The 56,290-nt window shown below is 72.7% G+C and carries 52 protein-coding genes (2 of these 52 only partly in view); 25 read left to right on the top strand and 27 right to left on the bottom strand.

The features are described 5' to 3' along the window. From IE108_RS07035 to IE108_RS07025, 3 genes are all read right to left on the bottom strand, one after another. Positions 1-3,155, bottom strand: the 5' portion of a protein-coding gene (locus IE108_RS07035; RefSeq protein ID WP_229851694.1) for a hypothetical protein. 1,966 nt of this gene lie to the left of the window's left edge; only the first 3,155 of its 5,121 coding nucleotides appear in the window; its start codon is at positions 3,153-3,155; its stop codon lies off the left edge, out of view. A 5-nt stretch (positions 3,156-3,160) separates the two neighbouring features. Next, entirely contained in the window at positions 3,161-4,015 is an 855-nt protein-coding gene (locus IE108_RS07030) for a DUF4132 domain-containing protein (RefSeq protein WP_064726660.1), read from the bottom strand. A 111-nt stretch (positions 4,016-4,126) separates the two neighbouring features. After that, positions 4,127-5,221: a DNA polymerase III subunit beta family protein gene (locus IE108_RS07025; RefSeq protein ID WP_064726659.1), complete on the bottom strand. Its 1,095-nt coding sequence runs from the start codon at positions 5,219-5,221 to the stop codon at positions 4,127-4,129. Positions 5,222-5,333: 112 nt separating this feature from the next. On the opposite strand from IE108_RS07025, the gene IE108_RS07020 reads away from it, so the two are divergent. Continuing rightward, entirely contained in the window at positions 5,334-6,092 is a 759-nt protein-coding gene (locus IE108_RS07020; protein WP_064731655.1) for a YqjF family protein, read from the top strand. A 34-nt stretch (positions 6,093-6,126) separates the two neighbouring features. Next, positions 6,127-6,519: an SgcJ/EcaC family oxidoreductase gene (locus IE108_RS07015; RefSeq protein ID WP_064726658.1), complete on the top strand. Its 393-nt coding sequence runs from the start codon at positions 6,127-6,129 to the stop codon at positions 6,517-6,519. A gap of 56 nt (positions 6,520-6,575) precedes the next feature. Here IE108_RS07015 and IE108_RS07010 read toward each other — a convergent pair whose 3' ends face one another. From IE108_RS07010 to xylB, 6 genes are all read right to left on the bottom strand, one after another. Continuing rightward, positions 6,576-7,790: a metallophosphoesterase gene (locus IE108_RS07010; RefSeq protein WP_064726657.1), complete on the bottom strand. Its 1,215-nt coding sequence runs from the start codon at positions 7,788-7,790 to the stop codon at positions 6,576-6,578. Between the two features lie 139 nt (positions 7,791-7,929). Continuing rightward, the gene (gene exaC / locus IE108_RS07005) at positions 7,930-9,453 is read right to left on the bottom strand and encodes an acetaldehyde dehydrogenase ExaC (RefSeq protein ID WP_064726656.1); all 1,524 of its coding nucleotides are present in this window, start codon (positions 9,451-9,453) and stop codon (positions 7,930-7,932) included. Positions 9,454-9,585: 132 nt separating this feature from the next. Beyond that, on the bottom strand, positions 9,586-10,845 hold the full coding sequence (locus tag IE108_RS07000; protein WP_064731654.1) for a GAF domain-containing protein: 1,260 nt from the start codon (positions 10,843-10,845) through the stop codon (positions 9,586-9,588). A 109-nt stretch (positions 10,846-10,954) separates the two neighbouring features. After that, entirely contained in the window at positions 10,955-11,560 is a 606-nt protein-coding gene (locus IE108_RS06995) for an N-acetylmuramoyl-L-alanine amidase (protein ID WP_064731653.1), read from the bottom strand. A 286-nt stretch (positions 11,561-11,846) separates the two neighbouring features. Next, positions 11,847-13,055, bottom strand: a complete 1,209-nt coding sequence (locus IE108_RS06990) for an ROK family transcriptional regulator (protein ID WP_064726655.1) — start codon at positions 13,053-13,055, stop codon at positions 11,847-11,849. A 45-nt stretch (positions 13,056-13,100) separates the two neighbouring features. Then, a complete protein-coding gene (gene xylB / locus IE108_RS06985) occupies positions 13,101-14,546 on the bottom strand; it encodes a xylulokinase (protein WP_064726654.1) in 1,446 nt (481 codons plus the stop codon). Positions 14,547-14,686: 140 nt separating this feature from the next. On the opposite strand from xylB, the gene xylA reads away from it, so the two are divergent. Next, the gene (gene xylA, locus IE108_RS06980; protein ID WP_064726653.1) at positions 14,687-15,850 is read left to right on the top strand and encodes a xylose isomerase; all 1,164 of its coding nucleotides are present in this window, start codon (positions 14,687-14,689) and stop codon (positions 15,848-15,850) included. Positions 15,851-15,973: 123 nt separating this feature from the next. Here the strand turns inward: xylA and IE108_RS06975 are convergent, their stop codons facing one another. Then, positions 15,974-17,242 carry an SWIM zinc finger family protein gene (locus tag IE108_RS06975; RefSeq protein ID WP_064726652.1) on the bottom strand — a complete coding sequence of 423 codons (1,269 nt, stop codon included), beginning with the start codon at positions 17,240-17,242 and terminating at the stop codon, positions 15,974-15,976. After that, positions 17,239-20,115: an SCO1167/SCO6262 family helicase gene (locus tag IE108_RS06970; RefSeq protein WP_064726651.1), complete on the bottom strand. Its 2,877-nt coding sequence runs from the start codon at positions 20,113-20,115 to the stop codon at positions 17,239-17,241. Before IE108_RS06970 ends, IE108_RS06975 begins: the two co-directional genes overlap by 4 nt. Positions 20,116-20,422: 307 nt before the next feature. Here IE108_RS06970 and IE108_RS06965 point away from each other — a divergent pair, with 307 nt between their 5' ends. Continuing rightward, positions 20,423-20,605 (top strand): tail-anchor membrane protein, encoded by a 183-nt coding sequence (locus tag IE108_RS06965; protein WP_064726650.1) that lies wholly within the window; start codon positions 20,423-20,425, stop codon positions 20,603-20,605. Between the two features lie 25 nt (positions 20,606-20,630). Here IE108_RS06965 and IE108_RS06960 read toward each other — a convergent pair whose 3' ends face one another. Together IE108_RS06960 and IE108_RS06955 are read right to left on the bottom strand one after the other, a co-directional pair. Next, positions 20,631-22,004 carry a tannase/feruloyl esterase family alpha/beta hydrolase gene (locus tag IE108_RS06960; RefSeq protein ID WP_064726649.1) on the bottom strand — a complete coding sequence of 458 codons (1,374 nt, stop codon included), beginning with the start codon at positions 22,002-22,004 and terminating at the stop codon, positions 20,631-20,633. A 144-nt stretch (positions 22,005-22,148) separates the two neighbouring features. Further along, complete coding sequence (locus IE108_RS06955) at positions 22,149-23,099, bottom strand: hypothetical protein (protein WP_064726648.1); 951 nt, start codon at positions 23,097-23,099, stop codon at positions 22,149-22,151. Positions 23,100-23,544: 445 nt separating this feature from the next. Here IE108_RS06955 and IE108_RS06950 point away from each other — a divergent pair, with 445 nt between their 5' ends. Then, the gene (locus IE108_RS06950; protein WP_064726647.1) at positions 23,545-24,441 is read left to right on the top strand and encodes an oxygenase MpaB family protein; all 897 of its coding nucleotides are present in this window, start codon (positions 23,545-23,547) and stop codon (positions 24,439-24,441) included. 79 nt (positions 24,442-24,520) lie between these two features. Here IE108_RS06950 and IE108_RS06945 read toward each other — a convergent pair whose 3' ends face one another. Next, positions 24,521-25,120 (bottom strand): class I SAM-dependent methyltransferase, encoded by a 600-nt coding sequence (locus IE108_RS06945; protein WP_064731652.1) that lies wholly within the window; start codon positions 25,118-25,120, stop codon positions 24,521-24,523. A gap of 152 nt (positions 25,121-25,272) precedes the next feature. Here IE108_RS06945 and IE108_RS06940 point away from each other — a divergent pair, with 152 nt between their 5' ends. The 5 genes from IE108_RS06940 (at position 25,273) to IE108_RS06920 (ending at position 30,221) form a co-directional block, all read left to right on the top strand. Continuing rightward, positions 25,273-26,046, top strand: a complete 774-nt coding sequence (locus IE108_RS06940; RefSeq protein ID WP_064726646.1) for an MHYT domain-containing protein — start codon at positions 25,273-25,275, stop codon at positions 26,044-26,046. Between the two features lie 63 nt (positions 26,047-26,109). After that, a complete protein-coding gene (locus tag IE108_RS06935; protein WP_064726645.1) occupies positions 26,110-28,677 on the top strand; it encodes a sensor histidine kinase in 2,568 nt (855 codons plus the stop codon). Further along, a complete protein-coding gene (locus tag IE108_RS06930; RefSeq protein WP_064726644.1) occupies positions 28,674-29,111 on the top strand; it encodes a roadblock/LC7 domain-containing protein in 438 nt (145 codons plus the stop codon). Before IE108_RS06935 ends, IE108_RS06930 begins: the two co-directional genes overlap by 4 nt. Positions 29,112-29,129: 18 nt before the next feature. Next, positions 29,130-29,543, top strand: a complete 414-nt coding sequence (locus IE108_RS06925; RefSeq protein WP_064726643.1) for a DUF742 domain-containing protein — start codon at positions 29,130-29,132, stop codon at positions 29,541-29,543. 63 nt (positions 29,544-29,606) lie between these two features. Next, a complete protein-coding gene (locus IE108_RS06920; RefSeq protein ID WP_064726642.1) occupies positions 29,607-30,221 on the top strand; it encodes a GTP-binding protein in 615 nt (204 codons plus the stop codon). A gap of 6 nt (positions 30,222-30,227) precedes the next feature. Here the strand turns inward: IE108_RS06920 and IE108_RS06915 are convergent, their stop codons facing one another. Beyond that, on the bottom strand, positions 30,228-30,656 hold the full coding sequence (locus IE108_RS06915) for a PPOX class F420-dependent oxidoreductase (protein WP_064726641.1): 429 nt from the start codon (positions 30,654-30,656) through the stop codon (positions 30,228-30,230). A 108-nt stretch (positions 30,657-30,764) separates the two neighbouring features. On the opposite strand from IE108_RS06915, the gene IE108_RS06910 reads away from it, so the two are divergent. Together IE108_RS06910 and IE108_RS06905 are read left to right on the top strand one after the other, a co-directional pair. Then, entirely contained in the window at positions 30,765-31,178 is a 414-nt protein-coding gene (locus IE108_RS06910) for a roadblock/LC7 domain-containing protein (RefSeq protein WP_064726640.1), read from the top strand. Positions 31,179-31,316: 138 nt separating this feature from the next. Next, the gene (locus IE108_RS06905) at positions 31,317-32,246 is read left to right on the top strand and encodes a DUF6397 family protein (RefSeq protein ID WP_064726639.1); all 930 of its coding nucleotides are present in this window, start codon (positions 31,317-31,319) and stop codon (positions 32,244-32,246) included. Positions 32,247-32,259: 13 nt separating this feature from the next. Here IE108_RS06905 and IE108_RS06900 read toward each other — a convergent pair whose 3' ends face one another. Then, entirely contained in the window at positions 32,260-33,126 is an 867-nt protein-coding gene (locus IE108_RS06900; RefSeq protein ID WP_064726638.1) for an acyl-CoA thioesterase, read from the bottom strand. Positions 33,127-33,145: 19 nt separating this feature from the next. Beyond that, positions 33,146-35,659, bottom strand: coding sequence for a DEAD/DEAH box helicase (locus IE108_RS06895; protein WP_064726637.1), 2,514 nt, complete (start codon positions 35,657-35,659; stop codon positions 33,146-33,148). Positions 35,660-35,804: 145 nt separating this feature from the next. Between IE108_RS06895 and IE108_RS06890 the strand changes: the two genes are divergently transcribed. Beyond that, a complete protein-coding gene (locus IE108_RS06890; RefSeq protein ID WP_064726636.1) occupies positions 35,805-36,599 on the top strand; it encodes a metal-dependent hydrolase in 795 nt (264 codons plus the stop codon). 47 nt (positions 36,600-36,646) lie between these two features. On the opposite strand, the gene IE108_RS06885 is transcribed toward IE108_RS06890, so the two are convergent. From IE108_RS06885 to IE108_RS06870, 4 genes are all read right to left on the bottom strand, one after another. Beyond that, on the bottom strand, positions 36,647-36,928 hold the full coding sequence (locus IE108_RS06885) for a type B 50S ribosomal protein L31 (RefSeq protein ID WP_064726635.1): 282 nt from the start codon (positions 36,926-36,928) through the stop codon (positions 36,647-36,649). Positions 36,929-36,991: 63 nt separating this feature from the next. Beyond that, positions 36,992-37,462: a DUF5709 domain-containing protein gene (locus IE108_RS06880; RefSeq protein WP_064726634.1), complete on the bottom strand. Its 471-nt coding sequence runs from the start codon at positions 37,460-37,462 to the stop codon at positions 36,992-36,994. A 486-nt stretch (positions 37,463-37,948) separates the two neighbouring features. Continuing rightward, a complete protein-coding gene (locus IE108_RS06875) occupies positions 37,949-39,730 on the bottom strand; it encodes an ABC transporter ATP-binding protein (RefSeq protein ID WP_064726633.1) in 1,782 nt (593 codons plus the stop codon). Next, complete coding sequence (locus IE108_RS06870) at positions 39,727-41,631, bottom strand: ABC transporter ATP-binding protein (protein ID WP_064726632.1); 1,905 nt, start codon at positions 41,629-41,631, stop codon at positions 39,727-39,729. Before IE108_RS06870 ends, IE108_RS06875 begins: the two co-directional genes overlap by 4 nt. A 182-nt stretch (positions 41,632-41,813) precedes the next feature. Between IE108_RS06870 and IE108_RS06865 the strand changes: the two genes are divergently transcribed. Beyond that, positions 41,814-42,563, top strand: a complete 750-nt coding sequence (locus IE108_RS06865; RefSeq protein WP_064726631.1) for a hypothetical protein — start codon at positions 41,814-41,816, stop codon at positions 42,561-42,563. A gap of 17 nt (positions 42,564-42,580) precedes the next feature. Here IE108_RS06865 and IE108_RS06860 read toward each other — a convergent pair whose 3' ends face one another. Next, positions 42,581-43,048: a MarR family winged helix-turn-helix transcriptional regulator gene (locus IE108_RS06860; RefSeq protein ID WP_064726630.1), complete on the bottom strand. Its 468-nt coding sequence runs from the start codon at positions 43,046-43,048 to the stop codon at positions 42,581-42,583. Positions 43,049-43,166: 118 nt separating this feature from the next. Here IE108_RS06860 and IE108_RS06855 point away from each other — a divergent pair, with 118 nt between their 5' ends. Both IE108_RS06855 and mltG read left to right on the top strand, forming a co-directional pair. Then, the gene (locus tag IE108_RS06855) at positions 43,167-44,969 is read left to right on the top strand and encodes an ABC transporter ATP-binding protein (protein WP_064726629.1); all 1,803 of its coding nucleotides are present in this window, start codon (positions 43,167-43,169) and stop codon (positions 44,967-44,969) included. Positions 44,970-45,012: 43 nt separating this feature from the next. Further along, complete coding sequence (gene mltG, locus IE108_RS06850) at positions 45,013-45,915, top strand: endolytic transglycosylase MltG (RefSeq protein WP_305129158.1); 903 nt, start codon at positions 45,013-45,015, stop codon at positions 45,913-45,915. A gap of 12 nt (positions 45,916-45,927) precedes the next feature. Here mltG and IE108_RS06845 read toward each other — a convergent pair whose 3' ends face one another. Beyond that, positions 45,928-47,007: an NAD(P)-binding domain-containing protein gene (locus IE108_RS06845; protein WP_064726626.1), complete on the bottom strand. Its 1,080-nt coding sequence runs from the start codon at positions 47,005-47,007 to the stop codon at positions 45,928-45,930. Between the two features lie 86 nt (positions 47,008-47,093). On the opposite strand from IE108_RS06845, the gene IE108_RS06840 reads away from it, so the two are divergent. Further along, the gene (locus IE108_RS06840) at positions 47,094-47,516 is read left to right on the top strand and encodes a YjbQ family protein (RefSeq protein ID WP_064726625.1); all 423 of its coding nucleotides are present in this window, start codon (positions 47,094-47,096) and stop codon (positions 47,514-47,516) included. Positions 47,517-47,814: 298 nt separating this feature from the next. On the opposite strand, the gene arsM is transcribed toward IE108_RS06840, so the two are convergent. Continuing rightward, complete coding sequence (arsM, locus tag IE108_RS06835; RefSeq protein ID WP_064726624.1) at positions 47,815-48,633, bottom strand: arsenite methyltransferase; 819 nt, start codon at positions 48,631-48,633, stop codon at positions 47,815-47,817. 94 nt (positions 48,634-48,727) lie between these two features. Here arsM and IE108_RS06830 point away from each other — a divergent pair, with 94 nt between their 5' ends. Genes IE108_RS06830 through IE108_RS06820 form a run of 3 tightly spaced genes read left to right on the top strand, consistent with a single transcriptional unit; the run spans position 48,728 to position 50,623 of the window. After that, positions 48,728-49,108 carry an ArsR/SmtB family transcription factor gene (locus tag IE108_RS06830; RefSeq protein WP_064726623.1) on the top strand — a complete coding sequence of 127 codons (381 nt, stop codon included), beginning with the start codon at positions 48,728-48,730 and terminating at the stop codon, positions 49,106-49,108. After that, the gene (gene arsB, locus IE108_RS06825; protein ID WP_064726622.1) at positions 49,105-50,214 is read left to right on the top strand and encodes an ACR3 family arsenite efflux transporter; all 1,110 of its coding nucleotides are present in this window, start codon (positions 49,105-49,107) and stop codon (positions 50,212-50,214) included. Before IE108_RS06830 ends, arsB begins: the two co-directional genes overlap by 4 nt. Continuing rightward, positions 50,207-50,623 carry an arsenate reductase ArsC gene (locus IE108_RS06820; protein WP_064726621.1) on the top strand — a complete coding sequence of 139 codons (417 nt, stop codon included), beginning with the start codon at positions 50,207-50,209 and terminating at the stop codon, positions 50,621-50,623. The genes arsB and IE108_RS06820 overlap by 8 nt, the downstream gene beginning before the upstream one ends. Positions 50,624-50,650: 27 nt before the next feature. On the opposite strand, the gene IE108_RS06815 is transcribed toward IE108_RS06820, so the two are convergent. Then, positions 50,651-51,289, bottom strand: coding sequence for a response regulator (locus IE108_RS06815; RefSeq protein WP_064726620.1), 639 nt, complete (start codon positions 51,287-51,289; stop codon positions 50,651-50,653). Beyond that, on the bottom strand, positions 51,286-52,506 hold the full coding sequence (locus IE108_RS06810; RefSeq protein WP_064726619.1) for a sensor histidine kinase: 1,221 nt from the start codon (positions 52,504-52,506) through the stop codon (positions 51,286-51,288). Before IE108_RS06810 ends, IE108_RS06815 begins: the two co-directional genes overlap by 4 nt. A 173-nt stretch (positions 52,507-52,679) precedes the next feature. Between IE108_RS06810 and IE108_RS06805 the strand changes: the two genes are divergently transcribed. The 5 genes from IE108_RS06805 (at position 52,680) to crcB (ending at position 56,206) form a co-directional block, all read left to right on the top strand. Further along, on the top strand, positions 52,680-53,768 hold the full coding sequence (locus tag IE108_RS06805) for an ABC transporter permease (RefSeq protein ID WP_064726618.1): 1,089 nt from the start codon (positions 52,680-52,682) through the stop codon (positions 53,766-53,768). Then, positions 53,765-54,448, top strand: coding sequence for an ABC transporter ATP-binding protein (locus tag IE108_RS06800; RefSeq protein ID WP_064726617.1), 684 nt, complete (start codon positions 53,765-53,767; stop codon positions 54,446-54,448). The genes IE108_RS06805 and IE108_RS06800 overlap by 4 nt, the downstream gene beginning before the upstream one ends. A 551-nt stretch (positions 54,449-54,999) precedes the next feature. Further along, positions 55,000-55,485, top strand: coding sequence for a fluoride efflux transporter FluC (locus IE108_RS06795; protein ID WP_064731651.1), 486 nt, complete (start codon positions 55,000-55,002; stop codon positions 55,483-55,485). Beyond that, positions 55,482-55,835 (top strand): DUF190 domain-containing protein, encoded by a 354-nt coding sequence (locus tag IE108_RS06790; protein WP_064726616.1) that lies wholly within the window; start codon positions 55,482-55,484, stop codon positions 55,833-55,835. The genes IE108_RS06795 and IE108_RS06790 overlap by 4 nt, the downstream gene beginning before the upstream one ends. After that, complete coding sequence (crcB, locus tag IE108_RS06785; RefSeq protein ID WP_064726615.1) at positions 55,832-56,206, top strand: fluoride efflux transporter CrcB; 375 nt, start codon at positions 55,832-55,834, stop codon at positions 56,204-56,206. Before IE108_RS06790 ends, crcB begins: the two co-directional genes overlap by 4 nt. 48 nt (positions 56,207-56,254) lie before the next feature. On the opposite strand, the gene IE108_RS06780 is transcribed toward crcB, so the two are convergent. Continuing rightward, positions 56,255-56,290 carry the 3' portion of a universal stress protein gene (locus IE108_RS06780; RefSeq protein WP_064726614.1) on the bottom strand. It continues 873 nt past the right edge of the window, so 36 of the gene's 909 nt are visible here — the last part of the coding sequence; the start codon falls outside the window, past its right edge; the stop codon is at positions 56,255-56,257.

The following is a 56,290-nucleotide window of genomic DNA, read 5'->3' as shown; positions in this document are numbered from 1 at the left end:
TCGCCTCCCCAGGCTCCCCACAGATGGGCGAGGCCCCGGGTGGCCGTGCGCAGCGTGAGGTCGTCGCCGTGCTCGGGGCGGTAGTCCGCGAACATGCCCTCGGTGCGCTTGAGTTCCGGCTTCGGCTGCGCGACGGGCGGCGTGACGAACCGCGTCACCGTGTCGCCGAGCTGCAGGGCGGTGCGGACCAGGGCCGCCACGCCGGCCAGGATCCGCTTGTCGGTCAGGCCCGGCAGAGACCGGGAGACGGCCTGCCGCACCACGTCCTCGGCCGACGGCACCCCGGGCTCGGCGGCGCCACCGTCCTCCGTACCGTCCCCGCTCGCGGCCCGCACCAGCGCCTGCCGGTCGGCCAGTGCCCGCGCCGCCTCGTGCAGTACGTGGGCGGCCTGCTCGTCGGTGAACGCGCGCAGCACGGCCGACGCCCGCTCGTCCCGGGGGCGCAGGGCGTGCCAGAAGGCGGCCGGCGGCACCAGCGGGGTACCGGCGGCGAACTCACCGCCCCGTTCGTTCGGTGTCACCCGCCCGAGTTCCCCGGCCCGCGTGCCGTCGTCCTGGGCGAAGAGGGTGATCCGGTTCCGGGACCGGGCCACCACGGGCGCCGCACCGCCCGGCAGTCGCAGCGCACCGAGCGGGACGAGTCGCTCGCCCGGCCCGGAGGAGGTCAGCGTGACGGTGCGGCCGTCGGGCGTTCCCGTGGTCGTACGCACCTCGCCGCCGTCGTCCTCGGCGCGTGTCCAGCGGCCGAGCACGGCACCGTCCGTGCCGAACGGGCTCTGCTCCAGCCCGGGCTGCAGGGGCAGCACTTCGCAGCGGTCCTGGATCAGCGTCGCCCCGTCGCTGATGCCGGAGCGCAGGAAGTCGGGCAGGGAGGCCCGCCCGTGCGTGCCCGTCGCCGGGTCGTACTCCAGCCACACGGCCTGCCGCCCGTGCCTGCCCTGGCGCCAGAGGAGCGTGCCGTCCCCGATCACCGGGCGGCTCGCCGGAAGTACCGTGTCGCCGGCGTGCAGGGTGCGGCCGCCGGTGGCGCGGCCGCCGTCGGGCAGGGGGATGGACGGGGCGGCCGAGTCCTCGTTGCGCCACCAGCGGGCGATCTGCTCGCCGGTGAGCGTGACCACCTCGGACGGCCGGTTGGACCAGTAGCCGCGCTGCTTGCCCTCCTGCCACCAGACCACGAGCAGTTCCCCGTCGCTGAAGCGGAACTGCGGGCGCTGCCAGCGGTCCAGGTCGGCCGGGAGGCGCAGGTCATGCGCGAGGAGGATCTCGTCGGGGCCCACCACGACCGCCTTGTGCCCCCGGCTGAGGATCAGGCAGGGCCACGCCTCGTTCACGATGAGCGCGTTGTCCCGGTCCTGGCTCGGGCGGGTCTCGCCGTCGAGCAGGCGCAGGGCCTCCTCCAGGGCGGGCCAGCCGAGTTCGTCGAGGATGCCGGACCGCAGGGTGCGGGCGAGCAGGGGCGCCGTCTCGTAGTCGGCGGTCCGGGCCACGGCCGCCGGATTGACGCGGGGCGCGACCGGTCGGAACGGGCTCAGCCGGTGCAGCGCCTCGCGGGCGCCGGGCAGGCCGCGCGCGCCGGCCAGCTGCCCGACCGCGCCGTCCAGCCACTCCCGCAGGACGTCGCGGAGCACCGGGTGGTCGGCGAGGTGCTCCAGGACGGAGCCCGACTGCCGGTTCTGGCCGACGGCGCCGACCGCCTTCAGGAGGAGGGGACGCAGCCGCGGGTCCGCCGCGAGCGCGGCGAGGTCGCGGCGGGCGGGACCGGTGTCGCGCACCCAGCGGTCCAGACCCAGATGGACGTCCGTGCCGGGTCCCGGCAGTGTGAGGGGGATGCCCTCGGCCACGCACAGGTCCAGCAGACCGATGTCGGCGCCCGCGTGCCGACGGCCGGCGAAGAGGTCGACGGCCCGCGCGTCGGCACGCAGCCGGGGCGCCATGCGCGCGACGAGGGCGAGGGTGGAGGGAGAACTTCCGCACGTCGTGGAGCCGTGTTTGCGGTGGGCGGCCCAGCGGCCGAGCCAGCCCGCGGCGTCGACACCGCCCGCCCCGCGCTCGGCGCCCCCGGCCTCCCCGTGCCCCGCGCCGTCCGGCTCGTCCTCGCCGGTGAGGAGCCGGTCGGCCCCGCATTCGGTGAGCAGCGCCAGCCAGAACTCGTCACTCTCGATGGTGCGGTCGAGGCCGGCGGGCATGATCTCCAGAAGCCGCTCACGCACGGCGGGCCGCCGTCCGGCCAGGTCGGCGAGGGACGCCCGGTAGGCGGTCCAGAAGGACGCGGGCGCGCGGACGGCGGCGGGCGAGGCGACCAGGTCGGCGGCGAGGTCGCCCTCCGTCTCCACCCGGGGCAGTCCGGCGGCCTTGATGAGCACGCGCGCGTCCTGCGGCAGCGACGCGTACGGCGGCATGCCGGCGGCACAGCGCTCCACCGCGAGCTGCCGGAACTGGGCCCATGCCTCGGAGGCGTCCAGCCGGTCGGCGAGATCCTTCACGTGCTGCTTCAGGGCCTTGACCGTCAGCGCGCCGGCGAACGCGAACTCCAGGAAGACCGCCCGCTGCCGGTCCTCGTCGACGGCGAGCGCGTGCACCCGCTCCGCGTCGCGTGCCTTGCCGAAGAACGCCGCGGCGTAGGTGGTGTTGTCGTACTGGAGGAAGACCCGGGCCGCCTGCTCGTAGAAGGTCGGCAGGAAGTGCGGCACCGCCCGGCCGAGCCGCTCGCCGAGCTGCTCGAAGCCCTCCTTGGCCGTGCCCGGACGGGACTTGGCCTGCCGCGCCAGCCGCTCGACGTCCTTGACCAGCGCGAGCGCGTGGTGCCCGTTGGCCGGGTCGTTGACCAGCGCCCAGGCGGGGAACCCGAGGGTCTCCCGCCTGACCTGCCCGACCTCCGGAGCCTCCGCGTCGCGGACCAGGCCAAGGAAGTCCAGGGCGAGGTCCTCGGCCTCGCCGAGGGTGCCCGGAACGAGCCGCACGACGCTGCGGTCGCCCAGCGCGGCATGCGTGTAGCTGCGCACGGTGAGGGTGTCGGCGTCCTCCCGTGCCGTGCTGCCCGACGGCAGCAGCGCACCGGCCTCCAGCAGGGCGGCGACGGTGGCGTCGTCCTGGGCGGCGCCCTCACGGGCGGGGGTGCGGACGCCGGCCGCGCCGGTGTCGTTCACGGTCTGCACGGTGCTCACGCGGCGCGCTCCTCGTCCTCGATGTCCCGGCCGGCGTACAGCGCGGCGGCCATGCGCATGCCCTCCGACCAGGCCACCGGCCCGATCTGCCCCGCCCTCAACTCCCGTCCCGTAGCGTCGGTCCAGGTCAGGGAGCCGGTCTCGGTCTCCTCGTAGCCGTCGAAGTCGCCGACCCAGACCCGGGCCTCCACGCTCCGGCCGTCCTCCCAGACGGAGCAGACGGCGTACCCGCCGCGCACGCGGTGGCCGAGCTGGGTGACCCGCCCGTGCAGGAAGCGCAGTTCCTTGAACGCGCCGCCCGCGTAGTCCTCGACGGAGGTGGCGTCGGCGTCGAGGGTGGCGGGACGGTGCCACACCTCACGGAAGAGCTGCTGGGCGCGCTGCTCGACGCCGAGCTCGACCGCGAACTCCCGCAGCTCCTCCAGGTCGTCCAGGAGGACCGGGTGCGGCAGGTGGACGAGGGTGGGGGCGATGCGCACCGTGTCCCCGTCGAGGTCGACGAGGCCCAGCCCACGCCCGGGGTCGGCGTCCCGCAGGAAGCCCGCCACCTCGCCGTCCGGTCCGGTGACGACGAGGTCGCGCAGCGCCGACCGCCAGGCGGGGTCGGCCCACACCCGGGTGAGGACGTCCAGGGGGACGGGCAGCGACCGCACCATCCAGCGCTCGACGTCGGTGAGGCACTGGCGTTCATGCCGGTCCAGCCATTCGACGAGCTGCCGCAGCCCGACCACGGCCGGATCGTCCGCGAGCTTCGCCGGGACCGACTTCAGCCGCCGCCCCGCCGCGTTGCGGCAGACCACCTTTCCGTCGTCCAGGGCGACCTCGTAGTCCCCGGCCGTCACCCACCCCATGAGTGCCTCCCCGCACCGCAGTGATCAACTGCCGAAAACTGTAGGCGAGACCACTGACAACGCCCTCGGCGCAGTCGACGGCCAGGGACGGGAGGGGCGCCCCGGCGCCCCTCAGCCGTCCAGCCGGACCGGCATCAGCAGCGAGAAGGTGTCCTCGTCGTCGGTCCGCCGGACCGCGAGCGGCGCCGTGGGCGCGCCGAACTCCAGGAGCAGCCGCTCCCGGCCCGCGGCGGTGAGCGCGTCCAGCAGGAACCCGCGGTTCACCGCGACGACGTCCCTGTCCTCGTCCCCCTCCCCGCACACGGTCACCGTGCCGTCGTCCGCCACGTGGAGCACGCTCAGGTCCTGCGCGTCCCCCGCCTCTTCGCGCGCCTCGCCGGCCCGGACGGGACCGTCCTCCAGCGCCCTGCGGAACGCGGCCACGTCGACCTCGGCCCGCCGTCCCGCCGGCAGCCGCACCAGGCGGCGGTAGTCGGGGAAGTCGTACGCGAGGCGCTCCCCGGCCGCCTGCCGGTCCCCGGCCCACAGCGTCACACGGTCGTCCTCGACACTCAGGTGAACGGTCTCGTCGCCGCTCAACAGGGCGCGCATGGCGTCGACGAGCGGCGCGGGCACCAGGATCCGGGCGGGTGGCCCGCCGTGCCCGGCGGCAGCCGTCCGCGCGACGGCCATCCGGTACCGGTCGGTCGCCACCACGCGCAGCCCTCCGCTCTCGCCGCCCTCCGCGTCGAACAGGACCCCGGCGAGCATCGGCAGCTCGGGGTCGCGGCCCACGGCGAAACGGACCGCGTCGAGCGCCGCGCGCAGTTCGCCCGCGGGCACGGACAGCCGGACGGCGTCGGTACGGGCTGGAACGGTCATGGGACTCTCCCTCTGGTCGAGCATCACTCGGACTGCGGAGAACTCGCCGCGCGCACCGGCCAGATCCCGTTCGAGCCGGCGCAGATGCGCCTGGAGCAGCCCGCGTACGAGATCGGTGTCCGCGCCGGACCAGCCGGCCAGCACCAGCCGGACGTCCGCCAACGGCATCCCGGCCCTCCGCAGCCGCGCCAGCAGGCGGGCCTCCTCGAGCTGCCCGGGCGCGTACCAGCGGTAGCCGCTCACCGGATCCACTCGGGCCGGCACCAGCACACCGGCCCGGTCGTAGAACCGCAGGGCGCTCACGCCCAGCCCGCTGTCGCGGGCCAACTCCCCAATGCTGCGCATCTCGCTCTCCACGTCCGGAACTCTGCGGCCTCGACCAGGTCGAGGGTCAATCCCGGCACAGGTGTACCCGACCCCGCGCGGGGCGCTGCCGCCCGTCTGCCATCCTGGCGCGGTGCACAAGCCCAGTGCGGTCACGCCCGACGCTCCCGCGGCCATAGGGATGCCGCTCCTGACCCAGCAGTGGCTCGACCTCGCCTTCGTCCACTGGGCGGTCGAGCCCGCGGCCGTGGCCGGACTCATGCCGCCCGGCACCGTCCCGGACACGCACGACGGGCTCACGTACGTCGGTCTTGTCGCCTTCCGCATGCACCGGGTCGGCTGGTTCCGGACGCCCGGGATCCCGTACTTCGGCTCGTTCCCGGAGACCAACGTGCGCCTGTACAGCGTGGACGGACACGGCCGCCGCGGAGTCGTCTTCCGGTCGATGGACGCCTCGCGGCTGATCCCGGTGGTGCTGGGCCGCGCCGGCTTCCGCCTGCCCTACCTGTGGTCCCGGATGGCCGTCCGCACCGTGGGAGACACCGTGACCTACACCAGTTCCCGCCGCTGGCCCGGCCCGCGCGGCGCCCACAGCCGCATCACCGTACGGCCCGGTGAACGCATCCACGAACCCACCGCCCTCGAACACTTCCTCACCGCCCGGTGGGGCATGCACAACATGTTCTCCGGCGGCGCCGCGTACCTCCCCAACGACCATCCCCGCTGGCCCCTGCACCGGGCGCGGCTCCTGACCTGCGACGAGAACCTGGTCGCGGCCGCTGGCCTGGAGGCCCCCACCGGCGCCCCGGTCAGCGTCCTGTACTCACCCGGCGTCCCGGTCCGTCTCGGCCGCCCCGCACGCCCGGCCCCCGCCGCGCTCCTCGGTCCTTGACCTCAAGCGCGCTTGAGGGACCACAGTTGCGCGCATGGACACCGACACCTTGGACCTCGAGGCGATCGCGCAGGTCGTCGCCACCGTCGAACGCACCCAGCGCGCGAAGGACGCCGAAGGCTTCCTCGCCCTCTTCCACCCCGACGCCCTGTGGACCACCGCCCACGGCAAGGTCCTCGTGGGCCTCGACGCGATCGCGGAGTTCACCCGCGCCGTGCTGCCCGGCGCCGTCTGGTCCGGCGACGTCACCTACGAGCCGGTCCACATCCGCTTCCTGCGCCCCGACGTGGCGGCCGTCAAGGTCAGACAGGTCTACCACGCGCCGACGGGCGACACGGAGGGCTCACCGCTGTACGTCATGACGAAGACCCCCGACGACCGCTGGCTGCTGCATGTCGGCCAGAACACCGAGGTGCGGGTCGATTAGCGGGCGTCCCCGGCGGGTGGCGCACCCGGGAACCACACGGCTTCCCCTCGTCGCGTCTACGTGACCGCGCCGGGGGAGCGGAGCACGAGCAGGGTGATCTCGCTGGGGGCGAAGACGCGGAACGGCGGTCCCCAGAAGCCGGTGCCGCGGCTCGTGTAGAGGAGTGTGCGGTCCCCGTGCCGGGTGAGGCCGGCGAGGGCGGGCTGGTCGAGCCGGACGAGATGGTGGAAGGGCCAGATCTGGCCGCCGTGCGTGTGGCCGGAGAGCTGCAGGTCGACGCCCGCGGCCGCCGCCCGGTCGACGAACTTGGGCTGGTGGGCCAGGAGCAGCACCGGATGGTCGGGGTCGACGCCGCTCAACGCCCCGTCGAGGTGGGCGCGGTGGCCTTCCAGACCGGAGGACTCGGCGGTGACGTCGTCCACGCCGGCGACCACCAGGGTGTCGCCTCCGCGTTCCAGCAGCAGGTGGCGGTTGCGCAGCGGCTCCCAGCCCAGTTCGTCCATCAGGTCGACCCAGCCCTGGGCCTCGCTGTAGTACTCGTGGTTGCCGGTGACGTACACCCGGGCCCGGGTGGCGCGCACGGTGCCGAGCGGGGCGGCCTGGGCACGGCGGCGTTCCGCCGTGCCGTCGGCGATGTCGCCGGTGTGGCACACCAGGTCGGCCTCCAGGGTGTTCACCGTCTCGCACACCCGAGCCGACCACCGGGCACGGTCCAGCGGGCCGTAGTGGGTGTCGGTGATGAGTGCGACCCGCGTGCCGTCGAGACCGGCACCCAGCCGGGGGAGCCGAACGTCGAGTCGGCGCACGCGCGGTACGCGGCGCGCCTCGACGTACCCCCAGGCCAGCAGCACGGCGCTCACGCCGAGGACGGCCCAGGTGACGATGCGGGCCCGGTCCTGTCCCTCGCCGACGCCGGCCAGCAGCAGGACGAGACGCAGCAGAACGCCCAGGAGAACGGACCACGTGAACAGCACCCAGCCGGTACCGAGCAGGGTGTCACCGACGATGGCCGCCCCGTCCTGCTGACGCCGCCCGTGGCCGCGTGCCATCGCGAGCGGCATGGCGACCAGGCCGAGCGCGAACAGGGCGCTGCCGGCCAGTGTGACGGGCAGCGGCCAGTGCTGCCCCGCGTACAGGAGCACCCAGCAGGGCACGGCCCACAGGAGCACCGGCGCGATCAGAGGGACGTAGCGCATCACACGGTGCAGTGCACTCTGCCCCGGGGACCGCGCCTCGCTGTCGGCGGGTCGGGTGTCGCTGGTGTCGGTCACGCTGCCCCTCTCTCACCAGGCTGCCGTCCCGCGCACTGTATCTCGTCGCCCGTAACGGGTTGCCCGGAGCAGGGACCGCCTTCATCAGCCGGTCGTGCCTGCCCGGTCACCCGCCCGGCAGGCACGCACGCCCGGATCTCTAGAAGAAGCCCAGCTTCTTCGGCGAGTACGAGACCAGGAGGTTCTTCGTCTGCTGGTAGTGCTCCAGCATCATCTTGTGGTTCTCCCGGCCGATGCCCGACTGCTTGTACCCGCCGAAGGCGGCGTGCGCCGGATACGCGTGGTAGCAGTTGGTCCACACCCGTCCCGCCTGGATCGCGCGTCCCGCGCGGTATGCGGTGTTCATGTCGCGGGTCCACACGCCTGCTCCGAGGCCGTACAGCGTGTCGTTGGCCGTCTTGATCGCGTCGTCGAAGTCGTCGAAGGACGTGACCGACACGACCGGGCCGAAGATCTCCTCCTGGAAGATCCGCATCCGGTTGTCTCCCTCGAAGACGGTCGGCTGGACGTAGTACCCGCCCTTCAACTCGCCGTCGTGCTCGACGCGCTCGCCGCCCGTGAGTACCTTGGCGCCCTCCTGCCGGCCGACGTCCAGGTACGAAAGGATCTTCTCCAGCTGGTCGTTGGACGCCTGCGCGCCGATCATCGTGTCGGTGTCGAGGGGGTTGCCCGGCTTGATCGCCTCGGTCCGCGCCACGGCGGCCGCCATGAACTCGGCGTAGTTCCCCCGCTGGACCAGGGCCCGCGAGGGGCAGGTGCAGACCTCCCCCTGGTTGAGCGCGAACATCGTGAAGCCCTCGAGCGCCTTGTCGCGGAAGTCGTCGTCCCGCGCCCAGACGTCGTCGAAGAAGATGTTGGGCGACTTGCCGCCCAGCTCCAGCGTGACCGGCTTGATGTTCTCCGAGGCGTACTGCATGATCAACCGCCCGGTGGTGGTCTCCCCGGTGAACGCCACCTTCGCCACCCGCGGACTGGACGCCAGCGGCTTGCCCGCCTCCACGCCGAAGCCGTTGACGACGTTCAGGACGCCGGGCGGCAGCAGGTCCGCGACCAGGCTCAGCCAGTAGTGGATCGATGCCGGGGTCTGCTCGGCCGGCTTCAGCACCACCGCGTTGCCCGCGGCGAGTGCCGGGGCGAGCTTCCAGGCGGCCATCAGGATCGGGAAGTTCCACGGGATGATCTGGGCGACGACACCCAGCGGCTCGTGGAAGTGGTACGCGACGGTGTCGTCGTCGATCTCGCTGAGCGAGCCCTCCTGGGCGCGGACCGCGCCCGCGAAGTAGCGGAAGTGGTCGATGGCCAGCGGGATGTCGGCGGCCAGGGTCTCGCGGACCGGCTTGCCGTTCTCCCAGCTCTCGGCGACCGCGAGGGACTCCAGGTTCGCCTCCATCCGCTCGGCGATCTTGAGCAGGATGTCGGAACGCTCGGTCACCGAGCTGCGCCCCCAGCCCGGGGCGGCCGCGTGCGCGGCGTCCAGCGCACGCTCCACGTCCTCCGCCGTGCCGCGGGCGATCTCGGTGAACGGCTGCCCGTTCACGGGGGAGGGGTTCTCGAAGTACTGCCCGCGGGCCGGAGGCACGTACTCCCCGCCGATGAAGTGGTCGTAGCGCGACTGGTAGGAGACGATCGCGCCCTCGGTGCCGGGCGCCGTGTAACGGGTCATCCTGAATGCCTCCTCGTCGAGCGCCGCCCGCCGTTGGACGGCTCTGCGCGTGAGGCTAGGCAGCGGGACGTTGCAGGGACGTTGCGCGGGGCCGCCGCGATGACCCCGCGCAATCCGACAAGTGCTGGGGCGTCACCGTGCGTCGGGCCCCGCGAGTTCCGATTCCAGGGCGGCGAGCCGGGAGCGGGTCGTCGCCGTGGGCCGGACCGCCGTGAGCGCGCGCCAGACGTCGAGATCGTCCTCGCCCCAGGGCGCGTGCGCCCAGTCGGCCAGCAGGTCGGGATCGCGGCGGGCGATCAGCGCGGCCCGCAGTCCGTCGGACAGGCGGCGCCGCAGGCGCACCACCGCGGGGGCCTGGGACCCGGGCAGCAGCGGCCCGGCGTACGCCGCCGCCGCGCCCGTGACCGCACCCGCCCGCAGGCGGCGCTCGACGACGGTGGCGTCGGACTCGACGGGCATCGTCAGCCGGTACGGCCGGGACGCCAGCCGGGCGGGGCCCACGATGCCGCGCAGCCGGGCCAGTTCGGCCCGCAGCGTCACCGGCGGCACCGTCTCGTCCTCGTACAGCCCGCACAGCAGCTCGTCGCCGGTCAGCCCCTCCGGGTGCTGGGCCAGCAGCACGACGATCTCGCTGTGCCGCCGGCTCAACCGGACCTTGCGGCCGTCCGCGGTCAGCAGCGCCTCGTCACGGCCCAGCGCGGCCAGCTCCGCCCCCTCGCCCCCGGGTGTCTCCGGAGCCAGAAGCGCCAGTTGCGACTCGGCGGCACGCGCCACCGCCTGGACGAACCCCAGGCTGTGCGGGTGCGCCAGGCCGTCACCGCCGGTGATGTCCACGGCGCCGAGCACCCGTCCCGTGCGGGGGTCGTGCACCGGAGCCGCCGCGCACGTCCACGGCTGCACCCGGCGTATGAAGTGCTCGGCCGTGAAGACCTGGACCGGACGACCGACGGCCATGGCCGTGCCCGGCGCGTTCGTCCCGACCGCGGACTCCGCCCACCGGGCACCCGGCACGAAATTCATGCCGTCGGCGCGGCGCCGGGTGGCCGGGTGCCCTTCCACCCAGAGCAGTCTGCCGTGCGCGTCGCACACCGCCAGCAGATGCTCGCCATCGGCGGCGAAGGCCCCCATCAGCTCCCGGACCAGCGGCATCACGCGTGCCAGCGGATGCTCGGCGCGGTAGGCGCCGAGGTCGCCGTCCATCAGCTCCACGCTCGCCGTGCCGTCCGGTCCGACACCCGCCCGGACCGACCGCCGCCAGGACTCCGCCACCACGTCGCGCACGGGGCGCGAGACCGTGCCCGCCGCGGTGAACGTCTCGTGCGCGCGCCGCAGTGTCCGGGTGCGTTCGGCGGGGTCGGCGCCCGGCTCCAGAGCCAGCCACGAATCAGTCAACTCGGCCTCCCCGGGCAGTGGTGGGATGAGGGACATCGTCACTCCGCGGACGGGCGCGGACAACCTCTTCGACCAGCCGGATCACCGCCGGGCGACGGTCCGTCGGGGCTCAGGCGAGGTTGACCAGTCTGATGTAGCGGGTCCAGTCCCAGTGGGGCCCGGGGTCCGTGTGGTCGCTCCCCGGTACCTCGTGGTGCGCGATGATGTGGCTGCGGTCCATGGGGATGCCGTAGGTGGTGCAGATCGCCGCGGTGAGGCGTGCGGACTCCTCGTACATCGCGTCCGTGAAGTACGCCGGCTGGTCCACCCACCCCTCGTGCTCGATGCCGATGCTGCGGGTGTTGTAGTCCCAGTTGCCCGCGTGCCAGGCGATGTCCGTCTCCCGGACGCACTGCGCCACGTGCCCGTCGGAGGACCGGACGACGTAGTGCGCGGACACCTGCCTCTCGGGGTCCCGGAAGATGGCGAGGGTGTCGGCGTACGTCTCCTGCGTGACGTGGATGACGACGTAGTCGACGGGATAGGCGGCCGGGCGGGTGGATCGGCTGTAGTTGGACGCCGTCGCGGGCTGCCACTCGGCGGTGGGGTAGTCGACGGCCCGCGACCGTGCGGCGGCCGGCCTGCCGGAGAGCAGGGTGAGCGGGACGGCGGCGAGCGCGGCGCCCATCAGAATCCGTCGCCTGGTCGGAACCGGAGCTGTCCTTTCCCTGTCCATGGGACTGCCCTTTCGTCGGTGGGCCGTGCCGGCCCGGTGGGGGGAGTGGGTGCGCAGCTGTTCGGTGCTGCCGGGGAGAAGTCCGGCCTCGCCGGGAAGCACGGGGCCGACGGTCCGTCCACCCGGTGTGCCGGATGCGGCCGCGCAATCACCGTACGAGGAACGGGGATTGCGCAGAAGAACGCCGCGCCGTTCCGTGGACGGCCACGGCCTTGTGGACAACTCCCTCACTCGATCGAGTGAAAACAAGGACAGCTGTTGACCCTTCGCGGGGCACTCGCGGGCCTCAGGCGCGTTCCGCCACCACGGCCGGATCGTCCAGCACCGCCCGCACCACCGAGTGCGCCGCGCCGAGCAACGGACCCTGCGGACCGAGGTCCGACACCGAGACCGGGCGGGCCGGGCCGGCCGTCCGCCGGGCCAGTTCGTCGCGCAGCGACGGCAGCAGCCAGGGCGCGAGTCCGGCCAGCGCCCCGCCCAGCACCACGATCTCGGGATCGAGCAGGTTGACCGCCCCGGTCAGCGCGATGCCGAGCGCCGTACCCGCCTCGCGCAGGGCACGCCGTACGTCCTCGTCGCCCTCGGCCGCGCGGTCGGCGAGCAGCCCGACGCGGTCCTCGCCCGGCTCCACGCCGGCGGCGCGCAGTACCGCCTTCTCGCCCGCGTACTGCTCCAGGCACCCGCGCCCGCCGCAGGGGCACTCCGGTCCGTCCGGACGGACCGGTACGTGACCCAGTTCGCCCGCGAAGCCGCGCGTACCGCGCAGCAGCCGCCCGTCGAAGACCACGCCCGCACCGATGCCGATCTCGGCCGAGACATGCAGGAAGTCGCGGGGCGTGTCCTCACCGAGCCAGAGTTCGGCGAGCGCCCCGAAGTTGGCCTCGTTGTCCACGGTCAGCGGCAGATCGGCGGGCAGCAGCGGGCCGAGGTCGGCGTCCTGCCAGTCCAGGTTGGGGGCGCGCACCACGGTGCGGCCGTCACGCGCCACGAGGCCCGGCACGGCCACCGCGAGCCCGGCCGCCCACAGCCCCTCGGACTCCGCCTCGGCGACCACCTGCCGCACCAGGGCGGTGAGCCGCTCGACCACCGGTTCCGCCGAGCCGTCCCGGTTGCTGCCGTACCGCACGGCGCGGGACCGCACCTCTCCGCGCAGGTCGACGGCGCAGACCGCGAGGTGGTCCACGCCGACCTCCGCGCCGATACCCGCGGGGCCGCGGGCGCTGACCGCGAGCGCCGATCCGGGCCGCCCCACCCGGCCGGGACGCTCGGGCCCCAGTTCCTCCAGCAGCCCCGAGCGGACGAGTTCGTCGACCAGGGTCGAGACCGCCGCACGCGTCAGCCCGATCCGTGAGGCGACCGCGGCCCGGGACAGCGGACCCTCGGCGCTGACGGTGTGCATCACCCGGGCGAGGTTCCGGCGGCGCATCCCCTGCTGGGTGTCCGGAAGCGCGCGTCCGGGCAGGGCCGGTTCGGCTTCGTGCGGCGCTGCGGTCATGCCTCCGTCGTCCCTCGGTCGGTCGTCGCCCGGGTCACCGCGTCCTCAGCGGGGGTCCGTGGTCCGCTCCAGCAGCGGTGCCGCGTCGGAGAGTACCCCGGTGATCCTCGCCAGCGTTTCCTCGTCCCGAGGCACGGCGTCCAGCACCGGCCCGGCCGCCGTGTCCCAGCGCCGGGCGACCGCGGCGGCGTCCTCGCCGGTGAGCAGGCCGGCGGCCTGTGCGGCGGCACCGAGCGCGACCAGCTCCCTGGCCTCGGGAATCTGCACGGCGCGCCCCGACAACCGCCGTACCGTCTCCTGCCAGGCGCCCCCGCGTGCCCCGCCGCCGATCAGCAGCAGCGGAGCGGAAGGGTCGGCGCCGGCGTCGAGTACCAGGTCGAGGGCGTTGAGGAGTGAGTGGACCGCGCCGTCGTACGCGGACTGGAGCAGCTGTCCCGCGGTCGTGTCGTGGCGCAGGCCGTGCAGGAGGCCCGAGGCGTTGGGCAAATTGGGGGTGCGCTCCCCGTCCAGGAAGGGCAGGAGCGTGACCTCGGTGCCGGGTTCCACGGCCTCCCGGTCCAGGCCCAGCAGGGCCGCGACGCGGTCCACGGCGAGCGTGCAGTTCAGGGTGCACGCGAGCGGCAGCCAGTCGCCGCGCGCGTCGGCGAAGCCCGCGACGGTGCCGGTCGGATCGGCAGGCCGCCGCCGCGACACGGCGTAGGCGGTGCCGGACGTGCCGAGGCTCATCACCGGTACGCCGGGACGCAGCCCGAGGCCCAGGGCGGCGGCCGCGTTGTCGCCGGTGCCCGCGGCGACCAGCGTGCCCTTCGTGAACGGCAGGCCGTGGCCGTCGCGCACGGTTCCCGCCACCTCGCCGGGCCGGACCACCCGGGGCAGCAGCGCCGGATCGAGCCCCACGCGCGCGAGGATGTCGTCGTCGTACGCCTCCGTACCGGAAGCCCACCAGCCGGTTCCCGAGACGTCGCCCCGGTCGGTGGTCCCCTCGCCCGTGAGCCGTTCGGTGAGGTAGTCGTGCGGCAGGCGCACGGCCCTCGCGGCGCGGGCGGCGTCCGGTTCGTGTTCGGCCAGCCACGCCCACTTCGTGACGGTGAAGGACGCGCTGGGCACGCTGCCTGTGCGCTCCGCCCAGGACTCGGGCCCGCCCAGCTCCTCGATCAGGCGCCGGGCCTGCGGGGCGGAACGCACGTCGTTCCACAGCATCGCCGGACGCACCGGCTCGCCGTGTGCGTCGAGGGTGACGAGCCCGTGCTGCTGCCCGCCGATCGACACCGCGGCGGCCTCGCGGGCGGCGTCGCCGCACTGGCGCAGCGCTTCGCCCAGCGCCTCCCACCACTGGCGCGGATCGCTCTCACGCCCGGCTCCGGAGGACACGGTGTGCGGGGCCTGGCCGCTCGCGACGACCCGGCCGGTGGCCGCGTCGACGACCAGCGCCTTCGTGGACTGGGTGGATGTGTCCACGCCGACGACGAGCGGACCCTCGGCTGCTGACATCGGTCTACTCCCTCTTCCCTGGCTGCTCTGCTTCGGGCGCACCTTGTCCCTTCCCAGGACCGTGTGTGCATACTAATTTGTAAAGCGCCATGACGAAATAGTCGGCACCGAGTGACCGGCAGCGAGTGAGGAGCCGCGGAATGAACTACCAGCCCACTCCCGAGGACAGGTTCACGTTCGGTTTGTGGACGGTCGGCTGGCAGGGCCGTGACCCGTTCGGCGACGCCACCCGGCAGGCGCTGGACCCGGCGGAGACGGTACGGCGCCTGGCCGAACTGGGCGCGCACGGCGTCACGTTCCACGACGACGACCTGATCCCGTTCGGATCGAGCGACTTGGAGCGCGAGGGCCACATCAAGCGCTTCCGCCAGGCCCTGGACGCGACCGGCATGAAGGTGCCGATGGCGACGACGAACCTCTTCACCCACCCGGTCTTCAAGGACGGCGCCTTCACGGCGAACGACCGGGACGTGCGCCGCTACGCGCTGCGCAAGACGATCCGAAACATCGACCTCGCGGTCGAACTGGGCGCGAGCGTGTACGTCGCCTGGGGCGGCCGCGAGGGCGCGGAGTCGGGCGCCGCCAAGGACGTGCGGGACGCCTTGGACCGGATGAAGGAAGCCTTCGACCTGCTGGGCGAGTACGTCACCGAGCAGGGCTACGACCTGCGGTTCGCCATCGAGCCGAAGCCGAACGAGCCGCGTGGCGACATCCTGCTGCCGACCGTGGGGCACGCGCTGGCGTTCATCGAGCGCCTCGAGCGGCCGGAGCTGTACGGCGTGAACCCGGAGGTCGGACACGAGCAGATGGCTGGCCTGAACTTCCCGCACGGGATCGCGCAGGCCCTCTGGGCGGGCAAGCTGTTCCACATCGACCTCAACGGCCAGTCCGGCATCAAGTACGACCAGGACCTGAGGTTCGGCGCGGGCGACCTGCGCGCGGCGTTCTGGCTCGTCGACTTGCTGGAGCGGGCCGGGTACGCGGGCCCGCGGCACTTCGACTTCAAGCCGCCCCGGACCGAGGACCTCGACGGCGTGTGGGCGTCCGCGGCCGGCTGCATGCGCAACTACCTGATCCTCAAGGACCGTGCGGAGTCCTTCCGTGCCGACCCGCAGGTGCGGGAAGCCCTGGCCGCGGCCCGCCTGGACGAGCTGGCCCGCCCGACCGCGGAGGACGGCCTGGCGGCGCTGCTGGCCGACCCGACCGCTTACGACACGTTCGACGTGGACGCGGCCGCCGCGCGCGGCATGGCCTTCGAGCACCTCGACCAGCTGGCCATGGACCACCTTCTCGGCGCCCGCTGAGCAGCGGCGGCACGCCGGGGAGACCGGTCCTCCCCGGCTCCTTCCGTGCACCGGGAGGAGCCGGGCCACCCGTGCCGTCCGCGTGCCCCGTCGCCGACGCCGTGCCGGCTCCGGGCGCGCACGTCAGAGTGCGTCGACGGCTTCCGTGGCGACCGACGCCAAGGCCGTCGCGGGGTCCTGGGCCGGAGCGCCCGCGGGCACCCAGCGACCGCGTTCCTTGCGGTACGGCCACCAGCGGCCCCGGCGGTCGAGGCGCAGCTGTCGTGGAGCGTCCGCCACGGTCCACCGGTTGGCCCGCGCGTGCAGCGTCGGACAATCCTCGTTCTCCCAGGCCGACTCCAGTGCGGCACGCGCGCGTGCGAGTGCGTCGCCCTGCGGCGACCACTCCTCCTCGAGCACGGACAGGGCGGTCGCGCCGCCGAGCCGCCACGCGCGTGCCGCGACGGCGAGTGCCTCCCGGGTGCGCCCCGATCCCTCGCCCAGGCGGTGCAGCACGTCGGGGTCCGGCTCACCCGCCGCCAGCCGCACCGCGTCCCCCGACGTGGTGGGTTCGCCCGCCACGGGCGACCCCTCGTGCCCCTCGCGCAAGGCTTCGGAGAGGAGGCGGTGAGCCTCCGAGGCCGCGTGGGAGGCCAGGAACGTCAGGGCGGACGGATCGACGCCGGCCGGGGGTGCGGTCTCGGTGTCCAGGGACGGCGGCACGCCGGGTCCGGTCCCGAGTCCGGGCGGTGCGGGCAGCGGAGGCAGGACGTCCCCCGCCGCGTACGCCTCGAGGGCGTCCGTCCCCTCGCGACCTTGAGCGGCCTCCCGCGCGGGTGCGCCGTGCTGTGTCTGGAGTGCTTCGAGCAGGGCGACCTCCGCGCGTCCCCGCATCAACAGCAGGACGAACGGGTCCTGGTCCAGCAGCCTGGCCACCTGGTAGCAGAGTGCGGCCGTGTGTCCGCAGTGGTCCCAGGCGCCGCAGTCGCACTCCGGCTCCAGGTCGCCCATGCCGGGCATCAGCTCGATGCCCGCGGTCGCCGCGTCCTCCACCAGGTGCGGGGGCATGTCGCGGTCCAGCAGTGCCGCGACATGCCCGGACCGTTCGATTGCCATGTCGACAAAGCGATCCCATTGGTCGTCGGTCAGGCGCTCCAGCAGGACGTCCGCCCGATGCGTGGTGCGGTCCCGGTCCTGCACGACGGCCGTGAGCCGCCCCGGCCGCACCGACACCGCGCCGACGGCACCCGCGCGGGCGAGCCGGCGGCCCGTCTTCACCTGGGCCGTGTCGAGTGCCGCGTCCTCCAGCGCCTTCAGCCAGGCCCGGCCCCACCAGGTCTCGGCGAAGCCCCGCCCGTGCGCGGGCGGCAGCGGGGCGAACGTCCGCTCCACGTCCTCCTCGTACCGCGTCATCGCGTACCCCCTCGCAGTTCGACCAGGTCGGCCAGTTGTGCGTCCGTCAGTTCGGTGAACGCCGCCTCGCCCGTGCCCAGTACGGCGTCGGCGAGTTCGCGCTTGCGGTGCAGCAGGGCGGCGATGCGGTCCTCGATCGTTCCCTCGGCGACCAGCCGGTGCACCTGCACGGGGCGGGTCTGGCCGATGCGGTAGGCGCGGTCGGTGGCCTGTGCCTCGACGGCGGGGTTCCACCAGCGGTCGTAGTGCACGACGTGCTCCGCGCGCGTGAGGTTCAACCCGGTCCCCGCCGCCTTGAGCGACAGCAGGAAGACCGGAACCTCGCCCTCCTGGAAGCGGCGGACCAGCGACTCGCGTGCCGAGACGGACGTGCCGCCGTGCAGGAACAGCGAGGCCACGCCCCGGGCGGCCAGATGCCGTTCCAGGAGACGGGCCATCTGCACGTACTGCGTGAAGACCAGCACGCTCGCCTCTGCCGAGAGGATCGTGTCGAGCAGCTCGTCGAGCAGTTCCAGCTTGCCCGAGCGGCCCACGATCCTCGGCCGGTCCTCCTTGAGGAACTGTGCCGGGTGGTTGCAGATCTGCTTCAGACTCGTCAGCAGTTTCACGATCATCCCGCGGCGCGCCATGCTGTCGGCGCCGGCGATCTCCGCGAGCGCCTCGCGTACCACCGCCTCGTACAGGCCCGCCTGTTCCGCCGTCAGCGACACGGGACGGTCGGTCTCGGTCTTCGGCGGCAGCTCCGGAGCGATGCCGGGGTCCGACTTGCGGCGCCGAAGCAGGAAGGGCCGCACGAGCCGGGCCAGCCGCTCCGCCGCAGCCGGGTCCTCGCCGCTCTCGACGGCCCTGGCGTACTGGCGGCGGAAGGTGCCGAGCCTGCCCAGCAGGCCCGGGGTGGCCCAGTCGAGGACGGCCCACAGCTCGGAGAGGTTGTTCTCCACCGGCGTGCCGGTGAGCGCCACGCGTGCGCGTGCGCCGATGGAACGCAGCTGCCGCGCGGTCTCCGAGTACGGGTTCTTCACGTGCTGGGCCTCGTCCGCGACGACCATGCCCCACGGCACGGCCGCCAGCCGCTCGCTGTCCAGGCGCATGGTGCCGTACGTGGTCAGCACGAACTCGCCGTCCGCGACGGCGTTCAGGTCGCGTCGCGCACCGTGGAAGCGGCGCACGGGCGTGCCGGGCGCGAAGCGTTCGATCTCCCGCTGCCAGTTGCCCATGAGGGAGGTCGGGCAGACCACCAGGGTGGGTCCGGCGGTCACCGGATCGGTCTGCCGGTGCAGGTGCAGGGCGATCAGGGTGATGGTCTTGCCGAGGCCCATGTCGTCGGCGAGGCAGCAGCCGAGGCCCAGGGACGACATCTGGACCAGCCAGTTGAGCCCTCGCCGCTGGTAGTCGCGCAGCGTGGCGTCGAGCCCCGCGGGTTGCGGGACGGACTCCTGGGCCTCGGGGTCGGCGAGCCGTTCCCGCAGCCCGGCGAGCCAGCCCGTGGGGCGCACCTCCACGCGGTGTCCTCCCACGTCCGTCGAACCGGTCAGTGCGGCCGCCAGCGCGTCCACCGGCTGCACCTTGCGGTCCTGCCGGGCACGGGCGCGTTGGACATCGCCCGGGTCGACCAGCACCCACCGGTCGCGCAGGCGCACGAGCGGGCGGTCGGCCTCGGCGAGCAGATCCAGTTCGTCCCGCGTGAGGTGCCGGTCGCCCAGGGCGAAGGTCCAGTTGAAGGCGAGCAGCGCGTCGGCGGACAGCAGGGAGGGTCCGCCCTCGGCGGCGGCTCTGAAGGCGGTCCGCTCGTCGTCCGGCGGCCCGACCTCCGCGCGGGTGGTGAGGTCGCAGGCCAGCTCCCTCGGCCAGTGCACGTCGACTCCGGCGGCGGCCAGTGCGCGGGAGCCGGCACCGAGCAGTTCGGTCACGTCCTGGTCGGCGAGTTCGACGGCGTCCGGCACGGTGGCCGACAGCAGCGGGGTGAGTGCCGGCCAGGCCCGGGCCGCGCGGCGCAGGGCGAGCAGGACGTCCACACGCGCGCGTGTGCCGAACGCCTCGCTCCTGGCGCCGGACCACACGTGCGCGGTGTCGGCGACGAGAGCGGGGTCGCCGGCACTGTGTACCTGGAGCACCGCCCGGAACGCCGGGCGGGTCTCCGGGGGGCCGGCGTCCGACAGCCCCGGCACCTCGACGCGCAGGGACAGCCGTACGCCCGCGTCGTGCCCCGCCGCGACATCGGCGGCCCACTCGCGCAGCTCGGGCATGCGGCGCGGTTCCCGCGAGGCGTAGGCGGGCCCGTCCGTCACCAGTACGGCGGCGGGGGAGCGCGGCAGCGCGTCCGCGACGGCGTCCAGGAAGGCGCGCACCAGCCGCTCCGGGTCGGGCAGTCGCAGCGGTGCGGTGTCGTCGACGGGGAGCGCGTGCGCCTCGGGCGGCATGGCGGCGGCGAGGTGCCGGACCCGCTCGGTCTCCTCCGCGCCCAGCGGGCCCACCCGCCAGGCGTCGTGCTCGGACGCGGAGACGCCGGGCAGCAGCAGTCCGCGTGAGACCAGGTGCAGGGCCTCGACGGCGACGGCGCCCCAGAACGCCGAAGACCTGTGGGCGAGGGTGGAGACACGTGCGCGCGTGAGGACGGGCAGGGCCGCCCGCACGGGCAGCACCACCGCGGGTACCCTCACGGCCTCCACCGTTCCGCCGTCGGGCAGAGCGACGGTCAGATCCCGCGTCGCGGGGTTCTCCCCGTCGCCCGCCGGGTTGGCCGCGGGCGCGGCGCCGTCGGGACGCCAGAAGGCGACGAGACCGGTGCGGCCGGGGTCACCGGGCAGGAAGACAGCACAGCAGCCGACGAGAGCGGAGATCTCGGAAGGGGGTTCCGGGAGAACGGTCTGCACGGTGATGATGAATTCCTCAAATTTGACTAGCCGGGATGCGGCGGCTGACTGTACATCACTCCCAAGGTCGTGGGGTGTGGATGTGCTGTGGCATGCGTCACCATTCAAGGGGAGAGGCGCTCTCTCCGCAGGGACGGATGGACGTGTCGACGAGCGGCGGATGCGTCGACGGGCCCCGGGGCGCCGGGTTCTCAGGGTTGTCGGGGTGCGGACTCAGGGACGTCTCAGGGTCGCGGTGCGGAACCGCCGGGAGCGCGGGCCCGTTTTCAGGACAGAGAGCGGCAGTGGCCGCGAAGGAGGCGACACCATGTCGAAGAACGCCAAGGTCGCAGCAGGCGGTGTGGCGGTCGGGCTCATCCTGCTGATCTGGCTGCCCTGGTGGGCCGCCCTGCTCATAGTGCTGGGAGTCCCGGCTGCCGCCTACCTCGCCCTGGACCCCTCCCAGCGGCGCAGGCTGCGGCGGACGAGGCGCCGGGAGATCGGGCGCTGACCCGTCCGCACCGCGTCGCGGCCGGCTAGCGCAATGGGCAGGAGTCGACCACGTCACCGTCCGCGGGCTTGCCGACCGTGTGGTCCGCGGGCGGGGGCGTGCCCCGCTCCACCCACGCGGTCAGGGTGTCGAAGGCCGACCGGTAGCAGGGCAGGATCGGACGCAGCCGGTCGGGATGGGTGTCGTAGAGCCCGTCCACATGGGTTCCGCCCGCGATGGTGTAGTAGCGGTGCAGTGCCCCCCGTCCGCGTTCGTCGATCATGCGCGCGTAGACGTCGGAGTCGGCGGCCTTGGGCAGCAGCGCGTCCAGATCGCCGTGCAGCGTGATCAGCGGCTTCCCGATGCGTCCCGTCAGGGCCACCCGGGCCACCGCGCGACGGACGGAGGCAGGACGCGCCGCGTAGTCGTAGGCCGCGTCCGAGGCGCACGGCGCCAGGATCTCCTCCGGGGAGGAGCCCGCCGTGGGCCCCGGGCAGCGCGGGTCGTACCCCGGATCGAACTCGGCCCGGTAGATCTTCTGCGTCACGCCCCAGTAGGCCTTCTCGTGGTAGGGCCACAAGAACTCGGACCCACGGGCGAACCCGGCCGCGTAGAGGTCCTCGTCCCCGGCCGCGCCCAGCGACCGGGCGACGGTGGCCGGCAGCGAGGTCAGCAGGTTGGGTCCGTCCGCCGTCCACAGGGCTCCCTCCCAGTCCACGCCGCCGTCGTAGAGCTCCGGATGGTTCTCCAGCTGCCAGCGGGTGAGGTAGCCGCCGTTGGAGATGCCGGTGACGTACGTGCGTCGCGGAGCGTGGCCGTAGCGCTGGGCGGCCACCCGCCGAACCGCCCGCGTCAGCTGGGTGGTGCGCGCGTTCCACTCGGCGACGGCGTCGCCGGGACGGACGCCGTCCCGGTAGAAGTCGGTGCCGCTGTTGCCCTTGTCGGTGGCGGCGTACGCGTACCCCTGCGCCAGGACCCGGTCGGAGATCGCCTTGTCCGTGGCGTACTGCTTGCGGTTCCCGGGCGCCCCCGTCACGACGAGGCCGCCGTTCCAGCGGTCCGGCAGCCGGATCACGAACTGCGCGTCGTGCCGCCAGCCGTGCGTCGTGTTGAAGCCGGAGGAGTCCGGGAAGTACCCGTCGATCTGGATGCCGGGCACGCCGGACGGTGTCCTGGTGCCGGCGGCCGTCAGTCCGGCCTGGTCGGCCGGGTCGGTGTAGTCGGTGCCCGCCAGTCCGGTGGTGGTCAGGTCGTCCAGGCAGGCCTCGCGCTGCAGCGCCGCACCGGGCACCCGCACCCGCTCCAGCCGGGCGCAGTGCCCTCCCGACTCCGCCACCGCCGTGGCGGAAGGGGCGGTTCCGGTGAGTGTGACGGCCGTCAGGGCGGCGGCGAGGAACGGGACACCAAGGGGCTGACGCATCGGGGCCTCCAGGCACGGCGGGGGGAGTGAAGCCGAGGGCTGCCCCATCGTGCGGGCCCGGCACGACCCCCTCCATGGGCTGGAGCCACATGGAAAGGAGGCCGATCGTGGAGGTTGAAGACAGTCGGGACGGAGTGACCCTGGTCAGCTCGGGCGTACGGCCATCTTGTCCAGTGCCTCCAGGAGACCGGGCAGGGCCGGCCCCCGGCCCACCGGCAGAACCTCGCCGGGTTCCTCGTCCAGCAGGATGAAGGCGATGTCGTCGGTTCTGGCGACCAGCGACCAGCCGGGACCGTCCGCGCGCAGCGTCCGCGCGTCGCCGGGCGCGAAGGACGACCGGACCCGGCCGAGCGGCGGCGGTGTGTCGACGTAGGAGCGGGCCTCCGCCAGCACCCTCCGGACACCGCCGTGCCCCGAGACCGGCGCGTCGTCCGCACGGGCCGGGGCGCCCGCGTCGCCCGCCCCCTCGGCGGCGCTCGCGCCGGCGTCCGGACTGGTGGAGGCGGTGCCGGCACCGCCCTGGGAGAGGCCGCCGGGCGGCATGTCGCCGTCCGCTCCCTCACCGCCGTCCGGGCCGCCACTCGCGGCCGGGAACTCCGCGTCGTCGATCTGCTCCCGCCACTGCGCCCACTGCATGGCGATCTCGTCGGCCCCCAGACGCCGTTGGGCGGGCCCCCACACGGTGGTGTCCGGCGGGCACAGCGCGGGCTGGTCGGCGGACTCGGGTCCCGGGTCGTGCGGTGCCGGCACGCCCGGAGCCGCGACGGCGACCGCCAGAGGCCACCCCGGCAGCGCCGCGACGACCGTCCGCTCGTCCGGCGACAGGTCGTACTCCATGCCGCAGTCCCACGACGCCACGGCCACGGCGACCAGCGACACGTCGTCGACGACGACGGTCCACCGGGCGCCGTCACCGTCCTGGCCGAGGACCAGTCCGTAGCCGTCGGCCAGTGGCGGGAGACCGAGCGCGGCGCACGCCTCCGGGTAGTCGTCGCCCAGCACACTCGGAAACTTCGCCGGCGTCAGCAGCACCGCCGTGAGCACATAGAGCGCGTCGTCCGCGGCGGCGACGGCGTCCTCATCCGTCCCGGCCATCCCAGCCTCCCCATCCGTTCGTCCAATGGCGCGCACCCTAGTGCGCCCGGGAAGGCCTTGTCACGACTGCCCGACGCATCCGAGCTGCAGTTTTCCGGCTGGACGGGGGCGAATCGACCACGCGCCACCGTGCTCGGAGGTCAGGCCGAGGGCAGCCCCAGAAGCGCCCGGGCGACCTCCCGCGGCGACTGGCCGCGCACTCCGGTCCCGGTCGTCGTCGGCGCGCGCCGAGCCGTACGCGGCGGCGGCCTCGCAGAGACGGTGCGACCGCCGTTCTCCGCCCGCTCCGCCCTCCGTCCGCCGGACGGCGCGTGATCTGCCCGGGGCCTCGCGGATCCTGCTGAGCAAGCGGACCACCCTTCCCGGCCCGTCATCGTGACGGAACGTTCATCTCCCGCTGCTCAGCGTAGAGTTGGAGCGTCGACGGCAGAAGGGGACGGCCACCGTGAAACGCTTCCAGCGACTGGCGGAGATCCGGCGCATGGACCCGTACGAGGACGCGTCCGAGATCTATCGCCTGTCCTCGGCCTACGAGTTCCCCTGGGACTTCAGCCGCGCGCTGGAGCTGGCCCTCTACCGCACCTACGCCGTGCCGAGCATCGGACGACTGCTGGCCGAGACCTCGGAGTTCACCGGCCGGCCGCAGAAGCGCTACGACGACACGGCACTGCTCCTGGACGCGATCGTCGAGCACGGTTTCGGGAGCGCGCAGGGCCGCACGGCCATCCGGACCATCAACCGGATGCACCGCGCCTACGACATCGGCGACGACGACATGCGCTACGTGCTGTGCACGTTCGTCGTGACTCCCAAGCGCTGGATCGACGCCTACGCGTGGCGCCGGATGTCACGGCACGAGATCGTCGCCTCCGCCGTCCATTACCGCACACTGGGGCGGCACATGGGCATCCCGGACATCCCCGGTTCCTACGAGGAGTTCGAGGAGTACCTGGACACCTACGAGGCGGCCCACTTCGCGTGGGACGAGGGCGCCCGCCGGGTCTCCGACGCCACCCTCGACCTGATGGCGTCCTGGTATCCGCGCCCCCTCGCCCCCTTCCTGCGCGCCGCGACGCTCACCCTGCTCGACGAGCCCCTGCTGCGCGCCTTCCGCTACACCCCGCCGGCCCCCGGCACGCGCGCGATCGTGCGCCGCGCGGTGCGGCTGCGCGGGCGCGCCGTCCGGCTGATGCCGCCGAGGCGCGTGCCGCACCACGCCCGGCAGAACCGGGAGATCAAGGGCTATCCGAACGGTTACCGGCTGACCGACCTGGGCACACACCCGGTCCCCGGTGTGCGGGGCTGCCCGGTCCGCCACATCGACACGTCAACCGCCGACTGAGCCGATCCCCCTCCCGGCGCGCCGGACCGGGTCCGGCCAGGGGAGGCCGCCCGCCTCGGCCCGGTCCAGCCGGCGGCCGTCAGCTCGCGCGAACGGCCAGGGCCAGGAAGCGGTCGTCCTCGTCGGCGTACGACGTCATCCGCCACCCCGAACCGGCCAGCAGCGGCCGCAGATTGTCCCGCGCACGCAGGTCGTCGGGTGTGAGCCGGCGCCCCTGCCGGGCCGCCAGAGCGGCCCGGCCGATCGGATGGAACAGCGCCAGCACGCCCTCGGGGCGCACCACGCGCGCCAGTTCCCGCAGATCGCCGGCGGGATCGGGGAGGTGAGCGATCAGGCCCGCCGCGAACACGGCGTCCAGCGATCGCGGCCGCAACGGCAGCGCGGCGACATCGGTCAGCACCAGCCGACCGTCACGATCCCTTCCGGCCCGCACGGCGGCCTCGAGCATCGCCGGAGTCAGATCGGCCCCGAGGACCAGCCCCGACGGCCCCACGGCCTCCCGCAGCGGCGGCAGGGCGCGCCCGGTGCCGCAGCCCGCGTCGAGCACCCGGTCTCCCTCCCGCAGTCCCATCTCGGCGACCGCCGCCGCATACGCGGGACCGTCGTCGGGGAAGCGGCTGTCCCAGCCGGCCGCGCGTGCGCCGAAGAACTCCTGGACGTGCGTGTGGTCGTCGCTCATGGTCCGCATGATCCCCCACCCGCGCGGTGGACGGCGCGGTGCACACGTTCGAGCATGGCGCGATCGTTCCCTCGCCGGTCTGCGTCAGATAACAACACCTTTCGAAACGCGCCCCCGTTGTGCTCCCTTCCCGGTACTAGCGTCCCGGGGTCATGGGACACCTGGACCACGCCGCCCTCGGCTGGCTGACCCCGGTGCTGTCGTACGCGATGGCCTGCACCGGAGCGGCCCTCGGACTGCGCTGCACCGTACGCGCCTTGGCCGCCACGGGGCGCTCTCGCCGCAACTGGCTGCTGACGGCGGCCTCGGCCATCGGCACCGGCATCTGGACGATGCACTTCGTCGCCATGCTCGGCTTCCGGGTCGGCGGCACCGACATCCGCTACGACGTTCCACTCACCCTCGCCAGCCTCCTCGTCGCCATGGTCGTCGTCTGCGCCGGCGTCTTCGCCGTCGGCTACGGTCGCGGCCGCGCACGCGCGCTGCTGCTCGGCGGGCTCACCACGGGGATCGGCGTCGCGAGCATGCACTACCTGGGCATGGCGGCGGTGCGTCTGCACGGGGACGTGAGCTACGACCCGCCGCGCGTGGGACTCTCGGTCCTCATCGCCGTCGCCGCGGCCACCGCCGCCCTGTGGGCCGCCCTCAACACCAGGTCACCGCTCGCGGTCACCCTCGCCTCGCTGATCATGGGGGCGGCGGTGAGCAGCATGCACTACACCGGCATGTTCGCGGTGAGCGTGCGCGTCACCCCCTCGGCCGACGCGCTGCCCGGGGCCACCGCGATGCAGTTCATCTTCCCCCTCGCCGTCGGTCTCGGGTCCTACCTCTTCCTGACCTCGGCCTTCGTCGCGCTGTCACCGACCGCGGGGGAGCGCGACGCGTCGGCCGCCGCCCGCCGGCCCCTCGGCGGCACCGCAGGGTGACCGCCGCCCGGCACCCACCCGCCCGGCGATCACGCCCCGACCCCCGACCCGAGCGAGGAGGCCATGCGTACATCCCGTACGTCCCCCGGAACCGGCGCCGACACGCCGGCCCGGCGACCCGCGCGCGGACGTCGCGCGCACGCCGGACCACCCGCCGACGAGAGCCCCGTACGACCCGGGGGCGAGTCGTCCGGAACGGCGCCCACGCGTGCGTGGCGCGGCCGCCTCCAGCCCCGCACCGTGCGCGCCAAGATCGTCTGCCTGCTGATGGTGCCGGTCGTCTCCCTGCTCGCCCTGTGGGCGTACGCCACCGTCACCACCGCCCAGGACATCTCCCGGCTGCGGCAGGTGCAGCGCGTGGACGCGATGGTCCGGGCCCCCGTCGGCGACGCCGTCGCGGCCCTCCAGGCAGAGCGGCTCGCGGCCGTGCGCCGGGCCACCGACCCGTCCGCGGTGACCGACGCGGAGTACCGCGACCTCATCGAGCGGTCCGACCGCGCGGTGCGGAAGCTGCGGCTCGGCGACCGCCACACCGTGGCCGACGGCGAGCCACTGCCCGCCGGAGTGGCCCGCCGCCTCGACGCGTTCGTGACCGGCGCCGAACAGCTGAAACGGTTGCGCTCCGCCGTCATCGACGACCGCGGCGACTGGCAGGAGACCCACCGCCGGTACACGACGGCGATCTCGGCCGCCTTCCGGGTGGGCGGCGCGCTGAGCGGGATCCAGGACGCGGATCTGGGCTCCGACGCGCGCGTATTGGTCGAGTTCGCCCGCGCGGGCGAGGCACTCGCCCAGGAGCACGCCCTGCTCGCCGGTGCCCGCCTGGCCGGCGGCCTCGACGGCGAACGGTTGCGGCTGTTCACCGGCGCGGTCGACACCCGGCGGAACCTCACCGAGTCCGCCGTCACCGACCTGAGCGGCTCCGAACGCGAGGCCTGGCAGGACTTGGCACGCGACACCGCCTACACGACGCTGCGGGGCAACGAGGACAGCCTGCTCGCCCCCGCCGCGCAGGATCGCCCGGTCGAGGCGCTGGCGCCCCGCGCCGTTTGGGACGGGGCCCACGCACGCGTGCGGGACGGCATGCGGACGATCGAGTCGGACGCCGCACGTCAAGTGGCAGACCGGGCCGATCCGTTCACCCGCGGCGCGCTCACCGCGGCCGGGGCCGCGGTCCTCTTCGGTCTGCTCGCCGTCGCCGCGTCGCTCTTCATCTCCGTCCGCATCGGCCGTGGCCTGGTCGTCGAACTGGTGAGCCTGCGCAACGGCGCCCTGGAGATCGCCCGCCACAAGCTCCCGGAAGCCATGCGCAGACTGCGCGCCGGGGAGGAGATCGACATCCGGTCCGAGGCGCCACCGCGACCGTCCGCCGAGGACGAGGCGGGCCAAGTCGCCGAAGCCCTGGGCACCGTGCACCGGGCCGCGCTGCGGGCCGCCGTGGAACGCGCCGAACTCGCCAGCGGCATCTCCGGCGTCTTCGTGAACCTCGCCCGCCGCAGCCAGGTACTCGTCCACCGCCAGCTGAGCCTCCTGGACAGCATGGAACGCCGCTCCGACGACCCGAACGAACTGAGCGACCTGTTCCGGCTCGACCACCTCACCACCCGCATGCGGCGACACGCCGAGAGCCTGATCATCCTCTCCGGCGCGGCGCCCGGACGGGCCTGGCGCATGCCCGTGTCCCTCACCGACGTGGTCCGTGCGGCCGTCTCCGAAGTGGAGGACTACGCGCGCGTGGAGGTACGGCAGCTTCCCGACGCGTCCGTCGTCGGCGCGGCCGTCGCCGACCTCACGCACCTCCTGGCCGAGATCATCGAGAACGCCGCACAGTTCTCCCCGCCCCACACGCGCGTGCGCGTCACCGGAGAACCCGTGGGCAACGGATACGCCGTCGAGATCGAGGACCGCGGCCTCGGCATGGGCAAGGACGCCCTCGCGGAGGCCAACCACCGGATCATCCGCTCCGAGGCGCTCGACCTGTTCGACAGCGACCGGCTCGGCCTGTTCGTCGTCAGCCGGCTCGCCGCCCGGCAGGACATCAAGGTCCACCTCAAGACCTCGCCCTACGGCGGCACCACGGCCGTCGTCCTCGTGCCCACCGCCCTCCTCCACAGCGGAACGGCCGAACGTACCGCACAGGCGTCACACGAGACGGGCCCGCCCGGGGAACGCCGCCACGCACGCGTGCACGACGCCGCCGCACCCCGGGAGACGGTGTCCGCGCCGTCCGGCCGCCCCGTGCTGACGTCCGCCGTGCCGGCCTCGGCGGAGACGGCGCCCGACCGCCCTCCGGGAGCCCCCGCCTTGCGACTGCACCTGTCCCCCGACGTTCCCGACGACCCCGCCAGGGGCGACGGCACCGGCACCACCCGGGACAGCGTCGAGAACGCCGACGACCTGCCCCGGCGCATACGGCAGGCGAGCCTAGCCCCTCAACTCCGGGACGGACGGCCCGCACAGCCCGCCCGGCCGCCCCGGCCGCGCGCCGACGGCGAGCGTACGCCCGAAGTCGTGCGGGACCGCATGACCGCCTACCGCGACGGCTGGGCGCGCGGGGGCGGACGTCGGCCCGGCCGTCCGGAACGGCCCGACCCGCCGGCCGGCGACAGCAGCGAAGGAGACCTCGGATGATCCACGACCCCGGCACGGGAACCGCCCGGCGGACCCGCGAACTCGACTGGCTGCTCGACGACCTCGTCGGCCGCGTGCACGAGGTCAGGCACGCCGTAGTGCTGTCCAACGACGGGCTCGCCGTGGGCGCGTCGGCCGGCCTCGGACGCGAGGACGCCGAACACCTGGCCGCGGTCGCCTCCGGCTTCCACAGCCTCGCCAAGGGCGCGGGCCGGCATTTCGGCGCCGGCGGCGTGCGCCAGACGATGGTCGAGATGGACGAGGGCTTCCTGTTCGTGGCCGCCGCGGGAGACGGCTCCTGCCTGGCCGTCCTGACCGCCGTCACCGCCGACATCGGCCTGGTCGCCTACGAGATGGCACGACTGGTCAGACGCGTCGGCGAGCACCTGCACACCGCGCCGCGCGCCGCCGCACGGCCGCCCTTCGGCGGATGACCCGGAGGGCCGGCGAGGATGACCGAGGAGAGCACGGCCGACGGCCGGGAACGGCCGGGCAGCGAGTGGTACGACAACGAGGCGGGACCCCTGGTCCGGCCCTACGCGATGACCGGCGGCCGCACCCGGCCCGCACCCGCCGGCGTGCCGTTCGACCTCATCGCCCTCGTCACGCGCGTCCCGGGCGCACCGGGAGCCGACACCACCGTGCTCGGTCCGGAACACCGGACCCTGATCGAACTGTGCCGCACGGAGACCCAGTCGGTCGCCGAACTGGCGGCGGACGCCGACCTCCCCGTGGGCGTCGTCAGAGTGCTCCTGGGCGACCTGGTGGAACTCGGCCGCGTGTCCGTCAGCCGCCCCGTGCCGCCCGCCCAGTTGCCCGACGAACGGATCCTGCGCGAAGTGATCGACGGACTGCGCGCCCTGTAGAGAACGCCGAGGACCATGACCGCCACGCACGCGTACGACCACCCGCACGGAGAGAAGTGATCGATGGTCTCCCAACACGCCGGACAAGCCGAAACCACGGACGCCGACTCGAGTGCGCTGGCGCTGAAGATCCTCGTCGCCGGAGGATTCGGAGTGGGCAAGACCACCCTGGTGGGCGCGGTCAGCGAGATCAGGCCGCTGCGCACCGAGGAACTGCTCAGCGAGGCGGGCCTGCTGGTGGACGACACCGGGGGCGTCGACCGCAAGGTCACCACGACCGTCGCCATGGACTTCGGACGCATCACCATCCGGTCCGGCCTCTCCCTCTACCTGTTCGGTACGCCGGGGCAGGACCGCTTCTGGTTCCTCTGGGACGAGTTGTCGCAGGGCGCGCTCGGGGCCGTCGTCCTCGCGGACACCCGCAGGCTCGCGGACTGCTTTCCGGCGGTCGACTACTTCGAGCACCGGCACATCCCGTTCGTGGTCGCCGTCAACTGCTTCACGGGAGCACGCCGGCACGAGGAGCGCGAAGTGCTGCGCGCCCTCGACCTCGACGCCGGAACGCCCGTGGTGCTCTGCGACGCGCGGGACCGCGCCTCCGGCAAAGAGGTACTGATCCGGCTCGTGGAGTACGCCGGGCGGATGCACACCGCCCGGCTCCTCGACTCCGTGCGCTGACGTACCTCAGTCCGCGACGGACTTCTGGGCCAGCACCTTGTCCACGGCGACACGGACGAGGAGTTCGCCCGGGACGCCGTTGCGCGCCCCGAACTCCTCGGCGCGCTCCTCACCCATGTACCGCGCCCCGATGAGGCCGGCCCAGTGCCGGAGTTCGTCGAGATCCTCCGAGATCCGGGCGCGTCCCTGGAGCACGACGAAGTGGAACGGAGGCCGGTCGTCGTCCACGCACAGGGCGACCCGGCCGTCACGGGCCAGGTTGCGCCCCTTCACGGTCTCCTTGCCGGTGTTGAAGACCAGGTCGTCGCCGTCCAGCAGGAACCAGATCGGCGCCACGTGCGGACTGCCGTCCGCCCGGACGGTCGCGAGCTTTCCGGTGCGGGTGCCGTCGGAGACGAACGCCCGCCATTCCTCATCGGTCATCTTCTGTGCCATGCGCTCCATCCTCCTTGCCCGGAGCACGGGCGTGGGGAAGGCTGGCGGACAGATCCCCCGGCCAGGGGGAGGCAACGCATACGGGGACGACACGGGGAGTTCGGATCAATGGTGCAGAACCAGGGACTCGGCTGGCTGCTGGACGACCTGACCGCGCGCGTCGAACACGTCCGGCACGCGCTGGTCCTGTCCAACGACGGGCTGGTGACCGGAGCCAGTACGGGCCTGCGACGCGAGGACGCCGAGCATCTCGCGGCCGTCTCGTCCGGGCTGCACAGCCTGGCCAAGGGCTCGGGCCGGCACTTCGGCGCCGGTCAGGTACGGCAGACGATGGTCGAGTTCGACGACGCCGTTCTGTTCGTGACCGCGGCGGGCTCGGGCAGCTGCCTGTGCGTGCTGAGCGGCGCCGAGGTCGACATCGGCCAGATCGCGTACGAGATGACGCTGCTCGTGAACCGGGTCGGCGAGCACCTCGACGTCGACGCACGACAGCCGGGACGAATATCGCCCACAGACTTCTGACCTGCACGTTCCACACCCTCGGAGAGGGCCGGCGGAGTTATCCACAGGCCTGACGCGGATGCCGTCGCGGCGGCTACGGTCTTTTGTGTCAGGCGGGCACGCACGGTGCCGGCCGCACACTCCACGGGGGAGACGACCATGTCCGGCAACACCGCCACGCGTGAATTCCCGGTAGCCACCGAGCACATCCGCACGACCCGCGACGCCCTGCTGGCACCGGGGCGAGCCGCCCGGGTACTGGGCCTCAAACGAAGCGAGTTCGACCTCGCCGTCCACCTCGGTCGCATCCGGACCGCGCCCGACGACGGAGGGGGCGGAGGCCGAGTCACCCGCGACGAGATCGAGCGGATCCGGTCGGCGGACGGCTTTCCCGAGACGCTGAGGGCCGGCATCCGGACGGTGGGGACCACGGAGGGTGCTGCCCTCATCGAGGTGACGAGGGCCCGATTCACCCGTCTCGCACGGCTGGGCCTGCTGGTGCCCGTGAAGTTCTACCTCAACCGCTATCGAGCCGTCGTCTGGCTGTATCTCGCCGACGAGGTGGAGCAGTTCGCCCGCGACGAGCGCAACGTCCCCTTGCTCAAGGGCCGCACACCCGAAGGCCTGCGGGACCAGCTGGCGGAGGGGCTGGATCTGCGCCCCCGCAACTGGCGAGGGCGGTACCTGGGGTTCCTGCTGCGCCAGGCCCACGACCCGTGGGCCAGGGCGGCCGCCGTGGCGTCCCTGCTCGACGGCGTCGAGGTCGCCGAGGTCGTGAGTGACCCCTACGAGCGCTCGCACCTGCACAGGTTCCGGCCGGTGCGCCCGTCACCCGGCTCATCCGGGTCCTCCGGAGCGCAGCTCGCCGAGGAGATCATGACGGCGGCGGACCCGGACGAGATCGAGTGGTTGCGCGCGGACCTGGCGGACGCGGTGGCGGCCGCCCGCGAGCAGCGTCCGGCACCCCGCCCGGATCCTCGCACCATGCCCGCCCCGGCCCGGCCCCAGCCCGCGCCGAGCGAGACCGAGGAGTCCGGCCGGTTCCGTGGTCTGCTCGGCAGGCTCTGGCGCAGAGACCCGGCCGCCTGACCGGCCCGTCGGCCTACAGGGCGCGGAACAGCCCTTCCTGCACGACGGACACGAGCATGCGCCCCTCGGTGTCGTAGATCCGCCCGCGGGCCAGGCCCCGCCCGCCGGTCGCGATCGGCGACTCCTGGTCGTAGAGGAACCACTCGTCGGCGCGGAACGGCCGGTGGAACCACATGGCGTGATCCAGCGACGCCATGTCGAAGCCCCGCGGCCCCCACAGCGGCTCCACCGGGATCCGCACCGCGTCCAGCAGGGTCATGTCGCTGGCGTAGGTCAGCGCGCAGGTGTGCACGAGCGGGTCGTCGCCGAGCGGTCCGACCGCACGCATCCACACCGCGCTGCGCGGCTCGGCGTCCCGGACCTCCTCGGTGCTCCAGCGCAGCCGGTCCACGTAGCGGATGTCGAAGGGCTGACGGCGGGCCATCCGCTCCAGCTGCTCCGGCAGCTCGCCCAGGTGCTCCCGCACCTCCTCGGCCACCGTCGGCAGCGACTCCGGGTCCGGGACCTTGCGGGCCGGCGGCAGCTGGTGCTCGAAACTCCCCTGTTCAGGCTTGTGAAAGGAGGCGGTGAGCGTGAAGATCGTGCGGCCCTGCTGCACGGCGGTGACTCGGCGGGTCGTGAACGACCGCCCGTCCCGGTCCCGTTCGACCTGGTACACGATGGGCACGCCGGGGCGCCCGGGGCGCAGGAAGTACGCGTGCAGCGAGTGCACCGGACGGTCGCCGTCCGTGGTGCGGCCGGCGGCGACCAGCGCCTGGCCTGCCACCTGGCCGCCGAAGACCCGCTGCAGCGACTCCTCGGGGCTGCGGCCGCGGAAGATGTTGACCTCGATCTGCTCCAGGTCGAGCAGGGCTACGAGGCTCTCGGCCGGATTCGTCATCGGTGGTGTTCTCCTGTGCTCACAGCTGGCCGACATCGGTGACGCGGACGACCGCCCGGCCCTCCGCGTCGGAGGCCGTGAGGTCGACCTGAGCGCTGATGCCCCAGTCGTGGTCGTCGTTAGGGTCGTCGAAGATCTGCCGCACCCGCCACAGACCGTTCTGCGGCTCCTCCTCGATCACCAGCAGCTTCGGGCCGCGGGCGTCGGGACCGGTGCCGAGGTCGTCGTATTCGTCCCAGTACTTGTCCATGGCCTCGCCCCAGGCGTCGGCGTCCCAACCGGCCTCGGCGTCCATCTCGCCCAGCTCGTCGACATGGTCGAGGGCGGCGAGTTCGACCCGGCGGAACATGGCGTTGCGCACCAGGACCCGGAAGGCGCGCGCGTTGGCGGTGACGGGCCGCACCTGGTCGGCCTTCTCCTGCGCCTCCTCGGCGGTCATCTCCTCCGGATTGGCGAGCTGTTCCCACTCGTCCAGCAGGCTGGAGTCGACCTGGCGCACCATCTCGCCGAGCCACTCGATCAGATCCTGGAGGTCCTCGGACTTCAGATCGTCCGGGACGGTGTGGTCGAGGGCCTTGTAGGCGCTGGCCAGGTAGCGCAGCACGATGCCCTCGGTGCGGGCCAGTTCGTAGTGGGAGACCAGCTCCGTGAAGGTCAGCGCCCGCTCGTACATGTCGCGGATGACCGACTTGGGCGACAGCGGATGGTCACCGACCCAGGGGTGGCTCCTGCGGTACGTGTCGTAGGCGTGGAAGAGCAGCTCCTCCAGCGGCTTCGGGTAGGTGACGTCCTGGAGACGCTCCATGCGCTCCTCGTACTCCACACCGTCGGCCTTCATCGCCGCGACGGCCTCACCGCGCGCCTTGTTCTGCTGGGCGGCGAGGATCTGCCGCGGGTCGTCCAGCGTGGACTCCACGACGGACACCATGTCCAGCGCGTACGACGGGGATTCCGGGTCCAGCAGCTCGAAGGCGGCCAGGGCGAAAGTGGACAACGGCTGGTTGAGCGCGAAGTCCTGCTGGAGGTCCACGGTCAGCCGCACGCTGCGTCCCTCGGCGTCCGGCCGGTCCAGCTTCTCGACGATGCCGCCGTCGAGCAGCGACCGGTAGATGGCGATGGCCCGCCGGATGTGCCTGAGCTGCTGCTTGCGCGGCTCGTGGTTGTCCTCCAGCAGATGCCGCATCGCAGTGAAGGCGTCGCCGGGGCGGGCGATCACCGACAGCAGCATGGTGTGCGTGACCCGGAACCGGGACGTCAGCGGCTCCGGCTCGGAGGCGATGAGCTTGTCGAACGTGCTCTCCGACCAGGCCACGAAACCCTCGGGAGCCTTCTTCCGGACGACCTTGCGCCGCTTCTTGGGGTCCTCACCCGCCTTGGCGAGGGCCTTCTCGTTCTCGACGACGTGCTCGGGAGCCTGGGCGACGACGAAGCCCTCCGTGTCGAACCCGGCGCGACCCGCCCGTCCCGCGATCTGGTGGAACTCCCGGGCCCGCAGCGTGCGCACCCGGGTGCCGTCGTACTTGGTCAGCGCCGTGAACAGCACCGTCCGGATCGGGACGTTGACCCCCACGCCCAGGGTGTCCGTCCCGCAGATCACCTTCAGCAGGCCGGCCTGCGCCAGCTTCTCCACCAGGCGGCGGTACTTGGGCAGCATGCCGGCGTGGTGGACGCCGATGCCGTGCCGGACGTAGCGGGAGAGGTTGCGGCCGAACTTCGTGGTGAAGCGGAAGTTGCCGATCAGGTCGGCGATCCGTTCCTTCTCCTCACGGGTGCACATGTTGATGCTCATCAGGGCCTGCGCCCGTTCCACGGCCTGCGCCTGCGTGAAGTGCACGATGTAGACGGGCGCCTGCCGGGCCGCGAGCAGGTCGGTGAGCGTCTCGGTGAGCGGCGTGTAGCGGAACTCGTACGAGAGCGGCACCGGCCGGGTGGCCGAGCGGACCACCGAGGTGGGGCGGTCGGTGCGGCGGGCGAGGTCCTTCTCGAAGAAGGAGACGTCGCCGAGGGTCGCCGACATCAGGACGAACTGTGCCTGGGGAAGTTCCAGCAGCGGAATCTGCCAGGCCCAGCCGCGGTCCGGTTCCGCGTAGAAGTGGAACTCGTCCATGACGACCTGGCCGATGTCCGCGTGCTTGCCGTCGCGCAGCGCGATCGACGCCAGGACCTCGGCGGTGCAGCAGATGACGGGCGCGTCCGCGTTCACGGAGGCGTCGCCGGTCAGCATCCCGACGTTCTCGGTACCGAAGATCTTGCACAGCTCGAAGAACTTCTCCGACACCAGCGCCTTGATCGGAGCCGTGTAGAAGGTGACCTCGTCCCGGGCGAGCGCCGCGAAGTGGGCGCCCGCCGCGATCATGCTCTTGCCGGAGCCGGTGGGCGTCGAGACGATCACGTTCGCCCCGGAGACCACCTCGATCAGCGCCTCCTCCTGGTGGGGGTAGAGCGTGAGACCGCGCTCCTGGGCCCAGGCCTCGAAGGCTTCGTACAGGGCATCGGGGTCGGCGGTCCGCGGCAGCTGATCGATGAGGGTCACGCCACCATCTTGCCTGCCTCGCGTCGTGATGGGGGAATCGGCTGTCCGTGTGAAGATCACGAACGCTACGCTGGGTCGCCGACGGGGCATCGGCGGACCACGACAACTGCACAGCGGCACAAGAGGAATGGGGCGGGCAAGGGCGATGATGGGACCAGCGCACTCACTGTCGGGCGCCGCGGCGTGGCTCGGCGTAGGGGCGGCCACCACCGCCGCGGGACACCCGATGCCCTGGCCGGTGCTGCTCGCGGGGGCCCTGATCTGCTCCGGCGCGGCGCTCGCCCCCGACCTCGACCACAAGGCCGCCACCATCTCCCGGGCCTTCGGGCCGCTGTCCCGGGGAGTGTGCGAGATCGTGGACAAGCTGTCGTACGCCGTCTACAAGGCCACCAAGAAGCCGGCCGACCCTCGCCGCTCGGGCGGGCACCGCACCCTGACGCACACCTGGCTGTGGGCCGTCCTGATCGGCGCGGGCTGCTCGGTGCTGGCCATCACGGGTGGCCGCTGGGCGGTCCTGGCGATCCTCTTCGTGCACATGGTGCTGGCCATCGAGGGCCTGCTGTGGCGTGCCACCCGGGGCTCCAGCAGCGACGTGCTGGTCTGGCTGCTGGCCGGCACCAGCTCGTGGATCATCGGCGGGATACTCGACAGGACGCAGGGCGGTGCCGACTGGCTGTTCACCGCGCCTGGCCAGGAGTATCTGTGGCTGGGGCTGCCGATCGTCCTCGGCGCGCTGGTGCACGACATCGGGGACGCGCTGACCGTCTCGGGGTGCCCCATACTCTGGCCGATACCGGTGGGCCGGAAGCGCTGGTACCCCCTCGGGCCGCCGAAGCCGATGCGCTTCCGGGCCGGCAGCTGGGTGGAGCTGAAGGTGCTCATGCCGGCGTTCATGCTGCTCGGGGGGATGGGCGGCGCGGCGGCACTCAACTTCATCTGAGGCGGGCGCGACGGCCGGCCGAGGCCGAGGCGGTCCGCCCCGTCGGCTCAGCCGGAGGCGCCGACGCCTTGCCCCTCGTCGCCGCCCTCGCCGCCGTAGCGCCGCTCGAAGCGGGCCACGCGTCCCTCCGAGTCCACCGTTCGCGCCTTGCCCGTGTAGAAGGGGTGGCTCTCCGAGGAGATCTCCACCTCCACCACCGGGTAGGTCTCCCCGTCGTCCCAGACGATGGTCCGGTCGCTGGTCGCGGTGGACCGGGTGAGAAAGGCGTATCCGGCACTGCGGTCGCGGAAGACGACGGGCCGGTATTCGGGGTGCTTGTCCTGCTGCATGGCTGCTCCTCGTACCGCGCGGATCATGGAGTGGGCGACGCGGACCCGCCGCGCCGAGTGGTGTCAGCCGGGCAGCGTGTCCTCGTCGACGACGTGCATCGCGGCCTCCTCGGCCGAGGCGGCCGCGCCGTCGATGCCGACGTCCAGGGCCACCAGGGCCGGCTCCTCGTCCTCGTGCGCGCCCTCGTCGGGTGCCACGAGCCGTCCGGAACGGCCGGCTCCGACCTCGTCGTCCAGCAGTTCCCCGTCCGTGCCGTCGGCGTCGCCCAGGCCGTCGCCGTCGGGCGCGAGGACATCGGGCCGCTCCTCGGCGAGGCGCTGGTCGAGGGTCTCGCCCTCGTGGCGCTCGGCCGCGGTCACTCCGGTGTGCTCTACCGCCCAGGGGCGTTCCGGAGGGGACCAGCCGCGATCGAGGGGATCGTCCACGCCGTCGTCTTCGAGCGTGTCCTCGCCGTCGAGCAGGCCGGTGTCCTCGCGCTGCTCGGATCCGTCCGGCTGGTAGACGTCGTCTCCCCATCCGTCGGCGCTGTTCACGACTACCTCCAGGGGGTGGGGACCGGCCCCTCGGGGCTCACCTCGAGCCGGTGCCTACTCCCAGCCTTCCACTCCCGTTCGGGACCCCGCAACGGCACGGCCCCCGCCCGGGTGCCCGCCACCCCCGTCCGCCTGGCCCTTCGGCGGACGCCGGTCCTCCTCGCCGGCACTCGTACTCCGGCCCGCCGCACGGCCGCATCCCACACACCTACGGCAGCACCCCGGCCCCGACCCGGCCCGCACCGGCAGCAGGGAGGAGGGCATCGTCCCCGGCAGGGCGAGCGGCGATCCCGTGCCCCGGAGGCCCTGCCCCGCACCTGCGAGGAACGCTTGCCTGCCCGCGTCGGCCCGCTCCGCACCGGCGAGCCTCGTCCCCGCCCCGCCGCCCACCGCTCCACTGCCGTCGGTGACCGGCCGGGCCGGGACGACACCCCCGCCCGGCCGTCCCTGAACCCGCCCGCACCTCCTTCGGAGGGCACCGCGGGTTCACCCGTGCCAGGACCGCCACAGTGCCGCGTAGGCGCCGTCCGCCGAGACCAGCGCGTCGTGGCTGCCCAGCTCGCTGATCCTGCCGTTCTCCACCACGGCGATGACGTCCGCGTCGTGGGCCGTGTGCAGACGGTGGGCGATCGCGATCACCGTGCGGCCGTCCAGGACGCGGGCGAGGGACCGCTCGAGATGACGCGCGGCCCGCGGGTCGAGGAGCGACGTCGCCTCGTCCAGCACCAGCGTGTGCGGGTCGGCCAGCACGAGCCGGGCCAGGGCGATCTGCTGGGCCTGCGCGGGGGTGAGGGCGAAGCCGCCGGAACCGACCTCGGTGTCCAGGCCGTCGTCGAGGGCCCGGGACCAGTCGTCCGCGTCGACCGCGCCCAGCGCCGCCCACAGCTCGGCGTCGGTGGCACCGGTCCTGGCGAGCCGGAGGTTGTCCCGCAGGGAACCCACGAAGACGTGGTGCTCCTGGTTGACGAGGGCGACGTGCGAGCGGACCCGCTCCGCGGACATCCGGGACAGCTCGGCGCCGCCCAGGGTGACGCGGCCGTCCCGCGGACCGTAGATGCCGGCCAGCAGCCGGCCCAGTGTGGACTTTCCCGCACCCGACGGCCCGACCAGGGCGAGCCTCGTGCCCGGGGCGACCTCCAGCGACACCTTGCGCAGGACGTCCACGCCCTCGACGTACCCGAAGTGCACGCGGTCGGCGTGGACGTGCCGTCCCTCGGCCGCCGGCGCGTCCTCCCCGGCGTCCGGCTCGATGTCCCGCACTCCTACCAGCCGGGCCAGCGAGACCTGGGCCACCTGGAGCTCGTCGTACCAGCGCAGGATCAGGCCGACCGGGTCGACCAGCATCTGCGCGATCAGGGCGGCCGTGGTCATCTGGCCGACCCCGATCCAGCCCTGGAGGACGAACACACCACCGATCAGCAGGACGGAGGCGAGCACGGTCACATGGGTCACGTTGATGACCGGGAAGAGCACCGACCGCAGCCAGAGCGTGTAGCGCTCCCAGGCCGTCCACTCCTTGATCCGCTGCTCCGACAGCTCGATGCGGCGGCTGTCGAGGCGGTGGGCCTCGACGGTGCGCCCGGCGTCCACCGTCTCGGCGAGCGCGGCGGCCACCGCGGCGTACCCGGCCGCCTCGGAACGGTAGGCGGACGGCGCCCGCCGGAAGTACCAGCGGCAACCGATCACCAGGAGCGGCACCGCGATGAGCACCACCGGCGCCAGCGGCGGAGCGGTGGCGACCAGTCCGCCGAGCAGCAGCACCACCCACACGGCACCGATCGCCAGCTGGGGCACGGCCTCGCGCATGGCGTTGCCGAGCCGGTCGATGTCGGTGGTGATCCGGGAGAGCAGATCGCCGGTGCCGGCCCGCTCCAGCACGCCGGGGGGCAGTCCGACCGAGCGCACGAGGAAGTCCTCGCGCAGGTCGGCCAGCATCCGCTCGCCGAGCACCGCCCCGCGCAGCCGCACCTCGCGCACGAACGCGGCCTGCACGAGGAGCGCGAGCACGAAGAAGGCGGCGGTGAGACCCAGATGCAGTTCGCGGGCGCCGTCCGACACCCGTTCCACGAGCCCGCCCAGCAGATAGGGGCCGGCCATAGAGGCGATCACGGCGACGGTGTTGACGGTGACCAGGAGGACGAAGGCCCGGCGGTGCCGGCGCAGCAGTTCGCCCGTGTAGGCGCGGACGGTCGCGGGGGCACCGACGGGGAGGGTGTTCGCCGTCGTGGGGGCCGCCGGGTCGTACGCGGGTGGTGCGACGCCGATCATGCCGTCTCCTCGATCTCTTCCAGTCGGTGCAGTACGTCCTCGTCCCGGCGCGGGACGCCGTCGCCCAGGGCGGTGGCGCCCTCGGCGCCGTCACCCCGGACGCCGTTGCGCGGGGTCCCCGTCGGCGGTCGGTCGGCCGGTGCCGCGTCCTCGCGGGCCGTGGTCTCCGCCCCCGTCTCGCGGGTCACGACCGCCCGGTACCGCGGCTCGGTGCGCAGCAGTTCCCGGTGGACACCGACCGCGGCGACCTCGCCCTCGTGCAGGAAAACGGTCCGGTCCGCGCGGTCCAGCAGCAGCGGCGACGAGGTGAACACCACCGTGGTGCGCCCCGCGCGCAGCGCCCGTACGCCCTCCGCGATCCGTGCCTCGGTGTGCGAGTCCACGGCGGAGGTCGGTTCGTCGAGGACGAGGGCCTCCGGGTCGGTGATCAAGGACCGGGCCAGCGCGAGCCGCTGGCGCTGGCCGCCCGAGAGGGAGCGGCCCCGCTCGGTGATGCGGGCGTCCATGGGGTCGTCCTCGGCACCGAGCGAGCCCTGCGCGAGCGCGGCCAGGACGTCGTCGCACTGGGCGGCGGCCAGCGCGTCCCCGGCGCTCACCGCACCCGAGGCGGGGACGTCGAGCAGTTCGCGCAGTGTGCCGGAGAGCAGCACCGGGTCCTTGTCCTGGACCAGGACGGCCGTGCGCGCGGAGCCGAGCGGCAGTTCGTCGAGCGGCACCCCGCCCAGCAGGGCCGACGTGCCCTCCCGCGACGGGTGTCCACCGAGGCGTTCCGCCAGGCGCCCGGCCGTGTCGGGGTCACCGCAGACCACCGCGGTGAAGCGGCCCGACGGGGCGAGGAGACCGGTGGCCGGGTCGTACAGGTCGCCGGCCGGGGTCTCGGCGGCACGCGAGCCGGCGGTGTCGGTGGCCCTTTCCAGGGCCAGTACCCGCGCGGCCCGCTTGGCCGAGGGCCGGGAGAAGGAGTACGCCATGGCGATCTCCTCGAAGTGCCGCAGCGGGTAGGTGAGGATCATGACGGAGCTGTAGACGGTGACCAGTTCGCCGACGCCGATGGTGCCCTCGCGGGCCAGGTGGACGCCGTGCCAGACCACCGCGATGAGCAGCAGGCCCGGCAGCAGGACCTGGATGGCGGAGATCAGGGACCACATGCGTGCGCTGCGCACGGCCGCGTGGCGCACCTCCTGGGAGGCGTCGCGGTACCGGTCGAGGAAGAGCGCCTCGCCGCCGATGCCGCGCAGCACGCGCAGCCCGGCGACGGTGTCGGAGGCGAGTTCGGTGGCCCGGCCGGCCTTCTCGCGCTGGACGTCGGCCCGCCGGGTGGCGCGGGGGAGGAGGGGCAGTACGGCGAGGGCGAGCACCGGCAGGCCGAGGATCACGACGAGGCCGAGGGCCGGCTCGTAGACGACCAGGGCGACGCAGACCAGCACGATGGTCAGGGCCGCCGCGGTGAAGCGGGAGACGGCCTCCACGAACCAGCCGATCTTCTCGACGTCACCGGTGGACACGGCCACCACCTCGCCGGCCGCGACGCGCCGGGTCAGCGCCGAGCCGAGCAACGCGGCCTTGCGGGCGAGCAGTTGCTGGACGCGGGCCGCGGCGGTGATCCAGTTGGTGACGGCGGCGCGGTGCAGGAAGGTGTCGCCGAGGGCGTTGCCGGCGCAGCACAGCGCCATGAGCCCGCCCGCGAGGGCGAGGCGGCCGCCGGACCGGTCGACGACGGCCTGGATGGCGAGACCCACGCAGAAGGGCAGGGCGGAGACGGAGGCGAAGTGCAGCATGCCCCAGGCCAGGGCCTTGAGCTGGCCACCCAGCTGGTTGCGGAACAGCCACCACAGGAAGCGGGAGCCCGAGCGCGCGTCCGGCACGCCCGGGTCGGGATACGGAAGGTCTTGGATCTGCATGACGTCCCAGTGGCTCGTGTCAGGGGATGCCGTTGCCGCACGGCATCGAGAGGCTGCAAACCGTGAAAGGTTCGCGTCGTGGCAGGCCCAAAATCAAGCGGTTTTCCGCGCCGGGGTGCGAATCGCGCTGCCTCCACGGCATGCGCGCCGGGCGTTCGGTGAGCGAGTGCGACCATGGACCGATGGGAAGTGGTGGGGCAAGGCGTACGGCGGTCGCGATGGCGGCCCTTGGATCCCTGACGGCGGCGGCGCTGGCCGGCTGCGGCAGCTCCGCGGGAGACGGAGCGGACGCCCGCGGGAGTGGGCCGGGCGACACAGCCGGGCAGGCGAGTGCCACGGCGGACCCGACGAGGATCCCCGACGTCGGCGACCGCTACCAGCGGCTGGTGCCGAAGGATTCCCGGCAGGTCGTGGCGGTGTACGGCGACGGTCCGGACTCGGCCGACGCCACCGTGGTGCTCTACACGAAGCAGGGCTCCGCCTGGCACCGCGACCGCAGTTGGGCCGCGCACAACGGCACGAAGGGCTGGACGGCCGATCACCGCGAGAACGACAAGCGCAGCCCCGTGGGTGTGTTCACCCTGACCGACGCCGGCGGAGTGCTTCCGGACCCGGACACCGGGAAGGGACTGCCGTACACCCGCTCCGCGTCGTTCGCGGCGCCGCGGTGGTGGGAGAAGTCGTACTGGCACGACTTCGACTACGTCATCGCCATCGACTACAACCGCGTCAAGGGCACCCCGCCCAACGATCCGACCCGCCCCCGCGGCGCGTCCAAGGGGGGCGGGATCTGGCTGCACATGGACCACGGCAGCGGCACGTCGGCCTGTGTCAGCCTGCCCAAGCCGGGGATGGAGTACCTGCTGCGCACGCTGGATCCGGACGCGCACCCCGTCGTGGTGATGGGGGACAAGGCGCGGCTGAAGGCCTGACCTTCCCTCGCGGCGCCTCAGCTCCGCGCCGCGTCCTGTTCCGCTCCGGGCAAGGGGCCGTCGACCAGCGTGTCCAGCAGGCCCCCGAGCGCCGCGCGCTGCCGCTCCGTGAGCGGCGCCAGGATCTCCTCTGCGGCGCAGCGGCGGGCGGCGCGCAGCTCGCCGAGGGCGGTGCGGCCGTCGGCGGTGAGTTCGATCCGGACGACCCGGCGGTTGTCAGGGTCCGGGGCGCGGCGCACCTTACCCGCCGCCTCCAGGCCGTCGACCAGTGTCGTCACCGCCCGGGGCACCACCTCCAGGCGTTCGGCGAGGTCGGCCATGCGCGGCGGCGAGCCGTAATGCGCCAGGGTGCGCAGCAGCCGGGACTGGGCCGGCGTGATGCCGAGGGCGCGGTGCTCCAGATGGCGCTTCTGGATGCGGTGCACCCGGCGGGTGAGCCGCAGCAACTGCTCGGCGAGCGCGCCGTCGGGATCGGGGGCGGTCATGCGGGAACAATATCAGGACTATATTCATTGTGAGTATAGGTAACAATGACCTATGGTCCGTAAGGCCGGCGATCCGCGGGATCCGCCGGCCCGCCGTCGCCCACCCCCGTAGGAGCCCATGCAACCCGAACGCGCCCCCGCCTGGACCGCACCCGCCGACGTCGAAGGACAGCCCCGGCAGGTGCGGCGCATCCTGAAGCTGTTCCGCCCCTACCGGGGCCGCCTCGCGGTCGTCGGACTGCTGGTCGGCGCCGCCTCGCTCGTCTCGGTCGCCACGCCCTTCCTCCTGAGGGAGATCCTCGACGTCGCCATCCCCGAGGGGCGCACCGGCCTGCTGAGCCTGCTCGCCCTCGGCATGATCGTCGGTGCCGTGCTCACCAGTGTCTTCGGTGTCCTGCAGACGCTGATCTCCACGACCGTCGGCCAGCGCGTCATGCACGACCTGCGCACCGCCGTCTACGGCCGGCTCCAGCAGATGTCCCTCGCCTTCTTCACCCGCACCCGAACCGGCGAGGTCCAGTCCCGCATCGCCAACGACATCGGCGGCATGCAGGCGACCGTCACCTCCACGGCGACCTCCCTGGTCTCCAACCTGACCAGCGTGGTCGCCACCGTCGCCGCCATGGTCGTCCTCGACTGGCGCCTCACCGTCGTCTCACTGCTCCTGCTGCCGGTGTTCGTGTGGATCAGCAGACGGGTCGGCAGGGAGCGGCGGAAGATCACCACCCGGCGGCAGAAGCAGATGGCCGCGATGGCCGCCACCGTCACCGAGTCGCTCTCCGTCAGCGGCATCCTGCTGGGTCGCACCATGGGCCGCTCGGACTCGCTCACCCGCGCCTTCGCGGACGAGTCCGAAGGGCTGGTCGACCTGGAGGTGCGGTCGAACATGGCGGGCCGCTGGCGGATGGCCGTCATCACGATCGTCATGGCCGCCATGCCGGCCGTCATCTACTGGACCGCCGGCATCGCCCTGCAGCTCGGCGGTCCCGGTGTCTCCCTCGGCACGATCGTCGCCTTCGTCTCCCTGCAGCAGGGACTGTTCCGCCCGACCGTGAGCCTCCTGTCGACGGGTGTCCAGATCCAGGCCTCACTCGCGCTCTTCCAGCGCATCTTCGAGTACCTCGACCTCCCGGTCGACATCACCGAGCGCGACGAGCCGGTCCATCTCGACCACGTCAAGGGCGAGGTCCGCTTCGAGGGCGTCGGATTCCGCTACGACGGCAAGGGCTCGCCGGTCCTCGACGGCATCGACATCACCGTCCCGGCCGGCAGCAGCCTCGCCGTCGTGGGCCCGACCGGCGCCGGCAAGTCCACCCTCGGACACCTGGTGCCGCGGCTCTACGACGTGACGGACGGCCGGGTGACCCTCGACGGGGTCGACGTGCGCGACCTGGACTTCGACACCCTCGCCCGGGGCATCGGAGTCGTCTCGCAGGAGACGTACCTCTTCCACGCCTCGGTCGCCGAGAACCTGCGCTTCGCCAAGCCGGACGCCACCGACGCCGAGTTGGAGGCCGCCGCGCGGGCCGCCCAGATCCACGACCACATCGCCGCCCTGCCGGACGGCTACGACACCGTGGTCGGTGAGCGCGGCCACCGCTTCTCCGGCGGGGAGAAGCAGCGCCTGGCCATCGCCCGCACCATCCTGCGCGATCCCCCCGTCCTGGTCCTCGACGAGGCGACCAGCGCGCTGGACACCCGCACCGAGGCCGCCGTGCAGGAGGCCATCGACGCGCTGTCCGCCAACCGCACCACGGTCACCATCGCCCACCGCCTGTCCACCGTCCGGGACGCGGACCGCATCGTCGTCCTCGACGCCGGGCGCCTGGCCGAACAGGGCACGCACGAGGAGCTGCTGGAGCTGGACGGACGCTACGCGGCCCTGGTCCGCCGGGACGCCCGACTGGAGCCGACAAGATGACGATATGCCGGATTTATATGGAAATCGGGGTTACCGTGCCCGCATGCAGACGAACATTCCGCGACGAAGCGCGAGGCGCGCGAGGAGCGCCAGGAGCGACAGGAGCCCGAAGAGCCCGAGGAGGACGATCCGGCTGACACGCCGGGGCCGCATCGCCCTGATCGCGGCCGGCGCCGTCGTGGCCGGTACCGCCGTGGCGGTGCCGCTGCTGACGACGGACGACGAGGGCGAGTCCCGGCCCACCTCCCTCGTGATCCCGGAGGGATGGCGGGCGACGCAGGTCTACGACGCCGTCGACAAGACGCTCGCCCTGCCCGCCGGCACCACCAAGAAATCCCTCGCCAAGGCGGACCTCAAGCTCCCGAACGACGCCGAGGGCAACCCCGAGGGCTATCTCTTCCCCGCGACCTACCCGCTGGGCGAGTCCCCGACGCCGGAGAAGCTGCTGGCGGCCATGGTCGGCACGGCGAACAAGAGGTTCACCGGAGCCCCGGTCGCCGCGGGCGCCCAGCGCAACGCGCTCAACGTCTACCAGGCGGTCACCATCGCCAGCATCGTGCAGGCGGAGGCCGCCGCCAAGGAGGACATGGGCAAGGTCGCCCGGGTGGTCTTCAACCGGCTGGAGCGCGGGATGCCGCTCCAGATGGACTCCACCATCAACTACGCCCTGGGCCGTTCCACCCTGGACACCACCACCAAGGACACCCGGATCGACAGCCCCTACAACTCGTACCAGCGGATGGGGCTGCCGCCCACTCCCATCGACAACCCGGGCGACGTCGCGATGACCGCCGCGATCAATCCGACGCCGGGTGACTGGCTGTACTTCGTCACGGTCAAGCCCGGCGACACGCGCTTCACCGCCGACTACGCCGAACACCAGCGCAACGTCGCCGAGTTCAACCGCGGCCGGCAGAGCGCCTCGAAGGCGGCCGGGGCCGCGTGAGCGGGCGGGGCGTCACGCGGCCACCGGCGCCGGTCCGGCCAGCAGCCGCCTGATGTCCCGCACGGCGGAGCGCCCCGCCCGGTTGGCGCCGATAGTGCTGGCCGACGGGCCGTAGCCGACGAGATGGACCCGCGGGTCGGCGACCGCGCGCGTCCCGTCGATCCGGATGCCGCCGCCCGCCTCGCGCAGCCGCAGCGGTCGCAGATGGTCGATGGCGGCCCGGAAGCCGGTCGCCCACAGGATGACGTCTGCGGCCACCCGCCGCCCGCCGTCCCACTCGACCCCGTCGGGCGTGATCCGGTCGAACATGGGCTGCCGGTCCAGCACGCCCGACTCCAGCCCCGCCCGGATCGCGTCGTTGAGCGGCAGACCCGTCACCGACACCACGCTCCTCGGCGCCAGCCCCTGCCGCACCCGCTCCTCCACGAGCGCGACCGCCGCCCGGCCCGCGTCCTCGTCGAAGGGACCCTCGCGGAAGACCGGCGGCCGCCTGGTCACCCAGGTGGTGGACGCGGCGTACGGTGCGATCTCCAGCAGATGCTGCGTCCCCGACGCGCCACCGCCCACGACGACGACGCGCTGCCCGGCGAACTCCTCGGGGCCCGCGTACCGAGCCGTGTGCAGCTGCCGCCCCCGGAAGGTCTCCTGCCCCGGGTAGCGCGGCCAGAAGGGCCGGTCCCAGGTGCCGGTCGCGTTGATCAGCGCCCGCGTGGACCAGGTCCCGGCCGAGGTCTCCACGAGCAGCCGCCCGCCCTCTCCCTCGCGCACCGCGCGCACGTCCACGGGGCGGCGTACACGCAGGTCGAAGGTCCGCTCGTAGTCGGCGAAGTACGCGCTCACCACCTCGGCGGACGGCCGTGCCGGGTCCGCGCCGGTCAGCTCCATGCCCGGCAGCGAGTGCATCCCGTGCACCTTGCCGTACGTCAGCGACGGCCACCGGAACTGCCAGGCGCCCCCGGGGCCGGGCGCGTGGTCCAGCACCACGAAGTCGCGTTCCGGCTCGAAGCCGGTGCGCCGCAGATGATGGGCGGCGGCGAGTCCCGCCTGACCGGCCCCGATGACGACGACCTCGACCTCGCGCGTGTAGTTCACGTTTCTACCAACGGCGACGGGAGTCCGGATCTTCCCCGCCGGTGCCGAAGGCCGCCCCGCTCCGCCACCGGTGACAGGATGGTGGCATGCCAGATGCCTTCACCACCCGGGTCCTGAACCTCGCCACCGGCTCGGCGGAGCGGGTCGCCGACATCACCGGTGACTGCGAGTCCTTCCTGCGCGAGGCCGCGGCCGGCCGCGACGGGCTCCTCAACGTCTTCGTACCGCACGCCACCGCCGGCATCGCCATCATCGAGACCGGCGCCGGCAGCGACGACGACCTGCTGGCCGCGCTGCACAGCCTGCTCCCCGCCGACGACCGCTGGCAGCACCGCCACGGCAGTCCGGGCCACGGACGCGACCACGTGCTGCCCGCCTTCGTGCCGCCGCACGCGACCCTGCCGGTCGTCGGCGGGCGCCTCCAGCTGGGGACCTGGCAGTCGGTGTGCCTGGTGGACACCAACCGGGACAACCCCGACCGCCAGGTCCGGCTGAGCTTCTTGGGCTGAGCAAGATCGTCCTGGGTTTGGCCGACTCTCCGTACCTTGCGTGCTCGGAACGGAGAAGTCTTGCGCGGTACGGACCTGAACATGATCGAACGCACCTACCGATGGTCCGGCCGAGACCCTACCTTCGCGATGGGAGGGGCCCGTACGACGGGTTGGTGGCTGCGGCCGTTGGTTGCCATCGGTTCAGCAAGGACCACCGGGCCCGCATGACAGGCATCGCCCGACCGGCGGGCCGTGAAGCCCCGAGCTCGGCACCGCGCGTGCCGTGACCGGATGCTCCGCACCGGATGACCTGGGTTCATCTGCAGCAGCCGGAGTTGTCGTGTGCCAGCGGCAGTGCCGCACCGGATCCGACGCCGGTGGGCGCGGTAGTGGGCTTGACCGCTCGGACGATGGCGGAGTGCATGCCGTCGGCGACCGTGTGGGTCGGGCTGAGTTCGATGTCCGTGAACCCGGCGGCCACGAGGCCCTGACGGTATTCGGCGAAGGACAGCGCGCCGGCGATGCAGCCGACGTAGTCGCCGCGTTCGGCGCGCTGTTCAGGAGTGAGGGTGTCGTCGGCGACGACGTCCGAGATGCCGACCCGGCCGCCCGGCGCCAGGACGCGGAACATCTCGGCGAAAACCGCAGGCTTGTCGGTGGACAGGTTGATGACACAGTTGGAGATCACGACGTCGATCGTGTTCGCCGGGAGCGGGATCGCTTCGATGGTGCCCTTGAGGAACTCGACGTTGGTGGCGCCGGCCTTCCTCTGGTTGGCCAGCGCGAGGGCGAGCATCTCCTCGGTCATGTCCAGGCCGTACGCCTTGCCGCTCACGCCGACCCGGCGGGCGGAGAGCAGGACGTCGATGCCGCCGCCGGAGCCGAGGTCGAGGACGCGCTCGCCTTCGCGGAGGTCGGCCACGGCGGTGGGGTTGCCGCAGCCGAGGGAGGCGGCGATGGCCTCCGCGGGCAGGGACTCGCGCTCGTCGGCCGCGTACAGGGTGGAGCCGAAGTTGTCGTCGACCTCGATGGCCTGCGGGCCGCAATACGCGTTTCCGCCCTCGGTGGCCTGGACGGCTGCGGCGGCGTAGCGCTCACGAACGGTTTCGCGCAGGTCAGTGGACTGGTCGTTCATGGCGTACCTCCTGGGTGGGCGGCTCTAAGCTTTTTGATTCGATGCTTTTCGATGCAAGCTTGCATCCTGCTTCGAAGTTCGTCAACATAGAGGCATGTCGAAACAAGAACTGGTGGTGCTCGGCCAGGATGGTGCCGACGGGTGCTGCCCCGGCCTGTTGACCACGCCGTTGGGCGAGGAACGTGCGGTCGAGCTGGCCAAGGTGTTCAAGGCGCTCGGTGACCCCGTTCGCCTGCGGCTGCTGTCGATGATCGCTTCGCGCGAGGGCGGGGAGGTCTGCGTCTGCGACCTCACCCCGGCGTTCGACCTGTCCCAGCCGACGATCTCCCACCACCTGAAGCTGCTGCGGCAGGCCGGCCTGATCGACTGCGAGCGGCGGGGGACCTGGGTCTACTACTGGCTGCTGCCGGAGACGACCGACAAACTCGCCGGCCTGCTGACCCGCCCCGGACAGCCCGCGGAGGCGTCCTCGTGAGCGACCCCACCACCGCGCCGGTCGCGGGGCGGCTGTCCTTCGTGGACCGCTACCTGGCCGTCTGGATCCTCGTCGCGATGGCCGCTGGGCTCGGCCTGGGCCGTCTCGTGCCCGGCCTCGGCGACGCACTGGCGAAGGTCACCGTCACCGGCGTCTCGCTGCCGATCGCGCTCGGCCTTCTCGTGATGATGTACCCGGTGCTGGCCAAGGTGCGCTTCGACCGGCTCGAGACGGTCACCGGTGACCGCCGCCTGCTGCTGCTGTCGCTGCTGCTGAACTGGGTGCTCGGGCCGGCGCTGATGTTCGCGCTCGCCTGGATCTTCCTTCCGGACCTACCCGAGTACCGCACGGGGCTGATCATCGTCGGGCTGGCCCGCTGCATCGCCATGGTCATCATCTGGAACGACCTGGCCTGCGGCGACCGCGAAGCCGCCGCCGTCCTCGTGGCGCTCAACTCCGTCTTCCAGGTCCTGGCGTTCAGCCTGCTCGGATGGTTCTACCTCTCCGTCCTGCCCGGCTGGCTCGGCCTGGAGCAGACCGCGCTGAACGTATCCGTGTGGGAGATCGCCCGCAGCGTCCTGATCTTCCTCGGCATCCCGCTGGCCGCCGGATTCCTGACCCGCCGCCTCGGAGAGAAGGCCAAGGGCCGCACCTGGTACGAGACCAAGCTGATCCCGCGCATCGGACCGTTCGCCCTGTACGGACTGCTGTTCACCATCGTCGTGCTCTTCGCGCTCCAGGGCGACGCCATCACCTCTCAGCCCTTCGACGTCGCCCGTATCGCGCTGCCGCTGCTGGTCTACTTCGCGCTCATGTGGGCCGGAGCCATGGCCCTGGGCAAGGTCGTCGGTCTCGGCTACCCGAAGGCGACAACGCTCGCCTTCACCGCGGCGGGCAACAACTTCGAGCTGGCCATCGCGGTCGCCATCGCCACCTTCGGTGCCACCAGCGGCCAGGCCCTCGCCGGAGTTGTGGGCCCGCTCATAGAGGTCCCCGTCCTGATCGGGCTCGTGTATGTCGCGCTCGCCGCCCGCCGCTACTTCCCCCACCCCATCGCTCCCGCAGCCGTACCGGCCGCCGAACCGGAAGACTCCGCCCGTGTCTGACGCCGCCAAGCCCTCGGTCCTGTTCGTCTGCGTCCACAACGCCGGACGCTCCCAAATGGCCGCCGCCTTCCTCACCCACCTCGCCGGTGACCGCGTCGAGGTCCGTTCCGCGGGCTCCCTGCCGGCCCACCAGGTCAACCCGGCCGCCGTCGAGGTCATGGCCGAAGTGGGCATCGACATCACCACCGCCACACCCAAGGTGCTGACCACCGAAGCCGTTCAGGCATCGGACTACGTCATCACCATGGGCTGCGGCGACGCCTGCCCGATCTTCCCCGGCAAGACCTACCTCGACTGGCGACTCGACGACCCCGCGGGCCAGGGCATCGAAGCCGTACGCCCGATTCGCGACGAGATCCGGCAACGCGTGCGGACACTGATCGACGAAATCCGCGCCCCGCGCACCTGAATAGCGTCCCGCAGCACCACGGACCGTTCAGCGGCGGATGAGCCCGAGGTCGGTGGCCGTGGCTACGGCGGCGGTGCGCGAGTCGGTTCCGAGCTTGGTGTAGATGCGGGCCAGGTGAGATTTGACGGTGCCTTCGGTCAGGTGGAGGCGTGCGCCGATGCCTTGGTTGGACAGTCCGTCGGCGACCAGTGAGAGGACTTGGGTTTCCCGGCGGGTCAGGTTGGTGGCGGGAGCGCGGAGCCGGTTCATCAGCCGGTCGGCGACGGTGGGGGCGAGTGTGGTGCGGCCGGCGGCCGCGGTGCGCACGGCTGCGGCCAGGTCTTCGGGAGGGGCGTCCTTGAGGAGGTAGCCGGTGGCGCCGGCTTCGATGGCGGGCAGGGTGTCGGCGTCGGAGTCGTAGGTGGTGACGATCAGCACGCGGGGGGCGCCGGGGCGGGCGGTGATCTGGGCGGTGGCCTCGGCGCCGCCCATGCCTTTGCCGAACTGCAGGTCCATCAGGACGACGTCGATGTCGCCTTCGGCGGCGCGGATGACGGCGTCCTCGGCGGTGGCGGCTTCGGCCATGACGAGGAGGCCGGGTTCGGTTTCCAGTACGGCGCGCAGTCCGGCCCGCACGACGGGGTGGTCGTCGGCCAGGAGCAGCCGGATGGGGGTGTCTTCGGTCACGGACAGGCCTCGGGCTTGGTGTCGGCGGGCGGGGTGAGGGGAAGCTGGGCGGCCAGAGTGGTGCCGTGGCCGGGGGCGGTTTCGATGGTGAAGGTGCCGCCGAGGTCCTGGGCGCGGGCGTGCATGGCGGCCAGCCCGAAGCCGCCGGTCTCGGGGTCGGGGGCGGGCCGGTGGGCGGGGTCGAAGCCGCAACCGTCGTCGACGATGTCGATGGCGACGTGATCATCGAGGTAGCTGAGGGTGACTTTGGCGGCCGTGGCTTCGGCGTGCTGGACGGTGTTGGCGAGGGCGGACTGGGCGATGCGCAGCAGGGCGACCTCGTGTGCGGTGGTGAGCGGGGTGGGGGTGCCGGTGAGGTGGAAGCGTGCGGTGATCCGGTGCCGGGCGGACGTGGTTTTGCACATGCGGTCCAGGGCGCCGGCCAGTGTGCTGCCTTCCAGGGTGGGAGAGGTGAGGGCGGCGACGAAGCGGCGGGCTTCGGCGAGGTTGTCGGCGGCGGCCTGACGTGCCTGGTCGACGTAGCGGGCCGCGTTCTGCGGTGCCTGGGGAAGGACTCGTTCGGCGGCGCGCAGCAGCAGCTGGATGCTGGACAGGCCCTGGGCGAGGGTGTCGTGAATCTCCCGGGCCAGGCGGTCGCGTTCGGCGAGCACGCCGGCGGTGTGCTGGGCGGCGGCCAGGTCGGCACGGGTGGCGGTGAGTTCCTCGATCAGCCGGCGGCGGTGCTCGCTCTCCCGGTACAGGGCCTGGTATCCCCACACCACGGCGGCGGCGACGGCGGCGCCGAGTGCGGGGCCGATGGCCATGGCGGGGGCGAAGGAGTGCTGATGGGCGGCGAAGCCCGCGATGGCCGCGGCGGCGGTGGCGACCACGGCCGCCGGCCCGGCGCGGCGGGACAGCAGGTGCAGCTGGAGGAAGTAGAGCGGGAAGGCCACCCACACGGCGTCGGAAGACAGGGTGAGCAGCGCCAGCCAGCAGGCGCCCACGACGGCCAGCCACAGTGCGGCGGCCCACCGCGAGCGGCGTACGCACGGCAGCGTGGGCCCGACCGCGTAGACCAGACTGCACGCCGCCGAGACGGCGATGATCCATCCGGTGTCGGGCCCACCGTCTGTCACTGCCCGGCCGGCGGCCAGGGCGAGCAGGCCGATGACCAGCAGGTGCAGGCACCAGGCCAAGGACCGGGTGGTCGGGGTCAGGGCAGGGGCGGCAGAGTTCACAGTGCGTCCCAGACTACGAAACCCGACGCCGGAGGGGCCTCTGTCGAAAGATGGAACCCGGGTGCCGTCTTTCGGCCTGTCAAATGCTCTCCTGCGTCAGATGCGCGCACGGGGGGCCGGCGGCGACGGTGGGGCAGTACCGCTTCCACCGCCGGAAAGGACAGGCCAAGGTCGTGTTCGTCGCCTGGAGAGACCTGCAGTTCGCCAAGGGGCGCTTCGCCCTGATGGGGGCCGTCATCGTGCTGATCACCCTGCTGGTCGGGTTGTTGTCCGGGTTGACGGCCGGACTGGGCCAGCGGAACATCTCCGCGATCACGTCCCTGCCCGCGGACAAGATCGCCTTCCAGGCTCCCAGCGGCGGACAGGACCTGTCGTACTCCGACTCCACCGTCACCGAACAGCAGTGGAAGATGTGGTCAAAGGCGCCGGGTGTCGAAAGCGCCGAGCCGCTGGGGATCACTACGACCAAGGCCACAGCAGGAGACAAGAGCACCGGTGTCTCGGTCTTCGGTGTCAAGCCCAACTCCCGCCTCGCCCCGCAAGGTGGCAAGATCACCGGCAGTGCGGTGGTGATGTCCACCGCGGCCGCCGCCGACCTCGGCGTGCAGGCCGGCGACTCCCTGACCCTGGCTGGCCGCCAGCTGAAGGTGACTGCCGTCGCAGACAATGCTCACTTCAGTCACACCCCGGTGATCTGGACCAGTCTGGACCTCTGGCAGAAGACCACGCCGCCCACCAGCACCGACCACGGCCCGACTGCGACCGTCATCGCCCTGAGCACCACCTCCGAGGCCGATACGGCGGCCACCGACCATCAGGCCGGCACCAGGACGGTCTCCACCGAGGACTCGCTGTCCGCGATCGGCTCCTACACCTCCGAGAACGGCTCCCTGCAGCTGATGCGCGGCTTCCTGTTCGCGATCTCCGCCCTCGTCATCGGCGCCTTCTTCACCGTCTGGACCATCCAACGCAGCGGCGACGTCGCCGTCCTCAAGGCGCTCGGCGCCTCCACTGCCAATCTGCTCAAGGACGCCCTCGGCCAGGCGGTCGTCCTGCTCGTCGGCGGCACCCTGATCGGCACCGGCATCGCCGCCGCCCTGGGCGCACTCGTGGCCGGCTCCGCCGTGCCGTTCCTCCTCACCCCCGCCACCGTCCTGTCCCCAGCCGTCGTGATCATCATCCTCGGCGCGCTCGGCGCCGCCCTGTCCATCCGCCGCATCACCTCCGTCGACCCCCTGACCGCCCTGGGGAGTGCCCGATGAGCCTGGCCCTGTCCGACATCACCCTCACCTACCCAGACGGGGACACCCGCCTGACCGCCCTCGACCAGGTAAGCCTGGATGTCCCCCAGGGCAGCCTGGCCGCCGTGGTGGGTCCCTCCGGCTCCGGCAAGTCCAGCCTCCTCGCGGTCGCCGCCACCCTGATCACCCCCGACGCCGGTACCGTCACCATCGACGGTCAGAACACCGCCGGCCTCACCCGCGGCGAACTCACCGGACTACGCCGCCACAAGATCGGCATCGTCTTCCAGCAGCCCAACCTGCTGCCCTCCCTCACCGCCGCTGAACAACTCCAGGTCATGACCCAGATCGACGGCCGCGATCCCCGCACCGCACGCGACCGAGCGATGGAACTCCTCCACGCCGTCGGCCTCGCGGACCAGGCCGGCCGCCGCCCCCACCAGCTCTCCGGCGGCCAGCGCCAGCGCGTCAACATCGCCCGCGCCCTGATGAACGACCCCACTGTCCTTCTGGTCGACGAACCCACCAGCGCCCTCGACCACGAACGCGGCGGTGCCGTCCTCGACCTCATCACCCGCCTCACCCACCAACAGGCCACCGCAACGATCGTGGTTACCCACGACCGCACTCACCTCACCGCCGTCGACCAGATCGCCGAGGTCCACGACGGACGCGTGCACCTTACGGCCACGAACCGGTGAGTCGATCGACCCGCCACGCGCCCCAGGGCCAAGAGATCCGCGTACGACGACCATTCCGCAGGTTCTGATAGCAGGGCTTGCCAACAACGGCCATGGGGAGCCTCCTTGAGGAGTTGGATCAGCTGTTGCGGGAGTACGCGATGCGGGGGCCAATCGGCCGGACAGCCGCTGTGGTGACTTCGGAGGCGGGGACCATCGCCCTGCCCGGTATACCGGGCCGGGCCGGGCCGGCGGCGAGCGCGGCGGCGGTCAACGGAGACGCGCGAGCCGGACCATGGCCCCGCTCCCGCACTGCGGTCGGCGTCGCAGCAGGGCGGGGCCGGGCCGTCACCTCTTGAGCGAGGCGGGGCTGCACTGAGGCGGCGGCTCCGGCCACGGAAGTGGTGAACGTCGACAGTACGTATGCTGGGTTGTGGTGGCGCCCGTGCGGCTGCCGCGCGGCGGTGGGGCCCGCCGTACCCGAACCGCGGCGCAGGCCGCCAACGGTCCCTACTTGCGATCACGAGGCGCCCGGAGCCAGGGGCGCCCTGCGAGTAGGAGTGGTGTACCCGATGAAGCCCTCGCATTCCCCGGCCGTGAGCGAGCCGACCGATCCGGACGTCGATCGCGGCATCCCCGCTCGGCGGCCCGGCGCGTGGCGCCATCAGGCGCCGGTCGTGGGAGTGGTGGCGCTGGGTGGTGCGGTAGGCGCTGCTGCCCGCTACGGCGCAGTCCTGTGGTGGCCGACCGCGGTCGGTGGCTTCCCGTGGACCACGCTGGTAGTGAACGCGGCCGGCTGCGCCGTGATCGGTGTGTTCATGGTCGTCATCAGCGACGTTTGGGCCGCCCACCGTCTGGTGCGGCCCTTCTTCGGTACCGGGGTGCTGGGCGGGTTCACGACGTTCTCGACGTATACGGTCGACACTCGGCAGCTCCTCGATGCCGGCCGCGCCCGTACGGGGCTGGCCTATCTGGGGCTGACGCCTCTCGTGGCGTTGACAGCGGTGTGGAGCGCGGCGTGGATGACGCGCCGCATCGTGACGTGGAGGCAGACATGACGAAAACGACCGGACGCGCACTGCGCGCGACGATCTTCGTCGGAGAGAGCGACGTCTGGCATCACAAGTCGCTCTACACCGAGATCGTGCACCGCGCCCACCAGGCCGGGCTCGCGGGCGCCTCGGTGTTCCGGGGGATCGAGGGCTTCGGCGCCTCCTCACTGATCCACACCACCCGGCTGCTCTCGCTGAGCGACGACCTGCCCGTCGCCATCGTGATCGTCGATGACGAAGCGCCCCTGCGCGCGTTCCTGCCACAGCTCGACGAACTGGTCACCGAAGGACTCGTGATCCTCGACGACTGCGAGATCATCCGGTACACCGGCCACGGCAAGGAGCCGAAGAAGTGAACTGGGCACTGGTCATCACCGGCGCCGCCCTCGGCGCGCCCATGCGGTATCTGACCGACCTGTCGGTGCAGAAGCGGCACGACACCGTCTTTCCCTGGGGCACCTTCGCCGTGAACGTGGCGGGCTGCCTGATCCTGGGCCTGCTCACCGGCGCGGTCACCTACGGCGCGGCGGCAGACTCGACCCAGCTCCTGGTGGGCACCGGGTTCTGCGGGGCGCTGACCACCTACTCCACGTTCTCCTACGAGACGATGCGGCTGGCGGAGTCAGGCGCGAAGTTCTTCGCGGCCGCCAACGTCGTGTCCAGCATCGTGGCAGGTCTCGGGGCGGCCTTCATCGGTGTCACCGTGGCCCAGGCGATCTGGGCCTGACGGGGATTGGGCTGCTGTCGAACAGCGCCAGGACTGCCGGTTGACCGCTCACCCCGGGCTCCGTAGCTGGTCCCCTTCCTCACG

The organism is Streptomyces parvulus (assembly GCF_014648855.1).
Taxonomy (GTDB): domain Bacteria; phylum Actinomycetota; class Actinomycetes; order Streptomycetales; family Streptomycetaceae; genus Streptomyces; species Streptomyces parvulus.
This window is presented reverse-complemented; position numbering and strand designations above follow the sequence as displayed.

What these genes read in the sequence shown, in the direction of transcription:
- IE108_RS07030 (WP_064726660.1), bottom strand. Translation starts at nt 4,015, where the DNA reads ATGGGGTGGGTGACGGCCGGGGACTACGAGGTCGCCCTGGACGACGGA.
- IE108_RS07025 (WP_064726659.1), bottom strand. Translation starts at nt 5,221, where the DNA reads ATGCGCAGCATTGGGGAGTTGGCCCGCGACAGCGGGCTGGGCGTGAGC.
- IE108_RS07015 (WP_064726658.1), top strand. Translation starts at nt 6,127, where the DNA reads ATGGACACCGACACCTTGGACCTCGAGGCGATCGCGCAGGTCGTCGCC.
- exaC (WP_064726656.1), bottom strand. Translation starts at nt 9,453, where the DNA reads ATGACCCGTTACACGGCGCCCGGCACCGAGGGCGCGATCGTCTCCTAC.
- IE108_RS06995 (WP_064731653.1), bottom strand. Translation starts at nt 11,560, where the DNA reads ATGGACAGGGAAAGGACAGCTCCGGTTCCGACCAGGCGACGGATTCTG.
- IE108_RS06990 (WP_064726655.1), bottom strand. Translation starts at nt 13,055, where the DNA reads ATGACCGCAGCGCCGCACGAAGCCGAACCGGCCCTGCCCGGACGCGCG.
- xylB (WP_064726654.1), bottom strand. Translation starts at nt 14,546, where the DNA reads ATGTCAGCAGCCGAGGGTCCGCTCGTCGTCGGCGTGGACACATCCACC.
- xylA (WP_064726653.1), top strand. Translation starts at nt 14,687, where the DNA reads ATGAACTACCAGCCCACTCCCGAGGACAGGTTCACGTTCGGTTTGTGG.
- IE108_RS06975 (WP_064726652.1), bottom strand. Translation starts at nt 17,242, where the DNA reads ATGACGCGGTACGAGGAGGACGTGGAGCGGACGTTCGCCCCGCTGCCG.
- IE108_RS06965 (WP_064726650.1), top strand. Translation starts at nt 20,423, where the DNA reads ATGTCGAAGAACGCCAAGGTCGCAGCAGGCGGTGTGGCGGTCGGGCTC.
- IE108_RS06960 (WP_064726649.1), bottom strand. Translation starts at nt 22,004, where the DNA reads ATGCGTCAGCCCCTTGGTGTCCCGTTCCTCGCCGCCGCCCTGACGGCC.
- IE108_RS06955 (WP_064726648.1), bottom strand. Translation starts at nt 23,099, where the DNA reads ATGGCCGGGACGGATGAGGACGCCGTCGCCGCCGCGGACGACGCGCTC.
- IE108_RS06945 (WP_064731652.1), bottom strand. Translation starts at nt 25,120, where the DNA reads ATGAGCGACGACCACACGCACGTCCAGGAGTTCTTCGGCGCACGCGCG.
- IE108_RS06940 (WP_064726646.1), top strand. Translation starts at nt 25,273, where the DNA reads ATGGGACACCTGGACCACGCCGCCCTCGGCTGGCTGACCCCGGTGCTG.
- IE108_RS06935 (WP_064726645.1), top strand. Translation starts at nt 26,110, where the DNA reads ATGCGTACATCCCGTACGTCCCCCGGAACCGGCGCCGACACGCCGGCC.
- IE108_RS06930 (WP_064726644.1), top strand. Translation starts at nt 28,674, where the DNA reads ATGATCCACGACCCCGGCACGGGAACCGCCCGGCGGACCCGCGAACTC.
- IE108_RS06925 (WP_064726643.1), top strand. Translation starts at nt 29,130, where the DNA reads ATGACCGAGGAGAGCACGGCCGACGGCCGGGAACGGCCGGGCAGCGAG.
- IE108_RS06920 (WP_064726642.1), top strand. Translation starts at nt 29,607, where the DNA reads ATGGTCTCCCAACACGCCGGACAAGCCGAAACCACGGACGCCGACTCG.
- IE108_RS06915 (WP_064726641.1), bottom strand. Translation starts at nt 30,656, where the DNA reads ATGGCACAGAAGATGACCGATGAGGAATGGCGGGCGTTCGTCTCCGAC.
- IE108_RS06910 (WP_064726640.1), top strand. Translation starts at nt 30,765, where the DNA reads ATGGTGCAGAACCAGGGACTCGGCTGGCTGCTGGACGACCTGACCGCG.
- IE108_RS06905 (WP_064726639.1), top strand. Translation starts at nt 31,317, where the DNA reads ATGTCCGGCAACACCGCCACGCGTGAATTCCCGGTAGCCACCGAGCAC.
- IE108_RS06900 (WP_064726638.1), bottom strand. Translation starts at nt 33,126, where the DNA reads ATGACGAATCCGGCCGAGAGCCTCGTAGCCCTGCTCGACCTGGAGCAG.
- IE108_RS06890 (WP_064726636.1), top strand. Translation starts at nt 35,805, where the DNA reads ATGATGGGACCAGCGCACTCACTGTCGGGCGCCGCGGCGTGGCTCGGC.
- IE108_RS06885 (WP_064726635.1), bottom strand. Translation starts at nt 36,928, where the DNA reads ATGCAGCAGGACAAGCACCCCGAATACCGGCCCGTCGTCTTCCGCGAC.
- IE108_RS06875 (WP_064726633.1), bottom strand. Translation starts at nt 39,730, where the DNA reads ATGATCGGCGTCGCACCACCCGCGTACGACCCGGCGGCCCCCACGACG.
- IE108_RS06870 (WP_064726632.1), bottom strand. Translation starts at nt 41,631, where the DNA reads ATGCAGATCCAAGACCTTCCGTATCCCGACCCGGGCGTGCCGGACGCG.
- IE108_RS06865 (WP_064726631.1), top strand. Translation starts at nt 41,814, where the DNA reads ATGGGAAGTGGTGGGGCAAGGCGTACGGCGGTCGCGATGGCGGCCCTT.
- IE108_RS06860 (WP_064726630.1), bottom strand. Translation starts at nt 43,048, where the DNA reads ATGACCGCCCCCGATCCCGACGGCGCGCTCGCCGAGCAGTTGCTGCGG.
- IE108_RS06855 (WP_064726629.1), top strand. Translation starts at nt 43,167, where the DNA reads ATGCAACCCGAACGCGCCCCCGCCTGGACCGCACCCGCCGACGTCGAA.
- mltG (WP_305129158.1), top strand. Translation starts at nt 45,013, where the DNA reads ATGCAGACGAACATTCCGCGACGAAGCGCGAGGCGCGCGAGGAGCGCC.
- IE108_RS06840 (WP_064726625.1), top strand. Translation starts at nt 47,094, where the DNA reads ATGCCAGATGCCTTCACCACCCGGGTCCTGAACCTCGCCACCGGCTCG.
- arsM (WP_064726624.1), bottom strand. Translation starts at nt 48,633, where the DNA reads ATGAACGACCAGTCCACTGACCTGCGCGAAACCGTTCGTGAGCGCTAC.
- IE108_RS06830 (WP_064726623.1), top strand. Translation starts at nt 48,728, where the DNA reads ATGTCGAAACAAGAACTGGTGGTGCTCGGCCAGGATGGTGCCGACGGG.
- IE108_RS06800 (WP_064726617.1), top strand. Translation starts at nt 53,765, where the DNA reads ATGAGCCTGGCCCTGTCCGACATCACCCTCACCTACCCAGACGGGGAC.
- IE108_RS06795 (WP_064731651.1), top strand. Translation starts at nt 55,000, where the DNA reads ATGAAGCCCTCGCATTCCCCGGCCGTGAGCGAGCCGACCGATCCGGAC.
- IE108_RS06790 (WP_064726616.1), top strand. Translation starts at nt 55,482, where the DNA reads ATGACGAAAACGACCGGACGCGCACTGCGCGCGACGATCTTCGTCGGA.